The sequence below is a fragment of the Methylobacterium sp. ap11 genome (assembly GCF_900110515.1).
Lineage (GTDB): Bacteria > Pseudomonadota > Alphaproteobacteria > Rhizobiales > Beijerinckiaceae > Methylobacterium > Methylobacterium ajmalii.
In genome coordinates this window covers 1-55,122 of the sequence record NZ_FOEB01000023.1, presented here as the reverse complement: position 1 = coordinate 55,122, position 55,122 = coordinate 1, and the positions used below count along the sequence as shown (strand labels likewise).

54 protein-coding genes are annotated in these 55,122 nt (G+C 72.2%); 33 read left to right on the top strand and 21 right to left on the bottom strand.

What is annotated here, in order from left to right; all coding sequences use genetic code 11:
* Positions 1-2 precede the first annotated feature (2 nt).
* Positions 3-848 carry a transporter substrate-binding domain-containing protein gene (locus BMX97_RS25195; protein WP_091753948.1) on the bottom strand — a complete coding sequence of 282 codons (846 nt, stop codon included), beginning with the start codon at positions 846-848 and terminating at the stop codon, positions 3-5.
* A 125-nt stretch (positions 849-973) separates the two neighbouring features.
* On the opposite strand from BMX97_RS25195, the gene BMX97_RS25190 reads away from it, so the two are divergent.
* Positions 974-1,951, top strand: a complete 978-nt coding sequence (locus BMX97_RS25190; RefSeq protein ID WP_091753947.1) for a LysR family transcriptional regulator — start codon at positions 974-976, stop codon at positions 1,949-1,951.
* 16 nt (positions 1,952-1,967) lie between these two features.
* On the opposite strand, the gene BMX97_RS25185 is transcribed toward BMX97_RS25190, so the two are convergent.
* From BMX97_RS25185 to BMX97_RS25170, 4 genes are all read right to left on the bottom strand, one after another.
* Positions 1,968-2,963 (bottom strand): OmpA family protein, encoded by a 996-nt coding sequence (locus BMX97_RS25185; RefSeq protein WP_091753946.1) that lies wholly within the window; start codon positions 2,961-2,963, stop codon positions 1,968-1,970.
* Between the two features lie 59 nt (positions 2,964-3,022).
* The gene (locus BMX97_RS25180; RefSeq protein ID WP_091753945.1) at positions 3,023-4,759 is read right to left on the bottom strand and encodes a hybrid sensor histidine kinase/response regulator; all 1,737 of its coding nucleotides are present in this window, start codon (positions 4,757-4,759) and stop codon (positions 3,023-3,025) included.
* A gap of 64 nt (positions 4,760-4,823) precedes the next feature.
* Positions 4,824-5,675 (bottom strand): hypothetical protein, encoded by an 852-nt coding sequence (locus tag BMX97_RS25175; protein WP_244538642.1) that lies wholly within the window; start codon positions 5,673-5,675, stop codon positions 4,824-4,826.
* A gap of 113 nt (positions 5,676-5,788) precedes the next feature.
* A complete protein-coding gene (locus BMX97_RS25170; protein ID WP_091753944.1) occupies positions 5,789-6,430 on the bottom strand; it encodes a LuxR C-terminal-related transcriptional regulator in 642 nt (213 codons plus the stop codon).
* Between the two features lie 410 nt (positions 6,431-6,840).
* On the opposite strand from BMX97_RS25170, the gene BMX97_RS25165 reads away from it, so the two are divergent.
* The 12 genes from BMX97_RS25165 (at position 6,841) to BMX97_RS25110 (ending at position 19,053) form a co-directional block, all read left to right on the top strand.
* A complete protein-coding gene (locus BMX97_RS25165; RefSeq protein ID WP_244538641.1) occupies positions 6,841-7,323 on the top strand; it encodes a hypothetical protein in 483 nt (160 codons plus the stop codon).
* 3 nt (positions 7,324-7,326) lie between these two features.
* Positions 7,327-8,424, top strand: coding sequence for an AAA family ATPase (locus BMX97_RS25160; protein ID WP_091753942.1), 1,098 nt, complete (start codon positions 7,327-7,329; stop codon positions 8,422-8,424).
* Positions 8,425-8,524: 100 nt separating this feature from the next.
* Positions 8,525-10,450, top strand: a complete 1,926-nt coding sequence (locus BMX97_RS25155; protein WP_091753941.1) for an AAA family ATPase — start codon at positions 8,525-8,527, stop codon at positions 10,448-10,450.
* A 28-nt stretch (positions 10,451-10,478) separates the two neighbouring features.
* A complete protein-coding gene (locus BMX97_RS25150; RefSeq protein WP_091753940.1) occupies positions 10,479-11,849 on the top strand; it encodes a tetratricopeptide repeat protein in 1,371 nt (456 codons plus the stop codon).
* Complete coding sequence (locus tag BMX97_RS34260) at positions 11,846-13,273, top strand: peptidoglycan-binding domain-containing protein (protein ID WP_280142815.1); 1,428 nt, start codon at positions 11,846-11,848, stop codon at positions 13,271-13,273. Before BMX97_RS25150 ends, BMX97_RS34260 begins: the two co-directional genes overlap by 4 nt.
* Positions 13,274-13,282: 9 nt before the next feature.
* Entirely contained in the window at positions 13,283-14,599 is a 1,317-nt protein-coding gene (locus tag BMX97_RS25140) for a hypothetical protein (RefSeq protein WP_091753939.1), read from the top strand.
* Between the two features lie 46 nt (positions 14,600-14,645).
* Entirely contained in the window at positions 14,646-15,431 is a 786-nt protein-coding gene (locus BMX97_RS25135; RefSeq protein ID WP_091753938.1) for a hypothetical protein, read from the top strand.
* Positions 15,432-15,453: 22 nt separating this feature from the next.
* On the top strand, positions 15,454-15,660 hold the full coding sequence (locus BMX97_RS25130) for a hypothetical protein (protein ID WP_091753937.1): 207 nt from the start codon (positions 15,454-15,456) through the stop codon (positions 15,658-15,660).
* 71 nt (positions 15,661-15,731) lie between these two features.
* On the top strand, positions 15,732-16,451 hold the full coding sequence (locus BMX97_RS25125; RefSeq protein WP_091753936.1) for a lysozyme inhibitor LprI family protein: 720 nt from the start codon (positions 15,732-15,734) through the stop codon (positions 16,449-16,451).
* A gap of 93 nt (positions 16,452-16,544) precedes the next feature.
* Entirely contained in the window at positions 16,545-18,509 is a 1,965-nt protein-coding gene (locus BMX97_RS25120; RefSeq protein ID WP_244538639.1) for a DUF4139 domain-containing protein, read from the top strand.
* Positions 18,506-18,763, top strand: coding sequence for a hypothetical protein (locus tag BMX97_RS25115; RefSeq protein ID WP_091753935.1), 258 nt, complete (start codon positions 18,506-18,508; stop codon positions 18,761-18,763). Before BMX97_RS25120 ends, BMX97_RS25115 begins: the two co-directional genes overlap by 4 nt.
* A complete protein-coding gene (locus BMX97_RS25110; RefSeq protein WP_091753934.1) occupies positions 18,760-19,053 on the top strand; it encodes a hypothetical protein in 294 nt (97 codons plus the stop codon). The genes BMX97_RS25115 and BMX97_RS25110 overlap by 4 nt, the downstream gene beginning before the upstream one ends.
* A gap of 21 nt (positions 19,054-19,074) precedes the next feature.
* Here the strand turns inward: BMX97_RS25110 and BMX97_RS25105 are convergent, their stop codons facing one another.
* The 6 genes from BMX97_RS25105 to BMX97_RS25080 form a co-directional block, all read right to left on the bottom strand.
* On the bottom strand, positions 19,075-19,977 hold the full coding sequence (locus BMX97_RS25105; RefSeq protein WP_091753933.1) for a MurR/RpiR family transcriptional regulator: 903 nt from the start codon (positions 19,975-19,977) through the stop codon (positions 19,075-19,077).
* Positions 19,977-20,960: an ABC transporter ATP-binding protein gene (locus BMX97_RS25100; protein ID WP_244538638.1), complete on the bottom strand. Its 984-nt coding sequence runs from the start codon at positions 20,958-20,960 to the stop codon at positions 19,977-19,979. The genes BMX97_RS25105 and BMX97_RS25100 overlap by 1 nt, the downstream gene beginning before the upstream one ends.
* Positions 20,957-21,958, bottom strand: coding sequence for an ABC transporter ATP-binding protein (locus tag BMX97_RS25095; protein WP_091753931.1), 1,002 nt, complete (start codon positions 21,956-21,958; stop codon positions 20,957-20,959). The genes BMX97_RS25100 and BMX97_RS25095 overlap by 4 nt, the downstream gene beginning before the upstream one ends.
* Before the next feature lies 1 nt (position 21,959).
* Positions 21,960-22,841 carry an ABC transporter permease gene (locus tag BMX97_RS25090; protein WP_091753930.1) on the bottom strand — a complete coding sequence of 294 codons (882 nt, stop codon included), beginning with the start codon at positions 22,839-22,841 and terminating at the stop codon, positions 21,960-21,962.
* Entirely contained in the window at positions 22,838-23,779 is a 942-nt protein-coding gene (locus BMX97_RS25085; protein ID WP_091753929.1) for an ABC transporter permease, read from the bottom strand. Before BMX97_RS25085 ends, BMX97_RS25090 begins: the two co-directional genes overlap by 4 nt.
* Before the next feature lie 354 nt (positions 23,780-24,133).
* Positions 24,134-25,699, bottom strand: a complete 1,566-nt coding sequence (locus BMX97_RS25080) for an ABC transporter substrate-binding protein (RefSeq protein WP_091753928.1) — start codon at positions 25,697-25,699, stop codon at positions 24,134-24,136.
* A gap of 157 nt (positions 25,700-25,856) precedes the next feature.
* Between BMX97_RS25080 and BMX97_RS25075 the strand changes: the two genes are divergently transcribed.
* The 4 genes from BMX97_RS25075 to BMX97_RS25060 all read left to right on the top strand — a co-directional run bounded on the left by BMX97_RS25075 (position 25,857) and on the right by BMX97_RS25060 (position 30,197).
* The gene (locus tag BMX97_RS25075) at positions 25,857-26,993 is read left to right on the top strand and encodes an amidohydrolase/deacetylase family metallohydrolase (RefSeq protein ID WP_091753927.1); all 1,137 of its coding nucleotides are present in this window, start codon (positions 25,857-25,859) and stop codon (positions 26,991-26,993) included.
* Between the two features lie 12 nt (positions 26,994-27,005).
* Positions 27,006-27,467 (top strand): RidA family protein, encoded by a 462-nt coding sequence (locus tag BMX97_RS25070; protein WP_091753926.1) that lies wholly within the window; start codon positions 27,006-27,008, stop codon positions 27,465-27,467.
* A 481-nt stretch (positions 27,468-27,948) separates the two neighbouring features.
* Complete coding sequence (locus tag BMX97_RS25065; RefSeq protein WP_091753925.1) at positions 27,949-29,127, top strand: hypothetical protein; 1,179 nt, start codon at positions 27,949-27,951, stop codon at positions 29,125-29,127.
* Positions 29,128-29,309: 182 nt separating this feature from the next.
* On the top strand, positions 29,310-30,197 hold the full coding sequence (locus BMX97_RS25060) for a hypothetical protein (protein ID WP_091753924.1): 888 nt from the start codon (positions 29,310-29,312) through the stop codon (positions 30,195-30,197).
* 494 nt (positions 30,198-30,691) lie between these two features.
* Here BMX97_RS25060 and BMX97_RS25055 read toward each other — a convergent pair whose 3' ends face one another.
* A complete protein-coding gene (locus tag BMX97_RS25055) occupies positions 30,692-32,119 on the bottom strand; it encodes a sensor domain-containing diguanylate cyclase (protein WP_177202349.1) in 1,428 nt (475 codons plus the stop codon).
* Positions 32,120-32,444: 325 nt separating this feature from the next.
* Between BMX97_RS25055 and BMX97_RS25050 the strand changes: the two genes are divergently transcribed.
* Complete coding sequence (locus BMX97_RS25050; RefSeq protein WP_091753922.1) at positions 32,445-32,708, top strand: YARHG domain-containing protein; 264 nt, start codon at positions 32,445-32,447, stop codon at positions 32,706-32,708.
* Positions 32,709-32,733: 25 nt separating this feature from the next.
* Here the strand turns inward: BMX97_RS25050 and solA are convergent, their stop codons facing one another.
* Both solA and BMX97_RS25040 read right to left on the bottom strand, forming a co-directional pair.
* Positions 32,734-33,924 (bottom strand): N-methyl-L-tryptophan oxidase, encoded by a 1,191-nt coding sequence (gene solA / locus BMX97_RS25045; RefSeq protein WP_091753921.1) that lies wholly within the window; start codon positions 33,922-33,924, stop codon positions 32,734-32,736.
* A gap of 92 nt (positions 33,925-34,016) precedes the next feature.
* On the bottom strand, positions 34,017-35,018 hold the full coding sequence (locus BMX97_RS25040) for a TRAP transporter substrate-binding protein (RefSeq protein ID WP_244538637.1): 1,002 nt from the start codon (positions 35,016-35,018) through the stop codon (positions 34,017-34,019).
* 408 nt (positions 35,019-35,426) lie between these two features.
* On the opposite strand from BMX97_RS25040, the gene BMX97_RS25035 reads away from it, so the two are divergent.
* The 5 genes from BMX97_RS25035 (at position 35,427) to BMX97_RS25015 (ending at position 38,290) form a co-directional block, all read left to right on the top strand.
* On the top strand, positions 35,427-35,624 hold the full coding sequence (locus tag BMX97_RS25035) for a hypothetical protein (RefSeq protein ID WP_060848341.1): 198 nt from the start codon (positions 35,427-35,429) through the stop codon (positions 35,622-35,624).
* Between the two features lie 193 nt (positions 35,625-35,817).
* Positions 35,818-36,960 (top strand): plasmid replication protein RepC, encoded by a 1,143-nt coding sequence (gene repC / locus BMX97_RS25030; RefSeq protein WP_091754002.1) that lies wholly within the window; start codon positions 35,818-35,820, stop codon positions 36,958-36,960.
* 110 nt (positions 36,961-37,070) lie between these two features.
* Positions 37,071-37,373: a hypothetical protein gene (locus BMX97_RS25025; protein ID WP_244538636.1), complete on the top strand. Its 303-nt coding sequence runs from the start codon at positions 37,071-37,073 to the stop codon at positions 37,371-37,373.
* 30 nt (positions 37,374-37,403) lie between these two features.
* Positions 37,404-37,886, top strand: a complete 483-nt coding sequence (locus BMX97_RS25020; RefSeq protein WP_091753920.1) for a hypothetical protein — start codon at positions 37,404-37,406, stop codon at positions 37,884-37,886.
* Between the two features lie 2 nt (positions 37,887-37,888).
* Positions 37,889-38,290, top strand: a complete 402-nt coding sequence (locus BMX97_RS25015) for a hypothetical protein (RefSeq protein WP_244538635.1) — start codon at positions 37,889-37,891, stop codon at positions 38,288-38,290.
* Between the two features lie 118 nt (positions 38,291-38,408).
* Here the strand turns inward: BMX97_RS25015 and BMX97_RS25010 are convergent, their stop codons facing one another.
* The gene (locus BMX97_RS25010) at positions 38,409-38,834 is read right to left on the bottom strand and encodes a hypothetical protein (protein WP_244538634.1); all 426 of its coding nucleotides are present in this window, start codon (positions 38,832-38,834) and stop codon (positions 38,409-38,411) included.
* A 171-nt stretch (positions 38,835-39,005) separates the two neighbouring features.
* Between BMX97_RS25010 and BMX97_RS25005 the strand changes: the two genes are divergently transcribed.
* Positions 39,006-40,721, top strand: a complete 1,716-nt coding sequence (locus BMX97_RS25005; RefSeq protein WP_091753918.1) for an IlvD/Edd family dehydratase — start codon at positions 39,006-39,008, stop codon at positions 40,719-40,721.
* Positions 40,722-40,797: 76 nt separating this feature from the next.
* Positions 40,798-41,841, top strand: a complete 1,044-nt coding sequence (locus tag BMX97_RS25000) for a zinc-dependent alcohol dehydrogenase family protein (protein WP_091753917.1) — start codon at positions 40,798-40,800, stop codon at positions 41,839-41,841.
* A 70-nt stretch (positions 41,842-41,911) separates the two neighbouring features.
* On the opposite strand, the gene BMX97_RS24995 is transcribed toward BMX97_RS25000, so the two are convergent.
* Positions 41,912-44,047 carry a TonB-dependent receptor gene (locus tag BMX97_RS24995; protein ID WP_091753916.1) on the bottom strand — a complete coding sequence of 712 codons (2,136 nt, stop codon included), beginning with the start codon at positions 44,045-44,047 and terminating at the stop codon, positions 41,912-41,914.
* 211 nt (positions 44,048-44,258) lie between these two features.
* Here BMX97_RS24995 and BMX97_RS24990 point away from each other — a divergent pair, with 211 nt between their 5' ends.
* The 4 genes from BMX97_RS24990 to BMX97_RS24980 all read left to right on the top strand — a co-directional run bounded on the left by BMX97_RS24990 (position 44,259) and on the right by BMX97_RS24980 (position 45,773).
* Positions 44,259-44,660, top strand: coding sequence for a SpoIIAA family protein (locus BMX97_RS24990; protein WP_091753915.1), 402 nt, complete (start codon positions 44,259-44,261; stop codon positions 44,658-44,660).
* A 48-nt stretch (positions 44,661-44,708) separates the two neighbouring features.
* Positions 44,709-45,047, top strand: a complete 339-nt coding sequence (locus BMX97_RS24985; RefSeq protein WP_091753914.1) for a hypothetical protein — start codon at positions 44,709-44,711, stop codon at positions 45,045-45,047.
* 71 nt (positions 45,048-45,118) lie between these two features.
* Positions 45,119-45,289 carry a hypothetical protein gene (locus BMX97_RS33170; RefSeq protein WP_158004023.1) on the top strand — a complete coding sequence of 57 codons (171 nt, stop codon included), beginning with the start codon at positions 45,119-45,121 and terminating at the stop codon, positions 45,287-45,289.
* Between the two features lie 127 nt (positions 45,290-45,416).
* Positions 45,417-45,773, top strand: a complete 357-nt coding sequence (locus BMX97_RS24980) for a cell wall-binding protein (protein ID WP_244538633.1) — start codon at positions 45,417-45,419, stop codon at positions 45,771-45,773.
* Positions 45,774-45,832: 59 nt separating this feature from the next.
* Here the strand turns inward: BMX97_RS24980 and BMX97_RS33165 are convergent, their stop codons facing one another.
* Complete coding sequence (locus BMX97_RS33165; RefSeq protein ID WP_177202348.1) at positions 45,833-46,171, bottom strand: Imm51 family immunity protein; 339 nt, start codon at positions 46,169-46,171, stop codon at positions 45,833-45,835.
* Between the two features lie 273 nt (positions 46,172-46,444).
* Between BMX97_RS33165 and BMX97_RS24970 the strand changes: the two genes are divergently transcribed.
* Both BMX97_RS24970 and BMX97_RS24965 read left to right on the top strand, forming a co-directional pair.
* Positions 46,445-47,707: a ribulose-bisphosphate carboxylase large subunit family protein gene (locus BMX97_RS24970; protein ID WP_091753912.1), complete on the top strand. Its 1,263-nt coding sequence runs from the start codon at positions 46,445-46,447 to the stop codon at positions 47,705-47,707.
* The gene (locus BMX97_RS24965) at positions 47,704-49,077 is read left to right on the top strand and encodes a four-carbon acid sugar kinase family protein (protein ID WP_091753911.1); all 1,374 of its coding nucleotides are present in this window, start codon (positions 47,704-47,706) and stop codon (positions 49,075-49,077) included. Before BMX97_RS24970 ends, BMX97_RS24965 begins: the two co-directional genes overlap by 4 nt.
* 33 nt (positions 49,078-49,110) lie before the next feature.
* Here the strand turns inward: BMX97_RS24965 and BMX97_RS24960 are convergent, their stop codons facing one another.
* From BMX97_RS24960 to BMX97_RS24945, 4 genes are all read right to left on the bottom strand, one after another.
* The gene (locus BMX97_RS24960; protein WP_091753910.1) at positions 49,111-49,611 is read right to left on the bottom strand and encodes a Ros/MucR family transcriptional regulator; all 501 of its coding nucleotides are present in this window, start codon (positions 49,609-49,611) and stop codon (positions 49,111-49,113) included.
* 131 nt (positions 49,612-49,742) lie between these two features.
* Complete coding sequence (locus tag BMX97_RS24955) at positions 49,743-50,006, bottom strand: DUF2783 domain-containing protein (protein ID WP_091753909.1); 264 nt, start codon at positions 50,004-50,006, stop codon at positions 49,743-49,745.
* Complete coding sequence (locus BMX97_RS24950; protein ID WP_244538632.1) at positions 50,003-51,652, bottom strand: FAD-dependent oxidoreductase; 1,650 nt, start codon at positions 51,650-51,652, stop codon at positions 50,003-50,005. The genes BMX97_RS24955 and BMX97_RS24950 overlap by 4 nt, the downstream gene beginning before the upstream one ends.
* Before the next feature lie 89 nt (positions 51,653-51,741).
* Complete coding sequence (locus BMX97_RS24945) at positions 51,742-52,695, bottom strand: MBL fold metallo-hydrolase (protein WP_091753907.1); 954 nt, start codon at positions 52,693-52,695, stop codon at positions 51,742-51,744.
* 800 nt (positions 52,696-53,495) lie between these two features.
* On the opposite strand from BMX97_RS24945, the gene BMX97_RS24940 reads away from it, so the two are divergent.
* Together BMX97_RS24940 and BMX97_RS24935 are read left to right on the top strand one after the other, a co-directional pair.
* Complete coding sequence (locus BMX97_RS24940) at positions 53,496-53,699, top strand: hypothetical protein (protein WP_060849524.1); 204 nt, start codon at positions 53,496-53,498, stop codon at positions 53,697-53,699.
* A gap of 241 nt (positions 53,700-53,940) precedes the next feature.
* The gene (locus tag BMX97_RS24935; protein WP_177202347.1) at positions 53,941-54,756 is read left to right on the top strand and encodes a right-handed parallel beta-helix repeat-containing protein; all 816 of its coding nucleotides are present in this window, start codon (positions 53,941-53,943) and stop codon (positions 54,754-54,756) included.
* The last annotated feature ends 366 nt before the right edge of the window (positions 54,757-55,122 follow it).

The following is a 55,122-nucleotide window of genomic DNA, read 5'->3' as shown; positions in this document are numbered from 1 at the left end:
CCCTACTTCTCGGGCACGGGCAGCGCGTCGGCGGGGAGGTCCATGGCGGCGCCGAACCACTTGCGCTGGAGCTCGGCGAGCTTGCCGGAGCGGTTCAGCTTGGCGAGCTCGGCATCGACGAGGGCCTCGAACCGCTCGCTGTCCGCGTCCTTGCGGCCGGCCCAGGCGAAGTAGGTCTTCGGACCGAAGGTCGGCAGGACGACCTCGAAGACGTCCGGGCGCTGGCGCACGGCTTCGAGCAGGTTGGGCAGGGAATTGACGACCGCCTGGATCCGGCCGGCGGCGAGGTCGGCATAGGCGTCGCCGAAATCGACGTAGGACTTGAGGCCGCGCACGGGCTTCTTCTCGGCGGCGAGCGTGCCCGCCAGGCGCTCGAGCGCCGCGTACTGCGCCGAACCGGTCTGGGATCCCACGACCTTGCCGGCGATGTCCTCGGGCTTGGCCAGCGTGGCGTCGCCCTTGCGCTTCAGGACCGCCATCGTGGCGTCGGCGATCGGCAGGGAGAGGCGGTAGGCGTCGTACCGCTCCCTGGTCACCGTCACGGAGGTGACGACGTAGTCGAAGCGCTTGGCCGCCAGGCCCGGCAGGATGCCCTGGAACGGAAGATCGAGCCGGTCCAGGGCGACGCCGGGCAGCGCCTTCATGATCTCGGCCATGATGTCGGCCGAGTAGCCGACGATCTTGCCGTCCTGCACGAACTCGAAGGGCGGGAAGCGCGCCTCGGTGCCGACGGTCAGGACTTTCTTGGCCTCGATCCGGGACAGCAGGTCCTCGGCCCGCGTCCGGGCTCCCGACGACGCCAGGAGGAGCACCGCGAGAGCGCAGGCCGCGAAGGGGCGTGTCGGCATCGTGTCATCCTTCCGGTCTGCGGGCCGCCGAGCCGCGCGGTAGCGCAGAGGACCACACCGCTCACATCGAAAAAATAGGATCCTTTCGATATTCGAATTCATGAAACTGATGTAAGCCGGCCGGCATGCAGGTCGCCAGCACCGATCTCCGCTCGCTCGCCGTGTTCCGGGCCGTGGTCGAGCATCGTGGCTTCCTGGGCGCGCAGGTGGCGCTGGGGTTGAGCCAGTCCGCCGTCAGCTTCCACATCAAGGCCCTCGAGGAGCGGCTCGGGCTCGCGCTGTGCCGCCGGGGGCGTGGCGGCTTCGAGCTGACCGACCGCGGCGCGATCGTCTACGAGCAGTCCAACCTGCTCTTCCTCGCCCTCGACACCTTCGAGAGCCGGGTCGGGGGGCTGAAGCGGCGCATCACCGGCACCCTCCGTCTCGGGCTGGTCGACAACACGATCACCGACCCGGATCTTCCCATCCACCGGCTCATCGCGGTGTTCGGGCGCAAGGCGCCGGACGCCGTCCTGACTCTCTCCATCGATGCCCCGGAGGCGCTGCTGGCCGCTCTCGGCAATGGCGGCATCGACATCGCGATCCTGCCGGAAACGCAGAACTACCGCGGCCTGAAATTCTCGCCGCTGCGCGACGAACGCCACTCGCTGTACTGCGCAGCCAGCCATCCGCTCTTCCATCGACCGGAGGCGACGACCGAGGACATCGAGAAGCACGCCTTCGTCGTTCGACCCTATGCCAACAGCCGCGAGCTCCACCATTTCCCGAACGCCGTCGCCGGCGTCAAGGTGTCGAACATGGAAGCGCAGGCTCTGTTCATCATGAGCGGCCGATACATCGGCTATCTTCCCGATCATTACGCCAGGCTGTGGGTCGGCCGAGGCGAGATGCGCCCGATCATGGCCGACACGGCATCGATCGCGTCACCGTTCTTCATCGCGGCCCGCGCCGCCGATCGGCCGACCGCGCTGCGAGACCTCTTCATGACCGAGCTGATCGGCTTGGCCAGCGAACGCGCCCACCTGCGCAGCCTGGCCGACGAGGCGGACCACGCCGATCCGGATCGCGAGGGGCGCGTCTCGGCCGGCCCCGCGCGGCGATGACGGCCGCGCCCCGCGCCTACCGCTCGACCAGCTCGACCCGGCGGTTCCTGGCCCGGCCGGCCTCGGTGGCGTTGCCGGCGACCGGCGCGTAGGGGCCGAGGCCCCTGGCCTGGAGCCGGGCGGGGGCGATGCCGAACCGGGCCGTCAGGGCCTTGGCCACCGCGGCGGCGCGGGCCTGCGACAGCGCGAGGTTGTGCTCGATGACGCCGACGGTATCGGTATGGCCGACGATGGCGACCTGGCGCCTGGGGTCCTGCGTCAGGAAGGCGGCCATCTGGGCCAGCGTCGCGTCGGATTCCGGCTTCAGGACGGCGCTGTCGGTCTCGAACTGGATGCCGTCGAGGGCGACGTGGCCGGCGCTCGCCAGCCCCTCGCCCATCGCCTTGGCGTCGACCACGACCTGGCCGGCCTGCATCGGCCGCCCCTCGACGACCTGCAGCAGCACCCCGGCCGGCCGGCCGTCGTCCTGGCTCACCAGCAGGGAGACGTCGACGCCCCCCTCCGGCCGGTCGAGGCGGGCCGTCAGGGACTGCACGTTGCCGTTGGTCGCATCGAGGAGATCGATCCGCAGGTTGAACAGGTCGCCTCCCATCGCCCGGTTGACCGGATCGGCGAGGCCGGCGGCGAAGTCGTAGCCGCCGCAGGTGTCGACGCCGCAGGCATAGGCGACCCGGAAGCCCGCGGCGGCCAGGGCGCGCTCGTAGCTGCGGAAGACCTCGAGCGCCGATTTCCCCTGCGGAATCGCGTAGGCGATGCTCGTCACGCGGCCCTCCGCCGTCCGGCTGCGGGCGAACCGGCCCTTCCGGTCGCCCGCGGAGGGCCCGAGCGGCAGGGTCAGCGCCGCGTAGTCCTGCTGCCGGTAGCCGACGATCACCGCGCCGGAAAAGCGCGAGACGATCGGGCTGTCCTTGGCGCCCTCGACGTCCTTCGTCGGCGCCTCGGCGGCGCGGGCCGGTCCCGCGAGGGCGGCGGCGAGGAGGAGAATCGCGAATCCGGTTCGACGGCAGGGCATGGCCGCGCTCCTTGTGGCGAGGGGGAGGGGAGGGGCGAAGGCGCCGAGCCCGGCCGGGATCAGGCCGGCCGGGAGCCGGCCCGCGGCGCGGGGTCCCGGGCATGGCCGCCCGTGGCGACGGTGCCTCTCGCGACCAAGCTCTTTGCCACCAGGCTCTTGGCGACTAGGCTCTTGGCGACCAGGCTTTTGGCCACGACGACCGAGCGCAGCTCCGCCGGCCGGACCGGCTTGGCCAGGATCGGCATGTCGGCGGTGCCGAGTTCCTCGCGCACCCGCGCCTCGTCGTGGCCGCTGATCACCACGGTCGGCACGTCGCGCCCGGCGAGCCGCCGCACCGCCGCGATGCACTCGGCCCCGGTCACGCCGTTGCCGAGGTCGAAATCGGTGACGAGGAGGTCCGGGGCGTCGATCGCCTCCGGGATCCCGGATTCGGCCTGGACCTCGCAGCCCCATTTCCGCAGCAGGCTCGCGGTCGCGGTCAGCACCGCCTCGTCGTCCTCGATCAGCAGCACCTTGAGGCCGCGGATCGCGGTGGGCGGGTCGAGCCCGCGCCACTCGCCGTCGAGGGCGGGCGCGCGCACGATCGGGAGGTTGCCGAGGGTAACGCCGGTGCCGCGCCCCGGAACCGAGCGGAGCGCGACCTCGACGTCGAGGATCTCGCCGAGGCGGCGCACGATCGGCAGGCCGAGGCCGACGCCTTCGAGGTCGCGGTCGCCGCGCTGGCGGACCTGGTAGAACTCGTCGAAGATCCGGGCCTGGTGCTCGGGCGGGATGCCGGGGCCACGATCGAGGACCTGGACGTCGAGGCGGCCGCCGCGGCGGCGCCGGCAGGCGATCAGGATCGGCCGGCCCGGTGCATACTTGATGGCGTTGTTGACGATGTTCTGCAGCATCGTCGTGAACAGGGCCCGGTCGGTGTGCACGACGATCCGGCAGGGCCGGCTGCGCAACGCGGTGCCGGCGAGCTGGGCGGCCTCCGAGTTCTGCCGCCGCACGTCCTCGATGATCTCGCCGATCGCCACCGGCTCGAACCGGGGCCGGACCTTGCCGCTGTCGAGGGTCGAGATGTCGAGGAGCGACTTGAACAGCCGCGACACGCTCTGGAGCGAGCGGTCGATGTTGTCGACCATCCGCACCTCGTCGGGCCCGAGCCGTCCGTCGCGCAGGCAGGCGGTGAACAGGCTGATGGCGTGGATCGGCTGGCGCAGGTCGTGGCTCGCCTGGGCGAGGAAGCGCGACTTCGACAGGCTCGCCTCCTGCTCGCGGGCATAGGCCTCGCGCAGGCGCTCGAGCAGGCCGTAGATGTAGGTCGGTACGATGAGCGTGGTCAGGACGAGCGTCACGACCAGGAACGGGTTGTCGCGCCAGTAGGGGCTGGCGCAGGTCGTGACGGCGATCGACGCCAGGGCGGCGAGCGTCGAGACCTTGAGCGAGGTCGCGCCGTAGCGCAGGCCGTTGCCGACGATCATCCTGAGCACGATGGCGTAGAGCGGCAGGAACGGCGCCCCGCCGATCGCCATCGTGTAGGTGATCCCGGCGATGTCGAGGGCGAAGGCGAGGCCGCGCCGCGCGACGCTGTCGCTCGGATGCCGCGAGATCCAGACGTAGAGCGCGAGCGTCACGAGCCAGTGCGCCGAGACCAGGGCGGCGACCACCCGCAGGTCCGGCGGGCCGATTCCGCCGAGCGCCTGGGGCAGCACGTAGAGGCACATGCAGCCGATGATGACGAGGCGCGTGAGGGTCTGCGCCTTCTCGTTGCCGGCATTCTCGCTCGGCGCGCGGGCAAGCCGGCTCATCGCCCGCTCGCGCGGGGCCGGAGGCGCGCGCCGGCCGATCCGGCGGCGACGGCGGGATCCGCCCTCATCGATAGACGCCCGCCGCCTCGTCGAAGCGGTAGGTGCGCGCGTCCCGGGCGGTGGCGGGCCGCACCCTGCCGTCCGGGCCCGGCACCGTCCCGGTCAGGGTCACCCGCAGCGGCGGCCAGGCGGGGGGCGCGCCGGAATCCCGGTCCGCCGCCCCGGCCAGGATCTCGAGGCGGCCCGTGCTGGCGCCGAGGTTGCACGGGCCGTCCTCCGGCGCCCCGCAGCCGGCGGTGTCGTCGGAGCCCGCCGGCAGGCCGCCCGACTGGCGCCATTGCAGGGGCGCCGGGGTGAAGCGCAGGACGAGGAACGCGAAGCTCTGCGACCCCTGATTGCCGAAGGCGGTGGTGCGCAGGCCCATCACCAGCCGCCCGCCGGGCAGCGGCCTGAAGACCGGGCCGAGGGAGTCGTCGACCTGCGGGGCGTCGCCGTTGCGGTTGCCGGTCCCGATCCGCCCGGGCAGCGTCTGGACGTTCTTGAAGACCCAGCCGATCCGGCCCTCCGTCTGCGTCTGGGCGAAGGTCGCGGCGATCACGGTGCGGGCATCGGGCGCCTGCGGATCCTGGTCCGGGGCCGGCAGGGTCGCGAACCCGACCGCCCAGCCCTGGTCGGCCGCGAACATCGCCCCGTACCAGTACTCGGCGATGCGGCCGTCCTTCATCCGGCAGGTGCGGGCCTCCTCCTCGACCGCGTGCCCGCAGACCGCCCGCATCACCCTGGCGACCGAGGGCAGCACCACGTCGGGATCGGCCCTGGCCGGACCTCCCTGCATCGCGAGCAGGCCCGACACGGCCAGCAGGGTCGTCATCCGGGCAAGGAGGGAAGTCCGGTAGATCTCGCCCGATTCCGTCATGGTTCCACCGGATCGTCCCGTCGTCCGTCGGCGTCTCGTTCCGGGCGTGATCTCTGCCACAGGCCCTGCCGGTCCGACATTAGGACACCTGTACGATCCGCCCCGTCCCCGGATCACGCCCCGATCAATCCCCCGAGCCCGGCATGGGCCGCCTTGGCGGCGGCGGCGGCCCGGGAGGTGACGTCGAGGGCGCGCAGGAGCGCCGAGACGTGGATGCGGACGGTGAAGGGCGAGATGTCGAGCTCGCGGGCGATCTCCTTGTTGGTCCGCCCCTGGGCGACGAGGCGCAGGACGTCGCGCTGGCGCTGCGTCAGCGGCGGCAGGCCGGGCTGGCTCACCACGAGGTCGGTGCGCGGGTTGCGCCGGATGACGAACTCGCCGTCGCGCACCGCCGTGATCGCCCGGGCGATCTCCGCGGCGGGCAGCGACTTGGCGATGAAGCCGTCGGCCCCCTCCTCCATGACGGTGCGGATCAGGGCTTCGTCCTCGATCATCGACACGACGACGATCGAGGTCTTCGGGAATTCCCCGCGCAGCGCGCGGATCGACCGTTGCGGGTCGAGGCCGGGAAACAGCAGGTCGAGGAAGACCGCCTGCGGCGGGTCGGCCCGGGCGAGGTCCAGGACCTCGTCCATCGTGTCGGCCTCCCGCACCCGCGCCTGCGGGTAGAGCCGCTCGGCGATGTGGCGCATCCCCTGGCGGAACAGCGGGTGGTCGTCAGCGACGATGACGGTCTCGATCCTGCGGACGGTCATTCCGGCTCCGAAACCTTCATGCGAGCCGCCCTCCACGGTGCCGGGCCGGGCCTGCGAGCCTGCAGGCCGGGCGCCCGTCGCAAAGGCACGTACCCCAAGGGTCGTCCGATGCCTCATAGGACATATGCACTAGTAGACCGGTTTTCGGGGCCTGTCTAGAAACCTCTCACAGGGTCGCGATAGGACATCGGACCCGCCTTTCGAACAATTTCAATCTGATCGTCGTGGCTCCATCGGCCGGAAGCGCCGGGGCTACGTCGCAATTACGATGACGGTTTTCGGGGGTGCGGCGAATGTCGGATAACGAGCGCGCAATTCTTGAGCGCCAAACAGAGGCGCGCGCCGGAAATCCCGGCGCGGCGGTGCCGCCGCCAGCCGCCGCTCCGCCCAGATCGGCGGTCTCGCCCGGCGTGATCGCGGCGTTGGGCGGCGTGGTGGCGGCGGGCGTCGTCGCCGGGACGCTGCTCCTCGGCGGGGCCGAGAAGACCGGCACCGTCGAGCGGCCGGCCCTGACCCTGGTGAAGGCGAGCGACATCGACAAGGCGAGCGGGACGGTCGCGCCGGAGGAGAAGGACAAGGTCGTCGAGGAGGCGAAGGCCTGCCGGGCGCCGCTCGCCAGCATGCGCCTGTCGAGGACGACGCCGAAGGGCGGCGGCATGGTGCGGATCCGGGCCGGCAACTACCTGTCGCCGGCCTTCACGGTCGCGGACGGGCCGATCGTCGTCGCGGTGCCGTTCCCCGGCCCCTACGAGGCCGGCAAGGGCGAGATTGTGATCGAGGGCGCAGCCAAGGACGTGTTCGTCCAGCTCAGCCCGGGCCTCACCGTCGACACCACCGAGGCGGTCAAGCGCATCCCGGTGATCTGGGACACCAGCAAGCCCTGCGGAGCCTGACCGGTGTCGAAATCGGCCATCGTTCCGTTCGTCGTCTCGGGGCTCGTCGTCGCGGTCCTGACGCCGCTCCTGCTCAGCACCGAGTACGGCCCCGCCGCGTGGTGGAACGCGGCCTCGACCGAGCTGCGCTGGCGCGCCGCCATCGGCGTCGCGGTCGCCGTCATGGCGGCCCTCGGGCTCTTCGTCACCACGCTCGCGGCCCGGCGCGCGGAGGCGGCGCTCGGCCAGCCGCCGGCCGGCCTCCTCGGCCTGCCGCGCCTGATCCTCGCCCCGCGCCGGGTCGTCGAGGCCCGCTCCCCCGAGGCCGTGATCGCGACGCTCGAGGACATGGTCGGGCTCGCGCCGGTCAAGCGCGAGGTGAACGCGCTCATCGCCCGGCTCGAACTGGAGCAGCGGCGGCGCGCCGAGGGGCTGCCGGTCGCCGCGATCAGCCAGCACATGATCTTCACCGGCCCCCCCGGCGTCGGCAAGACCGAGGTCGCGAGGGCGATCGGCGAGATCTTTCGCTCCCTCGAGGTCCTGCGCCGCGGCCACCTCGTCGAGGTCGACCGGGCCGGGCTGGTGGCGGGCTATGTCGGCCAGACCGCCGCCAAGACCCTGGAGAAGTGCCGCGAGGCGCTCGACGGCATCCTGTTCATCGACGAGGCCTACACGCTCGCCGGCGGCAGCGGGGGCAACGACTTCGGCAAGGAGGCGATCGACACGCTCCTGAAGTTCATGGAGGACAACCGCGACCGGATCATCGTGATCGTCGCCGGCTACACCAACGACATGCGCCGGTTCGTCGACACCAATCCGGGGCTCGCCGGCCGCTTCACCAAGACGATCGAGTTCCCGCCCTACAGCCCGAAGGACCTCTGCGAGATCCTGCGCCGGATGGCGGCGCGCCAGCAATTCACCCTGCCGGACGGGTTCGAGGCGCGCCTCACGCCCTGGCTCGCCCAGCGCGCCCGGGCCGACGACTGGTCGAACGCCCGCGAGATGCGCACCCTGCTGGAGAAGGCCCGCGAGGCGCAGGCCGCCCGGGCCGCCCGCGAGGGCGGCGACCACCGCCGCATCGAGATCGTCGACCTGCTCCGGGCGGCCGGCGAGGACGCCTGATCACGCCACGCAGCCCCGCCCGCCCGAGATCCGCGCGCCGCCCGCGAGGGCATGGCCGCGCGGGCGATCGGCCCGCCCCCTCGAAGGTCCGCGACACCCCATGGAACGCCTCGACAAGCATCCCGCGGCCGTCTTCCTCGTCATCGTGCTGGGCGCGACGGGCGCGCTGCTTGCCCTGCGGCCCGACCTCCTCGGGGGGCTTGCCGCCTCGCCCGGGGCGACGCTCCGCAACGGCCTGATCCTTGGCGGCCTCGTCCTTTGCCTGCTGGCGGCGAGCTACATCCCGGCGCGGATCGAGGGGATGCGGCGCACGATGGCCGCGTCCCGCGCCGCCCGCCGGATCCGGCCGATCCGGTTCGAGGACGACGGTGCGGCCGCCGAGAAGCGCGATAGGCTGGCCACCGCACTGGCGACGCTGGAGGGCATGGTCGGCCTCGAACCGGTCAAGCTCGAGGTGAAGGGCGTCATCGCCCGGATGCAGGTCGAGCAGCAGCGCCGCGCCCAGAACCTGCCGGTCGCCGCGATGAGCCAGCACATGGTGTTCACCGGGCCCCCCGGCGTCGGCAAGACCGAGGTCGCCCGCATCCTCGGCCACGTGTTCAAGGCGCTCAGGGTGCTGCGCAAGGGCCACGTCGTCGAGGTCGACCGGGCAGGCCTGGTGGCGGGCTATGCCGGCCAGACCGCGATCAAGACCCTGGAGCGCTGCCGGGAAGCGCTCGACGGCATCCTGTTCATCGACGAGGCCTACACGCTCGCCGGCGGCAGCGGGGGCGGCGACTTCGGCAAGGAGGCGATCGACACGCTGCTGAAGTTCATGGAGGACAACCGCGACCGGATCATCGTGATCGTCGCCGGCTACACCAACGACATGCGGCGGTTCGTCGACACCAATCCGGGGCTCGCGAGCCGCTTCACCAAGACGATCGAGTTCCCGCCCTACGGCGCGCCCGACCTCGCCGAGATCCTCCGGCGCATGGCGAAGGCCCAGGGCTTCGTCCTGCCCGACGGGTTCGAGCGCGATCTGGCGTCTTACGTCGCCGCCCGCTCCCGCGCCGAGGACTGGGCCAATGCCCGCGAGATGCGCACCGTCCTGGAGAAGGCCCGCCAGGCGCAAGCCCTGCGGCTCGCCGCGCAGCCGGGCGGCGACATCGGCCGCATCGAGCCTTCCGACATCGCCGCGGCGCTCGGCCGGCCGACCGGCGGCGCCATCGACCTCGACGAGGCCCGCAAGGTCATCGCCCGCCTCGACGCGATGATCGGGCTTGCCCCGGTCAAGCAACAGGTGAAGACCGTGGTGGCGCGGGTGATGGTCGACGCCAAACGGCGCGCCGAGGGCGTCGAGGTCGGCGCGGTGAGCCAGCACATGGTGTTCACCGGCCCCCCGGGCGTCGGCAAGACCGAGGTCGCCCGGATCATGGGCGACATCTTCCGGACGCTCGGGGTGCTGCGCAAGGGCCACGTCGTCGAGGTCGACCGGGCGGGTCTCGTGGCGGGCTATGTCGGCCAGACCGCGGCGCGGACGCTCGAGCGCTGCAAGGAAGCCCTCGACGGCATCCTGTTCATCGACGAGGCCTACACGCTCGCCGGCGGCGGGGCCAACGACTTCGGCAAGGAGGCGATCGATACCCTCCTGAAATTCATGGAGGACAACCGCGACCGGATCGTCGTGATCGTCGCCGGCTATACCGACGACATGGCCCGGTTCATCGACACCAATCCGGGGCTCGCCGGCCGCTTCACCCGCACCGTCGAATTCCCGCCTTACGACCCCTACGACCTCGTCGAGATCCTGCGCCTGATGGCGGCGCGCCAGTCCTTCCGGCTGCCGCCGCGCTTCGAGAAGCTGCTGATCCCGTGGATCGAGGCCCGCGCCCGCCGCCACGACTGGGCCAATGCCCGCGAGATGCGGACCCTGCTCGAGCGGTTGCGCGAGGCCCAGGCCCTGCGGCTCGCCGCCGACCCGCTCGGCGATCACGGCCAGTTCGAGCTCGCCGACGTCGAGCGGGCCCTCGGTGCCGCGGCCTGAGCCCGTGAATCGAACCTCGGATCGCACCATGGATCGCACGGGATCGGGACGCGGGCGGTCGCTCGCCGCCGCGCATGGCCGGCTCTGGTACGGCGAGGCCGGCTACAGGCTGGCCTGGTTCGCCCTGCCGCAGGCGGCGACCGTGGCGGTGGCGGGCCTGTGCCTGGCCGTCGCCGCGGGCGGGGAATGGGGGCGGCCGGCCACCGCCTCGAAGGCGCGGGTCGCCGAGATCTCGTCCTTGCGCGACCGGGCCGGCAAGCAGGGCGACCGCAAGGCCCTCGACGAGCTGACCGCGCTCGCGACACGCGGCCAGATCGACGCCTCGACCCGGCTCGGGACGCTCTACGACCCGCTGGTCGCCGGGCTTCTCCCGAAGAAGACCACGCCCAACGACTTCTCCCGGGCCGCCGCGCTCTACGGGCCCGGGGCCGCCGCGGGCGACCTGCTGGCGATGACGCGGCTCGCCGACGTGCTGCTCGACCCGGGCAACCCGAACGGCGACCTCCGGCGCGGCTGCCGCCTCGCCCAGGCCTGGATCGACGCCCCCGAGACCCTGGATAAGACGATCACCGGCGAGGAGGCGCTCGCGGTCAAGCTCGCCCATTGCTACGTCCGGCCCGGGAGCGGACTGAAGCAGGATCCGATCCGGGCCGGCGAACTCGTCACCGGCGTGCTGTGGCGCAGGCACGCCCCGACGATGACCGCCTTCATCAGCAATCTCGGCCTGCAGGACCCGGCCCTGATCGCGGGCCTGCAGCGGCACTACGCCAAGACCGGGCGCTATGTCGGCCCGGTGGACGGCAAGGCGAACCCCGCCCTCGTCACCGCCCTCCAGGTCTCGGCGGGGATCGCCGACACCGTGGCGACCCCGCGGCCCGAGCCGCGCAAGGCCGAGGCGAAGGAGCCGGCCCCGGAGATGACCGCGCTGATCCGGGCGGCCTGGACCGACGCCCGGGCGCGGGAGCGCCTCACGATGCGGGCCGAGGCCGGCGACGTCGACGCGCTCGCGGCCTGCGGGCAGCTGTTCAACCCGGTCCTGAACAAGGGGCAGTCCTTCGCGCCGGACGCGCAGCGCGCCGTCTCCTACTACGAGCGGGCCGCCGCCGCCGGCCACGGCAAGTCGGCGGGCGAGGCCGCGGCGATCTACGATTCGGGCTGGGGCAACGTCGCCAAGGATCCGAAGAAGGCCGCCGCGCTCATCATGCGGGCGATCGACCTCAAGGACGACCAGGCCACGTTCTGGCTGCTCTATCCCGAGGCGGGCAATTTCAGCGGCCCGTTCTGGGGGGCGATCCAGGCCGAGCTGACGGCCCGCGGCTTCTACACCCTGCCGGTCGAGAACAAGCGCAATGCCAGCGTCGTCACGGCCCTGCTCGCCTACATGAAAGCCAAGTCATGACCGAGGCCTCAGCCAGAGCCATCGCCGTGAGCGGCGTCGACCGGCTCGGTGCCCATGCGGTGCTGTGGTACGGGCACGCGCGCTATCGCCTCGCCTGGCTCGTCCTGCCTCAGGCCGCGGTGGCGCTCGCCGCCGGCCTCGCGCTCGCCCTGGTGGGAACCGGCGCCGAATGGGGCAAGCCGGCCGACAGCAAGGAGAGCGAGAAGCTCTACGCCGATCTCCTCGAGAAGGCCGGGAAGGACGGCGACAAGGCGGCGTTCGACAAGCTGAAGGCGGCGGCCGAGGCGGGCGAGATCGCCGCCCGCTCCTTCATGGGCGTGCTCCACGATCCCGACATGGCGTCGGTCTACCCGAAGAGCCCGGTCAAGCCCGACGTCGACAAGGCGCTGGGCTACTACCAGCGGACGGCGGATCTCGGCTATCCGGGCGCCCAGCGCGGCATGACCGAATTGCTGCTCGACCCGGCCCACGGGCATTACGACGCGAAGCGCGGCTGCCGCTACGGGCTCGCGCTCCACGCCAACCCGGCCGTGGCCCGGGCCGGCTACGCCGGGTTCTGGCCGGCGCTCTACCGGCTCGCCGGCTGCTACGTCACGCCCGAGAGCGGCGTCCCGCGCGATCCCCAGAAGGCCGCCGACACCTACATGGAGACGGTGGCGGCCGGGGTGCGGGCGGCGGCGACCGACCTCACCGACGGGCTGGGCCGTCGGCCGCCCGACCTCGTCTCGGCGATCCAGCGCAACCTGACGCGCCGCGGCTTCTATGCCGGGCCGATCGACGGCACGGCCTCGCCGCAGACGATCGCGGCGGTCCGGGCCCTGTCCGGCAAGGCCGCGCCGGCGGGCGGCAGCGCCCCGGCAGGCGGCGCGGCTCCCCCGGGCGGAGCCGCCGGGGGCGAGGGCAAGAACCCGGCGCCGCCCGCCTCGGAGCCCGCCCCGAGCGTCGACGCGTTGACGGCCCTGTACAAGAGCGCGCCCACGAACGCCGCCGACGCCGCGACGCTGCGCGACTTCGCCGAGAAGGGGTTCGCGGTCGCCCAGTTCCTCTACGCGAGCCTGGTCTCGCCGATGAACAAGAATGCCGGGCAGGTCGCCCCGGACGGGCGCCTGGCCAGCCGGTACCTCGAACGCCTCGCCCGGGAGAAGGAGTTCGGCCCGGCCGCGGTCGCGGCGGCCTTCCTGTACGACATCGGCGGCGCCGACCTCCCGCGCGACCCGGCCAAGGCGGCGGACATGACCGTCCGCGCCCTCGAGCTCAAGGCCAAGGACATCCTGCCGAACCTCGAGAACGACAAGTGGGGCGCCGGCTACTGGGCCGCCCTGCAGCAGCGTCTGGCGGCCCGCAAGCTCTATCGCGGCCGCATCGTCGACCAGCGCAACGACCGCACCCTCCAGGCGGCCGGCGACCTCCTCGGCAACCCATAGGAGACCGGAGTGGCTCTCGACCCTCGATCCGGCCGGGTGCGGTCCCGGCGCCTCCCCGGCTTCCTCGCGGGCGTCGTGCTCGCGGGCTTCCTCGCAGGGCTCCCGGCGCCGCCGGCCGCGCAGGCGCAGACGCCGACGAAGACCCGCAAGGTCGACTGCTACGTCGAGGCCGACGGCAAGGTCCTGGCCGACGGCCTGTGCGAGTTCATCACCGACCCGGTGCGCTACGGGGTCGGGGGCTTTCGCCTCGGCAGCCCCGACGTCGCGTCCGCGCGTTACGGGGCCGTCGTCACGGTGTCGGGGCCCGGGGGCGGCATGGCGACCTGGAACCAGTCGCCGGGCGGCGACCCGGAGGACGGGCCCTCCGAGGTCGTCACCGCCCAGGGCGCCTGCTGGCGCGGCGAGCGCATCCGGGCCTGCGCCTGGAAGATCGGCGAGGGCCGCCCCGGCTTCGCCGGCCCGGGTGCGGCGCAACCCGCCGCGCCGCAGCCGGCCGGCCCCCAACCCGCCCGCCTGCGCCCGGCCGACTGCTACCTCGAGGTCGAGGGCAAGGTCCGCCTCGACGGGTTCTGCATGCTCGTCCCGGAGGGCGGCCAGGGCGGGTTCGCGGTGCGGGCGCGGGTGAGCGGCAAGCCCGACATCCTCGCGCGGCTCGACCGCAAGGGCCAGGAGCCCGGCCGGGCCTGGGTGTTCTGGAACGAGCAATACCAGGACATGGATCCGACCTTCGCCCTCGGCCCGGCCACGCAGAACGGCCCGTGCTGGGAGAATGCCCAGACGCGCTTCTGCGTCTGGCAGGCGGGGCAATCCCGCGGCGACTGGAAGCGGAGCGCCGGGGGCGCCGCGCCGCCCGCCTCGCCGCCTCCCTCGCCCTCTCCCTCTCCCGCCCGCGACGCCGCCGGGACGGAGGCGCCCGCGCCCGGCACGGTGCTGACGCTGACCTTCCGGGGCCGCTGCGAGGCGCTGGTGATCGACGGCGAGGACATGGGCGCGGCCTGCGCGCCGACGGCGAGCAACGAATCCACCGCCGGCTCGGCCCAGGCGATGTTCACCTTCGGCACGGGGGATGCCCGCACCGTCATGTTCCTGGCCTCGGCCAAGGGCTGGGTCGAGAACGGCACCCTGCGCCAGCCGATCGACCAGCTGCGCTACTCGGAGGCCGGCCGGAGCCACCTCGTGAAGGCCAAGGGCGTCTGCGAGATGCCGAACCCGATGGGCGGCCCCGTCGTCGTCACCTGCACGGCGCAGAGCGCCAACACGCCCTACTCGGCCCGCTTTCGCACCGACGGCAGCCGGCCGGTCCTGACGCGCTCGAGCCCCGGCTGAGCGGCCCGCGCGCAATCCCGTCCCGTTCCGATCGGCGGAGGTCACCATGCAACATCGCACCCGGACGCATCGCACCCGCACGCTCGCGGCGCTCGCCGGCCTCGGCCTCTTGGGGGCCGGGCTCCCGGCGCTCGCCGAGACACAGGACAAGACCGCGCGCCCGGGCGAGCGGACCTTCCTCGACGCCTTCAGCCACTACTTCGCGACGCAGGGTTGCCGCTCGCAGGCCGCCCTGGTCGAGCTCGTCGCTCCCCCGCGCGGCGGCCGCCTGGAGCAGCGGCGGGAAAACCGGATCCTCGGCTCGATCGTCGGCGACGACGGCCGCTCGGCACGCAGCGCCGACGGCTGCGAGGCGGCGAGGAAGGACGCGATGGCGCTGTACTACACGCCGCGCCCGGATTTCTCCGGCCTCGACACGCTGTCGGTCGACGTGACCTTCGGCGACGGGACGACGGTTTCCTACCTGTTCCGGATCACGGTGCCGGCGCCCGCGCGCCGCGAGGTCCCGCGAGAAGCCCCCGCGGTGTCGCAAGCCCCGGCGCGGCGCGACACCGGGCAGGACGCCGCGACGGCGCGGGCGGCCCCCGCCCCGGGCGTCGCCCCCGCGCAGGGCACGGTCCGCGTCCCGGAGGGTCGGGCGGCGACCGCCGAGGATTTCCTGCGCGAGGCGGCCCGCGATGCGACGCCCGGAAGCCGGCCGGCGCCCGCCGTCCCGCTCCCGAAGGCCAGCGCGTCCTCCACGCCCGATTCCGCGCCGCCGGCCCGCCAGGAGGTCCCGCAGGAGGTCGCCCCCGCCCGTCCCCCGCGCCCGCCGGCCCAGCGCCAGCTCTGACGCATCCCGGAGCCTCGTTGCGATGATCCCGACGGATACCAAGACGATCGTGCTCACCGCGATCTGCGTCGTCCTGGTCACCACCTGGATCGGCCTCATGGCGCGCCTCGTCATCACGGACAAATCGCACATGCCCGCCGGGCCTCTCCTAATCGCGATCGCGCTGGAGACGGCGAAGTACGGCCTGATCCTGGCCGTGTGCGTCTGGGCCGCCGCCCGCTGGCTCTGACGCGAGCCGGGCCCCGGGCGACGCGGCGGGGGCGATCCATCCCACTTCACCCTCACGGAGACCGGACGACCATGCAGGCGCTGGACAGGACGATCGCCCCGCGGATCCTTCTCGCCGGGGCGATCCTCGCGGCATTCCCGGCCCTGGCCGCGCCGCCGTCCTTCGAGTGCGCGAAGGCCGCCTCGCGGGTCGAGCGGACGATCTGCGCCAGCCCGTCGCTGGCCAGGGCCGACGCCGCCCTGTCGGCCGCCTACCAGGAGGCCCGCCGGACCCTGGCGCCCGAGGCGGCGGCGCTGCTCCTCGTGGACGAGAAGCGCTTCCTCGCCGCGCGCGAGCGCGTCTTCTCCACCGGCGACAAGGACCCGGCCGCCCTGCTGCTCGGCGAGATCGAGGACCGTATCGCCTTCCTGCGCAACCTGCGCGTCCCGCCGCCGGGACGCCTCGCCGGGACCTGGAGCAACCTCTTCGGCACCGCGACGGTCACGCCGGGGCCCGGGGGCGAGTTCGCCGTCAAGGTCGACGCCAACGAGCCGATCACCGCCCGCTGGACCTGCGGGGCGCAGGGCAAGGGGAAAGGCAAGGGCACGGCGACGGCCACGGGCGCTCTTCTCACCGTCTCCCTGGGGGAGGACGGATCCGCCCTCACGCTTGCCCGCGACGGCGAGACGCTCAAGCTCGGGAGCGTTCCGGGGAAGGGCGAGGCGGAGGGAACGGCGGATTACTGCGGGCTCAACGGCTCGGTCGACGGCACCTACTTCTTCGTCGAGCCCGCGGCGGCGCCGGCCCGCTGAGGATCGCCCTTCCGCCCGACAGATGCCCCGATGCGCCGCCATTCTCGTTGGCAAGCGGCGGCCCGCCCCGACCGACCAGAAGGAGGATTTTCCGTGACACATCAGCTGCTGCTGGCCGGCACGCTCCTGCTCATGATCGCCGCGGCGCCGCCCCTGATGGCGGCCTCGGGCCTCGTCCGCGAGGTCACGCTCTCGAGCGGCGGGCTCGCCGAGGTCACCCTCGCCGGTAGCGTGGACGGCGACGCCACGATCGCCCTCGACGTCAGGGCCGACCAGATCGACGACATCCTCAAGAGCCTCGTGGTGCGGGATCCGGGCGGCAGGGTGGGCGCGATGCGGCTCGACGGCGAGGACCAGGTCGAGGAGGTCCTGCGCGGCGTGCCCTTCACGGCGGACGACCTCTCGTCCTCCGCCCAGCTCGCCGGCAAGCTCCAGGGCGTCGAGGTCCGGGTCGAGAGCGGCGGGCGGGTGCTCGAGGGCCGGGTGCTCGGTCTGTCCGAGCGCGAAGCCGGCGCCGAGACCGGGACGGTGAGGGTCCTGTCGCTCCTGACCGGGTCCGGCGCCCTCGAATCGGTGCGGGTCGACGACGGCCTGACGGTGACGATCCGCGACCCCGCGATGGCCGCGCGGATCGCCGAGGTCGTCGACGTGGCCGGCCGGGCCAAGGCGAGCGGGGCGCGGCGGGTGGAGATCGCCCTGTCGGGCACCGGCGCGCGCGAGGTGCGCCTGACCTACGTGGTCGCCGCCCCGGTCTGGAAGACCAGCTACCGCATCGTCGATCACGGCGACGGCCGGGCGAACCTGCAGGCCTGGGCGATCATCGAGAACGCGCTCGGCGAGGACTGGAAGGGGGTGGACGTCACCCTGTCGTCCGGTGCGCCGGTGACGCTGCAGCCGCGCCTGCACCGGCGCACCTGGCGCCGGCGCGCGGACGCGCCGGTGCCGGTCGAGGATCTCGGCCTGCCCGACCTCGATGCCGGCACGCTCGCCGCACGTCCGGCAGCCCCGCCGATGCCGGCGCCGATGGAGCGCATGAGGCGGTCTGCCGACGCCCGCTACGAGGCCGCCCCGGCGGCGGTGGCGGCGCAGCCCACGGAGGGCGACGTGGTGGCGACGTTCCGGCTGCCCCACCCGGTCGATCTCGGGGTCGGCCGCACGCTGTCGGTGCCGATCCTCGACACCGAGATCGAGGCGGCGCGGATCGCGCTGTGGAAACCCGGGCAGGGCCTCCACCCGGTCGCCGCCCTGATGCTGCGCAACGGCACCGGCACGACGCTGCCGCCGGGCATCCTCACCGTCTACGATCGCGCGCTCGGCTATGTCGGCGATGCGCGGCTGCCCGTGACGCCGGCCGGCGAGCAACGCTTCGCCGCCTTCGCGGCCGACCGCAAGGTCGCCGTCCGGGCCGAAGCGAAGCCCGCCGACGTGCTGACCCGGATCGCGGTCGTCGACGGCGCGCTGCGGGCGACCGCGCGCACCCGCGAGGAGACGGTCTACACCGTGAAGGGCGCGCCCGACGCGGCGCGCACCGTCGTCATCGAGCATCCGCGCCGCGACGGCTGGACCTTCTCGTCCCCGGCGCGCGACGGCGAGACCGCGGCCGCCTACCGGCTGACGCTCGATGTGGCCGCCGCGGGCACGGCCGAGGCCCGGGCGGTGCTGGAGCGCGTCCAGACCGACACCTACGCCCTCGCCGAGGCCGAGGCCGGGATGCTGGTGAGCTGGAGCGCGCTGGCCGACGACCCGGCCCTGGCGAACGGCCTCAAGGCCCTGTCCCGGGCCCGCGCCGACAGCCAGGCGGCGACGCGCGAGATCGCCGAGATCGGCGAGCGCATCGCGACGATCGCGACCGAGCAGGAGCGCATCCGCGGCAACCTCGGCGTCGTCCCGAAGGACAGCGAGCTCGCCCGGCGCTACCTCGCCCAGATGGGAACCCAGGAGGACGCGCTCGCCAGGCTCGGCACGACGCAGGACGAGGCGCGGGCGCGTCTCGGGACCCAGGAGGCGCGGGTCCGCGCGCTGATCGCGGAGCTGTCGGGACGCGAGCCCCGGCCATGACGGCGCTTCTCGCGATGGGCTCGATCGGCCTCAAGCTCGGGATCCTGGTCGCCGTCGCCCTCGGCAGCGGCGCCGTCGGTTATCGCCTGGGCCGGGACCTCGACGTCTTCCTGTCGGCGGACCGGTCCCCGGCCCGGCGGGCCCGGCGCCTCGTCGACCGGATCGCGGTCGAGCGCGGCCTCGCCCGGGGGGACCTGCTGCGGGCGATGCTGGAGGAAGACGCGCGTTCGACCGCCGGAGCGCCCGGTCGATGACGCCGATCACCGAACGGGACAGGGCCTTCCTGGAGCGCGAGTGGAGGGACCTCGGCGGGTTCGTCGTCCAGGACGATCCCGATCCCGCCGACCATGACGCGATCCACGCCTGGGTGCTCGATTTCATCGACAGCGGCGTCGACGATCCGGACGACCCGTACGTCCACGGCCTGATCGGTCACAGCCTCGACTTCGACATCCCCTTCGCCGCGACGGAGCGGGTGCGCGGCGAGCTGATGACGATCGCGCGCAGGAAGCGCGCGGATCCGGGCTGGCGCCGCCATCCGTGAGGGCGCCGGGGCGCCGGCGCCTCATTCCCGGGCGGGGTCCGGCGCGTCGTCGCCGTCGAGCTGCTCGCTCTGGAGGAGGTCGTGGATGGCCGCGAGGCGGGGCGCCGCCCCGTCGCCGAGGGCGAGGCCGAGCCGCACGCTCAGGATCTCGATCACGATGATCTGCGCGATGGTGGCGTCGGTCCCGACCCGCATCGTCGCGTCCCCCGGCACGTCGACGGCCAGAAGGATGTCGGCGGCGCGGGCGAGCGGCGTGCCGGTGCGGGTGATGGCCACCACCGTGGCCCCGGCCCGGCAGGCGACCGCGACGGTGCGCAGGAGCGCCGGCATCCGCCCGACGAAGGAGATCGCCACCAGCACGTCGCCTTCGCCCAGGCAGGACGCCGCGGTGAGCTGGAGATGCGCGTCGGAGAACGAGTTCGACGGGATGCCGAGACGGAACAGGCGGGCGTGGAGGTCGTGGGCGAGGAAGTGCGAGGTCGCGCCGGTGCCGGCGGTGTCGACGCGCCCGGCCGCGCGGATCGCCGCCACCGCCGCCTCGATCCGGTCGGGATCGATGCTCGACTGCCACTCGGCCAGCATTGAGGTCACGCTGCCGACGACGTTGCGCACCACCTCGCCGGGGGCGTCGGTCGGCCGGACGCTGCGGTGGACGTAGGGGGTGCCGAGCGCCAGCGAGCCGGCGAGCTTCAGCTTCATGTCGCGCACGCCCTCGCAGCCGACCGCGCGGGCGAAGCGCACGATGGTCGGCGCGCTCACCCCGGCCCGCTCGGCCAGGAGCTCGACCCCGGTCTGGACCACCCAGGCGGGGTCGGCGACGATCATCCGGGCGATCCGGGCCTGCGTCTCGGGCAGGCTCGCGAGCGTGTCGCGCAGGTTGCGCAGCAGGTCGGAGGACGACCCGGCGTCCGCACCCTCCGCCATCAGGCCGCCTCCCGCATCTCGGAGGCGTCGCGCAGGCAGGCGAACCGGTGCCCGTCCCCGGCCTCGCGCATCGGCGGCACGGCTTGCGCGCAGGCCTCGACGGCGAGCGGGCAGCGGGTGCGGAAGACGCAGCCCGACGGCGGCGCGAGCGGGCTCGGGATGTCGCCCGTGAGGAGGCGCGCGATGCGCGGCGCATCGGGATCGGCCTTCGGCGAGGCGGCGAGCAGCGCCCGCGTGTAGGGGTGGCGCGGACGCGCGACCACCTCGGCGGTCGGCCCGATCTCCATGACCCGGCCGAGATAGAGCACCACCACCCGGTCGCAGAGGAGTTCGACCACGTCGAGGTCGTGCGAGATGAACAGCATCGCCAGCCCGAGCCGGGCCCTGAGGTCCTGGAGCAGGTTGAGCACCTGCGCCTGCACCGAGACGTCGAGGGCCGAGACCGGCTCGTCGGCGACGATCAGCCTCGGCTCGACGGCGAGCGCCCGGGCGATGCCGATGCGCTGGCGCTGGCCACCGGAGAACTCGTGCGGGAAGCGGTCGAGATGCTCGGGGGGCAGGCCGACGAGGTCGAGGAGCTCAGCCATGCGCTCCCGGCGCCGGCCCCGGGCGAGGCCGTGGGCATCGAGCGCCTCGCCCAGGATGCCGGAGACCCGCAGCCGCGGGTTGAGGCTGGCATAGGGGTCCTGGAAGATCATCTGCGCCCGGCGCCGCAGGGGCTTCAGGCGCCGCTCGGGCAGGGCCGAGACGTCCTCGCCCTCGAAGCGGATCGTGCCGCCGGTCGGATCGACCAGGCGGAGCGCCAGCCGCCCGATCGTCGACTTGCCCGAGCCCGATTCGCCGACCAGCCCGACGACCTCGCCGGGGGCGACCGTGAAGCTCACGTCCTCCACCGCCCGGACCTGGGCCGGCGGGCGGCCGAAGCGCTTGGTGAGACCCTGCACCGCGAGAATCGGGTCGATCGGAGCGGTCGAACGGCTCACATCTCCCTCCAGAACAAGCAGCGGGCGGCGCGCCCGGGGGCAATCGCCTCGAGCGGCGGCGGCGTGGTGCGGCATTCCTCCCGCACCCTGTCGCAGCGGGGCGAGAAGGCGCAAGCGTCGCGGATCGCGGCGGCCTGCCCGAGGGAGCCGGGAATCGAGCGGACGTGCCGGCGCCCGTCCGGGCCGCGGGTCGCCCGCGCCGGCAGCGAATCGAGCAGCCCCGCCGTGTAGGGGTGGCGCGGATGGCGGAACAGGTCGCCGACCGGCCCGGTCTCGACGATGCGGCCGGCATACATCACCGCCACCCGGTCGGCGACCTCCGCCACCACGCCGAGATTGTGGGTGATGAACAGGACGCCCATCCCGGTCTCGCGCCGCAGCCGGTCGATCAGCGACAGGATCTGGGCCTGGATCGTCACGTCGAGGGCGGTCGTCGGCTCATCGGCGATGAGGAGGCGCGGGTTGCACGCCATGGCGAGCGCGATCATCACCCGCTGGCGCATGCCGCCCGACATCTGGTGCGGATAGTCGTGCAGGCGCTTGGCCGCGGCCGGAATCTCGACCAATTCCAGCATCTCCTGGGCGCGGCGCAGGGCGGCCCGCCGGTCGAGCCCGAGGTGGAGCCGCGCCGATTCGGCGATCTGCTCGCCGGCGGTCAGCACCGGGTTGAGGCTCGTCATCGGCTCCTGGAAGATCATGGCGATCTCGGCGCCGCGCAGGCGCCGCACCCGGTCGGGCGAGGCCGCAGCGAGGTCGACCGTCTCGCCGGCCTTGGTCCGGTACAGGATGCGCCCGCGCGCGACGCGGCCGGCCGGGCGCGGCAGGAGCCCCATCACGGCGAGGCTCGACACCGACTTGCCGGAGCCGGATTCGCCGACGAGCGCGACGGTCTCGCCGGGGGCGACGCGGAGGTCGACGCCGGTGACGGGGGCGACCTCGCCGTCCTCCGTCCGGAAGCGGACCTCCAGGTCCTCGATCGAGAGGAGAGCCTGCGTCATCTCACAGCGCCTTGCGCAGCTTCGGGTCGAGCATGTCGCGCAGGCCGTCGCCGAGGATCTGGAGCGACAGGGCCGAGAGCACGATGGCCAGTCCCGGATAGAGCACGGTCCAGAAGGCCCGGTCGGCGTATTGCTGGCCCGACGCGATCATCGTGCCCCAGGTCGGGATCTCCGGCGGGACGCCCGCGCCGAGGAACGACAGGCCGGCCTCCGCCAGGACCGCGTAGGCGAAGATGAAGGTCGCCTGGATCAGGATCGGCGAGGCGACGTTCAGGAGGATGTGCACGGTCAGGATGCGGGGCGTGCCGACCCCGAGCGCGCGGGCCGCCTCGACGAAGGGCAGTTCGCGCACCACCAGCGTCGAGGCCCGCACCACCCGCACCACCCGCGGCGTGTAGACGATGGCGAGCGCCAGCACGACGTTGCCGGCGGAGGCCCCCAGCACCGCGACGAGGAAGATGGCGAGCAGGATGTCGGGCAGCGCCATCAGGGCATCGACCACCCGCATGATCGGCCCGTCGAGCCGACGGTCGTAGCCGGCGAGGATCCCGAACAGGGTGCCGGTGAGGCAGGAGGCGAGCACTACCGAAAAGCCGATCCCCAGAGAGGCCCGGGCGCCGTAGACGACCCGCGAGAACACGTCGCGGCCGAGTTCGTCGGTGCCGAGCCAGTGTTCGGGCGAGGGCGGGCGCAGGCGGCGCACCACCCGCATCGCGCCGGGATCGAACGGCGAGATCCAGGGGGCGGCGAGCGCCACCACGACGATCGCGAGCAGCACCAGGGCGGCGGCGAGGACGAGCTTGCGCCGAAACAGGCGGCGCAGGAACAGCATCGCGGGGGCGGATCGGAACGCCGCCCCCTGCACGGTCGCGGGGCTGGTCATGCGGTCACCCGGGGATCGACGAGGCGGTAGATCAGGTCGACCGCGAGGTTGATGAGGACGTAGAGGCCGGCCACCATCACGAGCGCGCCCTGGATGACGGGATAGTCGCGCCGCAGCACCGCCGAGACCACGAGGTTGCCGATCCCGGGCAGGCCGAACACCGTCTCGGTGACGATGGCCCCGCCGATGAGCAGCGCCACCGTGAGGCCGAGCACGGTGACGATCGGCACCAGCGCCGTCCCGAAGGCGTGGCGCAGCACGACCCGGCTCTCCGGCAGGCCCTTGGAGCGGGCGGTGCGGACGTAGTCGTTCGACAGCACGTCGAGCATCGAGGCGCGGGTGAAGCGGGTGATCAGCGCCGAGTTGACGATGCCGAGGACGATCGAGGGCAGCACTAGGTGCTCCAGCCGCTCGCCCAGGCTCGCGCCGGGCGCGCCGTAGCCGGCCACCGGGAACCAGCCGAGGCGCACGGCGAAGAGCTGGATCAGGATCAGGCCGAGCCAGAAGCTCGGCACGTTGGCGGCGAGCAGGGCCAGCCCGCTCACCGTCTGGTCGACGATCCGCCCCCGCCACACCGCCGAGACGATGCCGGCCGGCACGCCGACGAGGGCGGCGATGGAGACCGAGAACAGGGCGAGGAAGAAGGTCGGCTCGGCCCGGTCCCACAGGACCGTGGTCACCGGCTGCTGCAGGAAGATCGAGCGGCCGAAATTGCCGGTGGCGATCTCCTTCAGCCAGAGCACGAACTGGACGAGGAGCGGCCGGTCGAGCCCGAACGTGGCGCGCAGCCGCGCGACGTCCTCGGGCGAGGCTTGGTCGCCCAGCATGATCGCCGCCGGGTCGCCGGGGGCGAGGCGGGTGAGGAAGAACACCATGGTGGCGACCAGGAACAGCACCACCAGGAGGCCGCCGAGCCGGCGGGCGAGAGAGATCCACATCGGGCTGGCGCCTCTTTTGATCCGACCGATACGGGACACGACACCGACGGGAGACCCGCCGTGATCCGGCTCTTTCCAGCCGCGACCTCATCCCGAGGTGCCCACATCGTGGGCCTCGAAGGAGGGATCCAGCGATCTCGGGGGCATCTGGAGCCCTCCTTCGAGGTCAGTCCCTCTGCGATGGACTGACACCTCAGGATGAGGTCGCGGGTGGGAGGGGACGACGACGAAGCCGGACAGCTCCGTCGCAGAGTCGTCGTCCTTCCGTGCCCGATCGACGGAGTTGATCATGTCCATCGCGATTCCCGGCGCCGCTTCCGCGATCTCGGCTTGACGGAGCGGGCTCTTGCCGCCTCACGCCGCCTCGACGTTCCAGAAGGCCGGCCACGGCATCGGCGCGAAACCCTTCAGCTTGCCCGAGAGGCCGGACAGGGCCGCGAAGTTGCCGACGCGGATGTAGGGTACTTCCCGATAGATCGCCTCCTGCACCGGGCCCCACAGGGCGCCGCGCTTCCCCGGATCGGTCTCGGCGTTGAAAGCCGACAAGGCCGCCTTCTTCGCCGGCGTGTCCCACCAGCCCGGCGCGCCGTCGCCGAGCTGGGGCGGCGTCAGCATGGGTTCGGGCAGGAAGGCCGAGTGGGTGACGTAGACGTCCCACAAGGCCGGATCGCCGCGCCGGGAGACGAGCGTCGCCCAGTCGACCACGTCGAGGGTCACCTTGAAGCCGGCGGCGCGCAGCGCCTCGGCCATGACGAGCGCGATGCGGTTGTGGAAGTCGTACTGCTTCGAGTTGAGGATGCGGATCGGCGTGCCGTCGTAGTTCGCTTTCGCCAGCAGGGCCTTGGCGCCCTTGTCGTCGCCCTTGTCGTAGGCCTGCGTGCCGGCGGTGGAGTGGAAGGGCGATCCCTTCGGGAAATGGCTGCCCGTCGCCTCGAAGAACTTGTCTTCGCCGAAGGCCGCCATCAGGAGCTCGGTGTCGCTGAGCGCCATCTGGAGCGCCTGGCGCACCGTCTGGTCGGCGCAAGGACCCTGCCGGGTGTTGAGCACGAGGTAGGGGAAGCCGAACGGCATCGTCAGCACCGGCTTCACGCCGGACGCCTTGGCGATGCGCCCGTTGCTCTCGACGGGAAGCTGGTCGGCGAAGTGGTACTGGCCGGCGACGACGCCCTCGACCCGGGTGTTGGCGTTCGGCACCGGGATGAAGCGCAACTCGGGAATCGCCGCGGTGCGCCGCCCGGCATAGCCGCTCGGGGCCTCGCTGCGGGCGGCGTAAGCCTCGTGGCGGGTCAGCACCACGAACTGGTCGGGCCGGCGCTCCTTGAACCGGTAGGGGCCGGTGCCGACGAACTCGGCGAGCGGGTTGGCGATCGCCTCCCGGGCCATGATGGCGGCAAAGCCCGACGGCAGGGCGAGGTGAGCAAGCAGCGCCGGGTTGACCGCCTTGAGGACGATCTCAACCGCGTGCGGGCCTTTCGCCGTCAGGCTCGTCAGCCCGGCCGCGATGCCCTTGCCGCGGGGCGTCATCTCCATCCAGCGCTTGAGCGAGGCGACGACGTCCTCGGAATCGAGCGCCCGGCCGTTATGGAGCGGCACGCCCTCGCGGAGCGGGATCGCGTAGGTCTTCCCGTCCGGGCTGATCGTCGGCAGCGCCGCGGCCAGCATCGGCTGGACGGTCCAGCTCGCGTCGAACGTGTAGAGCGGCTCGAACACGTGCTGCATGATCGTGCCGACGAGGTCGGCGGTCGAGGCCATCGGGTCGAGCGATTGCGGCTCGCCCACCATCGCCAGGTTGACGCTGGCCATGCCGCCCGCGCCGCCGCCCTGCGCCAGGGCGGAGGCCGGCACCAGGGGGGCGAGCGCGAGGCCGGTCGCGAGGGTGCGGCGGGTCAGGCCGGCGCGCGGGCTGTCGGTGGGGGCCATGGACGTCTCCTGGACGGCGCTTTTGTAAAATTATTTCACGTTTTTACTGGGCGTCAAGCGCCGCTCCGCACGACGATGGTGTTCCCTCGGTTTACGGTTGCGGCCACTACGGTCGTTGTGTAAATTTTTTTCGCAACCTCGCCAGCCAGCGGACTCCATGACCTTCGATCTCGTGCTCGCGGGCGGCCGCGTCGTCGACCCGTCCCAGTCCATCGACCGCGTCGCCGACGTCGCCTTTGCGGACGGCAAGGTGGCGGCCGTCGGCGAGGGGCTTTCCGCCTCGGCCCGGGCGGTCCACGATTGCGCCGGTCGCCTCGTCACCCCGGGCCTCATCGACCTGCACACCCACGTCTACTGGGGCGGCACCTCGCTCGGGGTCGACGCGCCGGCGCTCGCGCGCTCGGGTGCGGTCACGACCTTCGTCGATACCGGCAGCGCCGGTCCCGGCAACTTCGCGGGCTTTCGCCGCCACGTGGTCGAGCCCTCGCCGGTGCGCATCATCCCGCTGATGAGCGTGTCGTTCGCCGGCATCTACGCCTTCTCGAAGCGGGTGAATGTCGGCGAGAGCGGCGACCAGCGGCTGTTGTCGGCGCCCGCCGCCCTCGAGGTGGCGCTCGCCAACCGCGACGTGCTCGGCGGCCTCAAGGTCCGGGTCGGCCGCAATGCCGGCGGCACGTCGGGCATCGTGCCCCTCGACATCGCCCGGCAGGTCGCGGACGCGGCCGGCATGATGCTGATGGTCCATATCGACGAGCCGCCGCCGACGCTCGCCGAGGTGCTGGAGCGGCTGCGCCCGGGCGACATCCTGACCCACGCGTTCCGGCCGTTCCCGAACACCCCGGTCACCGCCGACGGGCGCGTGCGCCCCGAGGTGCTGGAGGCCCGCGCCCGCGGCGTCGTGTTCGACATCGGCCACGGCATGGGCTCCTTCGCCTTCTCGGTCGGGCGCACGATGCTGGAGAACGGCTTCCCGCCCGACTGCATCTCGTCGGACGTGCACACGCTGTGCATCGAGGGGCCGGCCTTCGACCTCCTCACCACGATGTCGAAGTTCCTCTGCATCGGCATGCCGCTCGTCGAGGTGATCCGCGCCGCCACCGACAACCCGGCTCGCGCCTTGACCCGCCCCGACCTCGGCACGTTCCGGACGGGTGCGGCCGGCGACGCCTCGGTCCTGTCCCTCGACGAGGGCCGCTTCGACTACGTCGATTCGACCGGAGCACACCTTGCCGGCGAGCGGCGCCTGTCGGCCAAGGCCACCATCATCGGCGGCGCCGTCTTCCACACCAACTGAGAGGATTCCCGCATGACCCCCGAACAGAAGCTCGCCGAGCTCGGCCTGACCCTGCCCCAGGTGCCGGTGCCGGTGGCCAACTACGTGCCCTACCGCATCGTCGGCGACCTCCTCTACCTCTCGGGCCAGGGCCCCAAGCGCCCGGACGGCACCTACCGCCGCGGGCGGCTCGGCCGCGACGCCACGATCGAGGAAGCCTACGCCGACGCGCAACTCGCCGGCCTCCAGCTCCTCGCCGTCGCCAAGGCGGCGCTCGGCGACTTGTCGCGGATCACCGCGGTGGTGAAGCTCCTGGGCATGGTCAACGCCGAGCCCGACTTCGCCGACCACCCGAAGGTGATCAACGGCTGCTCGGACCTCCTGGTCGACGTGCTCGGCGAGGCCGGCCGCCACGCCCGCTCGGCGGTCGGCATGGGCTCGCTGCCCAACGCCATGACGGTCGAGGTCGAGGCGATCCTCCAGATCGCGCCCTGATCCGGCGGAGGTCCGCCCCCCGGTGATCCGGGCTTCCCCTCGGGCCATGCGGCAGGGGAAGCCCGCGGTGCCGGGCGGGCCGGCACCGCCATGGTCGGGGGTGCCGGCGGAGGGGATGCCGGGCCCGGGTCCCTTCCGGGCCTCCGACCGTTTCACCGCCCGATGACGCAGCTTACATCGCCAGTGTATAGCCTCGTATCCGCACCAAATTCAATCAATCAAGATTTCATACCTCTTCAAATCCCGAGTGATACCGCATTGTCTCGCCGCTTTGCGATCCACGATTTCTTTCTGCTGTCGGGATCTTGGCGTAATCGTTTTGCTATCGCAGTGCACAATGCCGGCAAAATAATCTCCGCGGCCGGGCACGCAATGTCGTCGCGAAGTTTTTCTCACTTTAGGTTGTAGAATCACACTTCAGGGTGTAATCCCTCTTGGCGCACCGAAGCCGCGCATCCTCTCGATGCCTTCGAGGTAAGCCATGTCGCAACCGCAGAATTTCGTCGATCTGCAGGCTGGTTTCTACAATGCTCTCGTGCAAGGCCTCGGCTTTTCACCAGACGATGCGATTCAGGTAATCCAGCCGTCTCCGCCGCTGGTCGGCGGCGATTCCGCGGACCAGGATCTGTGGGCCTACCTCAACAGCATCCCGCCGTTCTCGCTCACCATGAACACCTCCCTGTCGGGCGGGAACCAGTTCCTGTCGAACTACCAGGCAGTGATGTCCGCGCTGAAGGCGGCGCCGAACAGCTTCGAGAGCACGATCGGCCCGGGATGCTTCGCGGCCTACCAGGCGGCCCTGAAGGACAAGGACGTGAAGCCGGGCGCGGTCGCCTTCCGCAACTGGGCGCTCTACAACGGCACCTGCAGCTCGGTCGCGGTCTCGGGCGCTTCGGCGCTGGCCGCCGCCATGCTCGACCCGGTCTTCGCGGCCCAGATGAACGTCACGCCCTACAAGCCGGTGGGCACCGGGTCGGTCGACTTCTCGCAGGGCTTCAGCAAGCTGAAGCAGCTCCTGCAGAAGGCGCCGAGCCGGTCCTTCTCGATCGCCGCGTCCAACTGGAACAGCGACGTCTCGAAGAGCTGGACGCAGAGCAGCAACTCGGGCTTCTTCGGGCTGTGGAGCGGCAGCTCCTCGCAGTCGAGCATCAGCGAGAAGTTCGCCTCGGGCGGCGTCGCCCTCGATGCCTCCTTCGATCACGTGCTGCCCTTCACGCCGACGCCCGGCGACTGGTACACCTCCTCGGCCCTGGGGCTGGCGTTCCACAACCAGAGCGGCGCGCCCTGGGATCCGGTCAAGCCGATCAACTGGGCCAACACCTTCGGCCCCCAGGGCAACATGCAGCGCTTCATGGCGAGCCTGATCGTGGTGAGCGGCATGACGATCGTCGTCACCTCGTCGGCGTCGTACTCGTCGGACGAGCAGACCCAGATCACCAGCAATTCCAGCAGCGGGATGTGGCCGTTCTACACCGGCGGCGGCTCCGGCACCTCGTCCACCCACGCCAGCTTCAACACCGCGGGCAACATGGTGGTGAAGATCGCCAGCAAGGCCGGCGTGCCGGTGGTGATCGGCGGCAAGGTCCTGTCGGCGGGCCAGTATCTCGGCGTCGAGGCCGAGGCCGCGAAGACGCTGAACCGGATGTTCTTCGCCGCCTGACCTGAAGCAGCGCCCGATCGCGCTGCGATCGGGCGCTGCCCCGTGTCTTCGATTTTGCCGCATTTTCTCCATGCGCGCGTCCCCGGGACGAAGGACGCGTCCTCCCCCGGTGGATCTCCACCATCCGGCCGCCCCTCGCCCGGGCGGCCGCCCCCGTCCCGCGATCGCGCGGAGGCCTTGGCATGTCCAGCTTCGACACCCTGCAGAGCCGCTTCGTCGACCGGGAGCTTCAGGCCTCCGGGCTCGCGGGCGCGGCGATCCTGCAGCCCGCCGCACTCCTCGCCGCCGGCGACGACGCCGCGCTCTGGACCTGGTTCGACGCGATTCCGCAACCGGGCCCGGTCTACGCGCCCGCGGGGCCGGACTTCTTCTCGGCCTATGCGGCGGTCATCGGGGCGCTCGTCCCGAGCGGCGGCCCGCTCGATCCGATCGCGGCGGCGCAGGCGCGCCTCGCGGCCTGGGGCACGGCCCCGCCGACCTGGAGCGTGGGCGCGGCCGGGCTGAGCCGCGCGCTCGCCGCCGCCCCCGGCCTCACCTTCGACTTCGCGGAGGCCGCGGCGCCGGGACCCGGCTACTGGGGCCTCGTCGGCGGCGCGCCGCGCGGCCCCGATGCGATCTTCGCCGGAGGCACCGTCCGGGCCAAAGTGGCCTGGGATCACGGCCTGGCCTTCGCGCCGCAGCCGGGCGACTGGTACGTCTCGTCGGCCCTGTCCCTGGCCTACCGGATGCCCGGCAAGGCCCCGTGGAACCCGGACGCCGCGGTCACCTGGGACACGGCCTTCGGCCCGGGCGGGACGCTCGAGCGGATGACGGCGGGGCTCCTCGTCGTCTCCGGCCTCGCGGTCTCGGCGAGCTCGGACGCGCCCTTCGATGCAGCGAGCCAAGCCCTCGTCCGGGCCGGCGCCGCGGTCGCCGGGATCTGGCCCTACCACCTCCCGGCGAGCGCGGCGACGACGACGGTGGCCTTCGATGCCGCCGGGTGCCTCCGCCTGACGGTCGCCGGCAAGCCGAAGGCGGCGATCGCCGTGGCCGCCATCGTCCAAGACGCCGCGGGCTATCTCGGACTCTGATAGGGGTCCGGACGATTGGAGCTTTTTCCGACGAAGCGGATGCCGGGTCGTCGAAGAGAACGTGGCAAAATCAAAACCTAAGCAGATTTCGCCGAAGTAGTTACCGGTTCGGCGCCGAAAATCTGCGACAAAACAAGGATCTAAGCGGGCGAAGCGTTGGCCTGCCAACGCAAGTCTGCTTAGTGCACCTCACAAAACTCCCGCCGCTCTGACGCCGCCACATCGAGCGACGACGGCGGTCGGGAGTTTTGTGAGAGACACTTAGAGCGCGTCGCGAGTGCAACGCGATCGTGGAGCGCTCCAGCTTCCGGATCCCGTATCACCAGCCGGCGCGGCGCTCGAGCGAAGCCGAAATCCGCATCGCGGAGCAATCGATCGGGTTTCGCACGACAAGCCGCGCCTCAGGACCGCCGTCGTCGCCCCGGCGGGGGTGTCGCGACGGTGCACGTCAATCCGCCCGGGTTTGCGCCCGCCGACCGGGTTCCGGGCCGTCCTCAATGCGGGCGCGGCGGCTCGGGCGGGCAGGCCGCGGCGGCGTAGCGCCGGCGCTTGGCCGCGTACATCTGCGCATCCGCCCGGGCGACGACCGCGCGGAGCGGGCCGTCGCCGGTCCAGGTCGCGAAACCCAGGGACGCGCTGGGGGCGAGGGCGCTCGCCGCCGCCGCGGCGTCGAGCGCGGCCAGGATCCGGCGCATCAGGTCCTGCGCCGCCTCGGGGCCGGTCGCCGGGAGCAACAGCACGAACTCGTCGCCGCCGATCCGTGCGGCACCGGCTGGGGCGTGGCCGGCCAGCAGGTCGCCGAACCGCCGGATCAGGGCGTCGCCGGCCTCGTGGCCCCGGCGGTCGTTGATAGTCTTCAGCCCGTTGAGGTCGGCCACGATCACCGAGACCGGCACGGCCCGGTCGTTCTCGAGCCGGTCGAGCTCGGCCTCGTAGCCGGCGCGGTTGAGGAGCCCGGTGAGCGGGTCGGTGAAGCCCAGGGTCTCGAGGCGGACCTCCTCCCGCTTGTTGTCGCCGATATCGGTGAGCGCGACCTGGACGAGGCGGCGGGTCCCGTCGGGATCGGGCAGGCGGGAGGCTTGCACCTTGAGGTGCAGGTCGCGTCCGTCGGGATGGCGGAGCGTCACGTCGCGGCTCCGGTGGTCGCGCCCGGCCCAGAGGTCGAGGAGCTCCTCGGCGAAGGCCTCCCGCGCGCCCTCGCCCTGATCGGCGGCGAGATGCGCCGCCAGGGCGTCGCGGTCGGCGACCCCGAACAGCGCCAGCGCCGGGCCGTTCGCGGCCACGATCGTCCGGGCCGTCCGCGCCGCGGCGAGCCAGGCCGGATGCGCCGCCAGGTGGCCGGGAAGGTCGGCGACGCCGCCCGCGCGCAGGGAAGCCAGCATGCCGGCGAGCGCGGCGTCGTCCCGCACCAGGGTCGGCACCGGCGAATGCGCGAACAGGTCCGCGGCAAGGAGGCGGCGGCTCGCCGCCTCCTCGCGCCGCCGCTCCTCGCGGACCGTGATGTCCTCGATCGAGATCAGGTAGCGGCCCCAATCGGCCTCGTGGCCGGGCAGCATCTGGCCGGCATAGCTCACGTCGATCACCCGTCCGGTGACCGTGAGGTTGCGGGTGACGAGGCGGACATGCGTCTCGCCGTCCCAGAGCCGGCACAGCACCTCGACGAGCGCGGCGGCGTGCGGATCGTGGAAGATCGCCGGGATGTGGGCGAACAGCTCGGCCTCGTCCCGGGCCTCGTAGGTCGCGAGCGTCCGGCGGTTGACCCGCAGGATGCGGATCCGGCTCTGGCACGCCAGCAGGTGGTCGGGGTCCGAGAGCCAGGCCCGCAGGTCGGTCATGCCGCCGGCCTTCCAGCCGTCGAGGCAGGCCTTCAGCGCGGCGAGATCCTGCAGCCACAGCGAGGTGGGTGCGAGGTCGAACAGCATCGTTTCGGGTTCGCCACCCCGTGGCGCGGTCGGCATCATCGAATGAACGGGCGAAGGGGATCGGTCGTCTGTTAGGGGATCCCCTGTACCGCAGCGGGCGGGAGGAGGACCACGCCTTTGTGACGACAGGGCATGGTTATGCGCGCAATCACCCGGCCGCCTCCCTGTCGTCGGCACCGGGAGGGTGAGCGACGCCCCCGGCAGGCCGGGCCGGGCCGGCGCGTCGGTTTGCCATCGCGCGGGCGGGGTGCGAGATCTGCGCCGCGTGCCCGATGCGCCAATGCCGGCTCGGGTCGCATCGTCTCCCGCAACGATGGGTATCGTGATGAAGAGAATGGCTGCCGCCGCGTCGATCGTCCTGGCCGGAACGCTTCCGGCCCTGGCACAATCCTGCGACGAATTGTGGTATCAGCGGAACCTGATCTACAAGGAAGCCGGTTACTGCTTCAAGACGGCGAACGCCATTCGCAGCTTCGGCAATGCCGGCTGCCGGTTCGACAACCAGGCCGACGTGCCGCTCTCCGCCCGCGACCGGGCCGAGATCGACAGCATCCGGTCGATGGAGCGCACCATGCGGTGCGCGCCGTAAGCGGCGCGAGACCGGCCGCCACGGCTCAGCCGCGCGCGGCCGAGGCCGGGGCGAACCGGCCGAGGCCGAAGGGCGCGACGTCGATCCGGCTGCGCCCCTCGGTCAGGATCTCGGCCGCGACGAGGCCGATCCCGGCCGAGTGCTTGAAGCCGTGCCCCGAGCAGGCCGAGACCACGAGGACGCGATTCTTCTCCGGATGCCGGTCGATGATGAAGCCGCGGTCGGGCGTGACGGTGTAGAGGCAGGCCGCGGCCGCGACGACCCGCGGGGTCGCCCCCGCGAGACGCCCGGCGATGTGGCGCCGGTACATCGCGTCCGATTCCTCCGGGTCGACCGTGCGGTCGGCGGTCTCGGCGGTGGTGGCGTCGGCGTATTGCTCGGTTGCGACCTTGACGCTGCCCTCGCCCGGCTGCGGCGGGAAGCCGTAGAAGTACTCGGCGTCCGCCGTGCCGTACATCCAGATGTAGACCGGCGCGCCGGCCCGGTAGGCGCGGGCGTCGTCGAGGGCGTACCAGTGCAGGAGCTGGCGCTTGACGCTCAGGAGGTCGGTGAGGGGCGCGCCGAGGAGCGGCGCCGTCCAGGCCCCGGCCGACACCACCACCTGGCCCGCCGCGAAGGTCCCGGCCGAGGTCTCGACGCGTACGCCGTCGCCCTCCTGCACGATCGCCTGGACCTCGACGCCGGTGCGGATCGCGGCCCCGAGGGCCGCGGCGCGGGAGAGCTGCGCGGCGATGCAGGCCTCCGGGCGGACATAGCCGCCGCCGGGCTCGTAATAGGCGATCTCATCGCCCGACAGCCCGAGGAATTGCGGGAAGCGGCGGGCGACCTCGCGTCCATCGAGAACCTCGTGGGCGATGCCGAACTCTTGCGCGGCGCGGATCGAGGTGCGGACGAAATCCGGCATGCCGTGATGCGAGGCGGTGCCGGACCCCGGCGCCATCACCAGCGCGCCGCAGGCCTCGAGCAGGTGGGCGCCGGTCTCGGCCTCGATCTCGCGCCAGATCCGGTGCGAGGCGAGCACCAGCGGCACGTAATCGCGCCCCTCGCCGATGCCCTGGCGGGTGATCCGGGTCTCGCCGTGGCTCGATCCCATCGTGTGGGGCGGCGCGAACCGGTCGAGCCCGATGACCGAGGCGCCGCGCTTCGCGAGCTGGTAGAGCGCCGCGCTCCCCATCGCCCCGAGGCCGATCACCAGGAAGTCCGCCCGCTCCGCCATTCGCCGCGCCCCGCCTCTCTTTCCGTAACGGCCGCACGCTGCCCGAAAGGCGGCGTCCCCGGCAACCCGCACGGGCGAGGGGAGGGGGTGCGTCAGGCGCCGAGCGGGCCGGTATGGTGCTCGAGCGCGCTCCAGGCCTCCCGCCCGAACCGGGCCTTCCAGTCGGCGTAGTAGCCCGCCGCCTCGAGCGCCGCCCGGAACGGCGCGCGGTCCGGGGTCGAGACGACGAGGCCCTTGGCGCGCAGCCGCGCCTCGCTCTGCGTGTTCATCGCCACGAAGGCCTGGCGCTGGCGCGCGACCGCCGCGTCGAGGTGGCGGCCGATCAGCGCCTGCGCGTCGCGCGGCAGGTCGTTCCAGGTCCGGCCGTGGGCGAGGATCCACAACCCGTCCCAGGAATGGCCGGTGCGCGAGAGGTAGCGCTGCACCTCGTAGACCCGCGTCGCCTCGATCTGCGGCAGCGAGTTCTCCATCCCGTCGGCGAGGCCGGTCTGCAAGGCCGCGTAGGTCTCGGCGAGGCCGATCGTCGTCGGCGCGGCGCCGAGCGCCCGGAACAGCGAGGTCAGGAGCGGGCTCGGCGGCACACGGATCTTGAGGCCGCGCAGGTCGGACACCGCCGCGACCGGCCGCGCCGCCGTGATCACGTCGCGAAAGCCGTTGTCGACGACCCGGAACGCCGTCAGGCCCACTTTGGCGAGGCCGTCCCGGATGCGCTCGCTCAACGGCCCCGCGTCGAGGGCGGACCACAGCGGCACGTAGCCGGTGAAGGCGTAGGCCACGCCCGGTATCCCGGCGATCGGCACCAGGGTCTGCAGCGAGCTCGCCGACGAGAGGGTGAACGCGATGGCGCCCGCGCGCAGCTGCGACTGCATGCTGAGCTCGCCGCCGAGCTGGCTGTCGGGATAGAGGGTGATGTCGATCCGGCCGTCGCTCTCGGCCCGGATGGCGTCGAGCGCCTCGACGAGGCAGGTCGTGGCCGGGTGGCCCTGCGGCATCGGCGAGCCCATGCTCATCCGCAGGCCGTCGGCCCGCCCGCGCGCGGGGGCGACGAGCAGCCCCGCCCCCAGGCCGCCCACGATGGCGCGTCGCGTCGGCATCCCTCGCTCCCCCGTCGATCGCGCGGGCGGCGCGCGATCGTTGGATCCAAGCTAGCCCCCGGCGGCCGGTCCGCACAGGGGCGACGGGTAAAGTCGGGACGCCGACCGGGAACCCCGCGCGCGGCCGGGCCGGTTCTCCGCCCGGCCGCGGCAGGACCGGAAGAGCAATCCACGATCGCCGAGCTATTTCCTGGGTATTCCGGAGTCGCTCCGGAACTCTCCGGCGAATCGTCCTGCGGAACGACTCGGGCTGGACAGATCAGGGCGGTGCGACCTCCATCGGGGGCGCGGCGCCGATTCGGCTGTGAATCGAATTTAACATCCACCGCCGAATCTCGACTCCGCATTGCCCGGCGGCGGCGACTCGTGACACGACTCGTAACGTTACGAGTCGTGGAGCCGAGAGCGATGGCCGATACCCCGTCTCAGCGCGTCAAGAAGCTCCGCGAGGCCCGCAAGGCCTCCGGGGAGACGGAGACGAATGTCTGGGTGCCGGCGCAGGTGCAGCAGGCGATCGACGCGGCGGTGCGCGAGGGCAAGTTCCCGAACCGCCGCCTCGCGATCATCCACGCGCTCAAGCAAGTATTCGTGGGACAGACGATGTAGACGCGGCAAAGCAAAAAAGCGCCGAGGTGGGGACCTCGGCGCTTTTTGGGATCTCATAACGGGGGCTGGGGAAGCCGCCGCTTGAAGACCGGATTGGCATCCTCCTTCTAGCGGTTCCCGACCTCCTCGTCAATGACGCCCTCTCGGGCGAACGGTCCCGCTTTGCCTCCGTTCAAGGAGGTGTGGAGTGGAGATGGTTCAGACCGGGGGCCGGCCGCTGACGCGCGCCGCCCTCGCCGGACAGAGACGCGCCCTCGAGGACGGGCGTACGATCACGCGCAAGGAATTGTCGGCCTCCGCCCGCGAGGCGGCGAAGGCGCTCGGCCTGCGCCCGGCCCTGCGCCTGGTGCTGTCCGAGCTCGTCGCCGCATGGGGCGAGCAGGACTGGTCGCGCCTGATCGTGTGGCCGTCGAACGCCTACCTGGTTTCGCGGACCGGGCTGTCGGAGCGCGCCGTCCGCTACGCCTTGCGCGACCTCGTCGCGCTGGAAGTCGTCACGCCGAAGGATTCGGCGAACGGCAAGCGCTACGCCGTGCGGGGCCGCGACGGCGCGATCGTCGACGCCTTCGGGTTCGACCTGACGCCGCTCCAGGCCCGCCGGGGCGACTGGGCGCAGGCGATCCAGGCCCGTGCCGAGGCACGCGAGCGCCGCCGCCGCGCCTTCGACCTCCTCACCATCCACCGTCGCGCCGTCGGCGAGGCGCTGACCGCCCTCGCATCCCGCTACCCCGGCACGCCGCTCGCCGACCTCGCCGAGGTCCAGGCGAGCCTCGAGGCGAGCACCCCGGAGCGTCGCGGCTCGGGCGATCCGGACCTCGTCCTCGATGCCTGGAGCGAGCTGCGCCAGATGGTGGAAACGCGCTTCTACGCAGCCGGCTGTGACGGCACGGCTTGCCCGCACATAGAAGCAGAAAAAGAATCTCCTACCGAGACTTGGAGCAAGGGCTCAGCGGGGAACGCGGATCCCGTCGGCGAGATCGACCGGGCGGAAGAGCCGTTGTCACCGGCGCTGGTCGTCGAGGCCTGCCCGGTGGTGCGCGACCTCGTCGGCGAGATCCGAAGCGAACACGAGATCATGGATGCGGGCCTGCGGCTGCGGGCCACGATCGGCGCGCATCAGAGCGCCTGGGCCGAGGCCCGCGACGGGCTCGGCGCCTACGAGGCGGCGATCCTGGTGCTGATCGTCGCCCAGCTCCACGACGACGACGTCGCGTCGGGCCAGAACCGGATCCGCAACCCCGGCGGCTACTTCCGGCGCCTCGTGCGCCTCGCCGTCGAAGGTCGCTACCGGCCGGGAACGGAACTCCTCGCCATGCGCCGGCGGCGGATGACGTGACGGGCGGGAAGGAACGCTCACTTCGCGACGACGGACCACCCCCCACCGCCGCGTCCTCGATGATCGCTCGACAGTGAACCGGGCCTTCGCTAGCTCTGTGAGGCGGGAGGATGACCACGATGCTGCGTTTTATGATTGTATTATTATCGTGTTCGGTCGCGATGGTCGGGCCAGCCTGCGCGCGGCTGGGCGTGGACGACCTTGCGTCGACTTGGCCGAGGGCGTCGGCGACCGACAAGATCGATTTCGCGACACGGATGGGCAAGGCCATGAGTTCGCTCGCGCCCGGCCTCGATCGCGACTACTTCATGCGTTGCCTGGAGGAAACCGCCAATATCGGCGATACCAAGGCGTTGACGCTGAGCGACACGGTACGCACCTGCGTCGCGCTGCATGCCGCCCATGACGAGTAGGTTTCTTCCGGCCGCGGTCGGGAAACGCCGATGAGGCGCGGTTCGCTCGCCTCGGCCCTTCTGGTTGTGGGCCTCGCCGGTGCGCTGTTCGCGCAGTTGCGGTCGTCCGGCGACGCACCGGCAGCCGGGCCCCATCCGGCCCCCGGCGGTTCCGGCACGGCGTGGGAGCGGACGGCGAGCCTGTTCTGCGAGTTCACCAACATGGCCGACCAGGCGCCGCGGGTCGGATTCTACTTCCGCGTCGTGTCCGAACGGGCGTCACCCGCCTTCGCTCTGGTCTTCCGACGGGAGCAGGACGGCTCCCAGGTCGATTTCGGAGGCCTGGAGGCGCCCTCGCCGCTCTGGACGTTCGACGGGTCCGACAGCCCGGCCGTGCTCCGCTCGCCGGAGGACGACACGCGGATCAACCTCTACGGTTACGAGCCCGGTCGCACCGGCACCGTCTGGTTCGAGGCCGGGCTACGCAGCATTCCCTACAAGAATCTCGGCGGCCACTGCCGCCAGAGCGCTTGACCGTGGCGTGGGCCCCGGCGCTCCGGCGCGCACTCGCCCGCTTCCTCCTGGGCGCGATGGTCGCCGGACCGGCTGCGGCCCAGGGCGTGGTCGACGGATCGGATGCGAGGATCGGGGTCGAGAGGACGGAGCGTCTTCTGGCGCTCGTGCGCCAGACCCTGCCCGGCCCCGACGCCAAGGTGACGGACTTGCGCGAGGGGCGCGCCGGTGCGGTGTGCGGGATGATCGAGATGCGAAACCGCATGGGCCGCTACACGGGCCCGCGTCCGTTCGTGTCCGATCCCGCATCGCGCGTCTTCGGGCGCCTCCCCGAAGGTCCGGAACTGCGCAACCCGGCGAGTGCCGCATATTTCACCGCGATGGAGCGGACGAGGCGGCTGTTTGCGCAGAACTGCGCCGAGTGAGAGCGCGCCGCCTTCGAACGGATCCGTTCGGAGGGGCCAGGCCGAGACCGGACGGGTGTCGGCGCCGATGCGTCAGCATCCGGGGCCATCGCTCCGATGACCGGGCCGGGGCGGGCGCTCAGTCGTCGAGGCAGAGCCGGAAGTAGCTCTGGCGAATCGCCTCCTTCCCGGCGAAGCCCGCAGCGCGCGGGCTGAGGAGTTCCGGACCGTCCGGGACGCGGCCGAACGTGCCGGAGGGAAGATCGACGACGAAGCCGCGCTCGCCGGTATACAGGCCGTCGCGATTCTTGACGTTCACCGACCCGCAGACGTGCGAGGCGCCACTGCGCCGCAATTGCGTGACCTTGGCGTCCGGGCTGTTCAGATCCTGCCGGATCAACGCGAGGACGCGCGCCGTGTCGGCGAGACCGATCGCCTTGTCCGATCCGTCCTCGACCGTCTGGGCCCAGGCGGGTCGCGTCAGCACGAGCGCCAGAACTACCAGGCAGGCGCTGGCGCGCCGACACCGCGCGCCCGGTCGGGATTGCATCTCGTGATCGTGCACCGGGGCCGCCCTCCCGTCGAGGCTCGCCGGCAGGTTAGGCCGGGCGCGGTCCGGGAACCACTCGCCGAAGGTCCAGGCAGGCCCATCCGCGGCCGGTCGGCGGGGGCTTCGTTGACAGGCCTCCCCGCGCCCTTGAGAACCGGTCGCAACGAACCGACGGGAGGACGACCCATGGCCGAGGAGCCGCGCGACAAGGGCCTGCGCAAGGGGCTGACGAGCTACGGGGATGCGGGCTTCTCGCTCTTCCTGCGCAAGGCCTTCATCAAGGCGGCGGGCTATTCCGACGACGCCCTCGACCGGCCGATCGTCGGGATCACCAACACGGCCTCCGACTACAACCCCTGCCACGGCAACGCCGCGCAGCTGATCGAGGCGGCCAAGCGCGGGGTGATGCTGGCCGGTGCGATGCCGATGGTGTTTCCGACGATCTCGATCCACGAGAGCTTCGCCCACCCGACCTCGATGTACCTGCGCAACCTGATGGCGATGGACACCGAGGAGATGATCCGGGCCCAGCCGATGGACGCGGTGATCGTCATCGGCGGCTGCGACAAGACCCTGCCGGCGCAGGTGATGGCGGCGGCCTCCGTCGACCTGCCGACCGTGGTGATCCCGGTCGGCCCGATGGTGGTCGGCCATCACCGCGGCGAGGTGTTGGGCGCCTGCACCGATTGCCGGCGGCTCTGGGGGGCCCACCGGGCCGGCGAGATCGACGAGCGGGAGATCGAGACCGTCAACGGGCGCCTCGCGCCGTCCGTCGGCACCTGCATGGTGATGGGGACCGCCTCCACCATGGCCTGCATGATCGAGGCGATGGGCCTCGCCCTGCCGATGTCGGCCACGATTCCCGCCCCCCACGCCGAGCGCATCCGCCTCGCCGAGGCGAGCGGCGCCGTCGCCGCCGCGATGGCGAAGACCGGCGGCCCGCGCCCGAGCGAGATCATGACGGAGGCCTCGATCCGCAACGCGCAGGTGGTGATGCAGGCGATCGGCGGCTCGACCAACGGGGTGATCCACCTCACCGCCATGGCGAACCGCGCCGGGATCGACCTCGACCTCGCGAGCCTCGATCGGATCGGCCGCGAGGTGCCGGTGCTCGTCGACCTCAAGCCGTCCGGCGACCACTACATGGAGCACTTCCACCATGCCGGCGGCGTGCCGGCCCTGCTGCGGGCGCTCGGCGACCGGATCGACCTCGATGCGCCGACCATCACCGGGGCGAGCCTTCGCGAGGTCGCGGCCGCGGCCGAGGAGGTGCCGGGCCAGACCGTGATCCGGCAGCCGGAGGCGCCGATCAAGCCGGTCGGCGCCATGGCGGTGCTCACCGGCAACCTCGCGCCTCGCGGGGCGCTGATCAAGCACTCGGCGGCGACGCCGAAACTCCTCCAGCACGAGGGCCGGGCCCTGGTGTTCGACTCGATTCCCGACATGGCGGCGCGGATCGACGACCCCGACCTCGACGTCTCGGCCGACGACGTGCTGGTCCTGCGCAACGCCGGACCGAAGGGCGCACCGGGCATGCCGGAGGCCGGCTACCTGCCGATCCCCAAGAAGCTCGCCCGCCAGGGCGTGAAGGACATGGTGCGGATCTCGGACGCCCGGATGAGCGGCACGGCGTTCGGCACCATCGTGCTGCACGTCACGCCGGAATCGGCGGTGGGGGGACCGCTCGCCCTGGTGCGCACCGGCGACCGGATCCGGCTCGACGTGGGGGGCCGGCGCATCGACCTCCTGGTGGAGGAGGCCGAGCTTGCCGCGCGGGCGGAAGCCTTGCCGACCCCGGCGCGGCCCGATTGGGCGGCGCGCGGCTATGCCCGCCTGTTCCACGACACCGTCACCCAGGCCGACGAGGGCTGCGACTTCGACTTCATGCGTCGCGAGGGCTGACCGGGGCGGCCGGCGGTCTGGTCAGGCGGGGAACTTTAGGTCAAACGCTCCCGCGACAGCAGGAGAACGATTCGACATGAAGGCGATGCTCTTCGAGCTCTTCGACCAGGCGCCGGAGATCCGCGACGTGCCGGACCCGTCGCCGGCGGCCGACGGCGTGGTGATCGACGTCAAGGCGACCGGGCTGTGCCGCAGCGACTGGCACGGCTGGAAGGGGCACGACACCGACATCCGCCTGCCCCACGTCCCGGGCCACGAATTCGCCGGCGTGGTCGCGGCCGTCGGCGCGCGGGTCGGGCGCTTCCGGGTCGGCGACCGGGTCACGGTGCCGTTCATCGCCGCCTGCGGCCAGTGCGGCGAATGCCATGCCGGCCACCAGCAGGTCTGCGAGGCGCAGTTCCAGCCCGGCTTCACCCATTGGGGCTCGTTCGCCGAATACGTCGCGATCGACCGGGCCGACCACAACCTGGTGCGGCTGCCCGACGACATGACTTTCGCCACTGCGGCGAGCCTCGGCTGCCGCTTCGCGACCTCGTTCCGGGCGGTGGTCGACCAGGGCCGGGTGCGCGGCGGCGAGTGGGTCGCCGTCCACGGGGCCGGCGGCGTCGGCCTCTCGGCGATCATGATCGCGGCGTCGCTCGGCGCCAACGTCGTGGCGGTGGACATCGCCGAGGGCAAGCTCGCGCTCGCCCGCGCCATGGGCGCCTGCGCGACGATCAACAGCCGGGAGGTCCACGACGTCGTCGAGGCGGTGCGGGAGGTGACGCGGGGCGGCGCCCACGTGTCGATCGACGCGCTCGGCCACCCCGAGACGTGCTTCAACTCGATCGCCAACCTGCGCCGGCGCGGGCGCCACGTCCAAGTCGGCCTGATGCTCGCCGACCACGCCCGGGCGGAGGTGCCGATGGCCCGGGTCATCGCCCACGAGCTCGAGATCTACGGCAGCCACGGCATGCAGGCCTGGCGCTACGACGCGATGCTGGAGATGATCCGGGCCGGCCGGCTGCAGCCGGAGCGGCTCCTCGGCGAGACCCTGTCGCTCGCCGAGGCGATTCCGGCCCTGATGGCGATGGACCGCGCGGCGCCCGACGGCATCGCGATCATCGACCCGCGGGCCTGAAGCCTCGACTGCCCGCCGCCGGAGCGCGGCGGGCGTCTCGCGACCGGATCTCGCCGCCCAGACCGTGCTCTCAGAACTTGGCGGTCAGGAAAAGCCGCACGTTGCGGCCCGGCAGCAGCACCTCGTCCTTCTTGAACGAGGCGGCGTTGCGGATGTCGGCGTCGAGCAGGTTGCGGCCCTGCAGGCCGAGAGTCACCTCGCTGGCGCCGTAGACCGCCGGGTCGACCGCCTTGGTGTAGCTCAGCTCGGCGCGCAGGTCGTCGTAGCCGGCGGTGTCGGTCTCGAACGGGGCGATCTTCGTCTGCGCGAAGGCGTGCAGCAGGTTCACCCGGGCGAACCAGCCGTCGGCCCGCAGGTAGACGCCGCCGCCGAGCCGGTAGGGCGGGATGCGCGGCACGTTGGTGCCGTCGTCGAACTTCGCGCGCACGAAATCGAACTGCCCCTCGACGCCGATGAAGCCGTTGCCGACCGGCAGGGCGTCGTACTGGCCGATCAGCTCGGCGCCGTAGAAGGTGGCGTTCTGCTGCGAGTAGACGATCTGGCGCAGCTCGTCGCCGGTGCCGCAGCTGGCGAAATCGTCGTCGCACAGATTGCCGGTCAGGCGCTTGTAGATGAAGCCGGTGTAGCGGGTGTAGTAGCCGGTCGCCTCGAAGCGCAGCGGCCCGTCGCCGTGCCGGATGCTGGCCTCGACCGTGCGGGCCCGCTCGAGCCGCAGGCGCGGATCGCCGATCTCGAAGGTCGCGGTGGCGTCGTGCGGCCCTTGCGAGAACAGCTCGTAGCCGGTCGGCGCCCGCTCGACGTAGGAGCCGGTGAGGCTCGCCACGAAGCCGTAGGGCAGGTCCTGCAGCACCCCGGCGCTGGCGCTCTTGGGCGCGAAGCGGCGGGTCAGCCGGTAGGTGAACGGGTCCTCGCCCTCGACCGGCAGGTAGTCGCCGGGAAACAGCGCCGCAGTGCTGCGCACCCGGTCGCCCTCGATCCGGCCGGCGGCCTGGAGCCGGGTGCCGGGCAGGACCTCGAGCTGCTCGAACACGTAGACGGCGCCGGAGCGCGAATCGGTCCTCGGCAGGAAGGCTTCGAGCTGGGTGTTGATCGCGCGCCGGTCGGCCTGGACGCCGATGGCGCCGGTGAGCGTGCCGAGCGCGGTGAAGACCGGGACGTGCTGCGCCTCGATCCGGATCTCGCCCTCGCGATTCTTGAAGATCGCCTGCTGGCCCTCGATCCCGTCGCCGCCGATGCCGATCTCGTCGTGGCGGTAGACCGAGTAGCCGGCCCAGTAGCGGATCGCCTCGAAGGGCCCGCCGAGCGGCCGGATCTCGCCGCGCGAGATCACCCGGTCCTGGTTCGGCGTCAGGCGGGTGCGGGCCTGCTCGGCCTCGCCGCCGGGAATCGCGTAGATCGCGTCGTAATGGCTGAAGGCGACGCCGACGAAGCCGCGGTCGCCGATCGCCGAGACGCCGATCGAGCCCCCTTGCGACTCGTTGTAGGAGTTGCGCTGGATCCCGCCGGGGATCACGTAGCTGTCGGAGGCCGTCTTGAAGCCGTCGGCGTGGACGGCGAAGCCGTCCTTGCCCGCATCGACCGTCGCGGCGCCCAGCCGGCCGTTGTCGACGGTGGAGTAGCCGGTGGTGACCTGCCCGGCATAGCCGTTCGCCGGGATGTAGGTCGGCACCCGGTTGTTCTCGGCCGAGACCACGCCGCCGATGGCGCCCGAGCCGTAGCGCAGGGTGGCGGGGCCGCGGATCACCTCGAGCCGGTCGGCCACCAGCGGGTTGACCGGGACGGTGTGGTCCTCGCCGAGATCCGACACGCCGCCGTTGACGATGCCGTTCTCCTGGATGCGCACCCGGGCGTTGTCGAGGCCGCGGATGATCGGCCGGGAGGCCGCGCCCGGGGCGTAGGTGGTCGAGGAGATGCCCGGCCGGTCGAACAGCGCGTCGCCCAGCGTGCGCGGCTGGTCGCGGGCGATCTGCTCCTGGGTCACCACCGTGACCGGCGAGAAGGTATTGGTGACGACCGGCAGCACGCCGATGGGAAAGCCCGTGCCGGAGGCCGGCGCCGCGGCCGGCCGCGAGACGATCGGGCTCGGCGACGAGACGGTGATCTCGTCGAGCTTGATGTCCTCGGCCCGCGCCGCGGTACCGGCGGCGAGAACGAGGGGGAGCGCGGTGCTCAGAGCCAGCAGGTCCGGGCGGCGGCGATACGACATCGTGATTCCAGGTAGATGTTATATCGTTTCATCTGCCCGTGTGGACGCAGCGCTGGCAAGCCGTTCGCCGCCGGCGAGCCATCGAATCCTTGGAACGTTACACTGTTACAACACTCGGGCCTGCCGCCCCGCGGATCCAAACCGCCGATCCGCCGTTTGACCGGGACGACCGGCAGGGACGACCCGCCGGGAGACGGCGGGGGAGGCACGCATGACCACGGCACCGGACGGCTCGATCATCCAGCGCGAGGCCCCGCGCCGGGACCTCGTCGCCTTCGAGATCAGGGACCGCATCACCAGGCCCGACATCGAATGGATGTCGGGCATCGTGGATGCCGCGATGACGGCGCACGGCACGATCGACATGCTGCTCGTCATGTCGCACTACGAGGGCTCGGATCTCGGGGCCCGGTTCGACGGCTACGCCACCGGGGTGATGGCCCGCTCGGTCGCCCATATCCGCCACTACGTGGTGGTCGGCGCGCCGGCCTTCGCCCGGGCGATGATCAGCCTGTCGGGCGCCGTGCTGCCGGTCGAGACCAAGACCTTCGACCTCGCCGACGAGGCCGCGGCCTGGGCCTACCTCGCCGAGGCCGGGCCGGCCAAGGCCTGATCGGACAAGGGCTGATCGGGCAAGAGCTGTCGGAGGAGCGGGGGAATCATGGATTGGGGAGCCGCGGCCTACCGGGCGCGCCGTCTCATCGCGGCGCGCAAGCGCGTCGTCCCGGAGCCGCGTTCCCTGGCGCTGATCGATTTCCTGGCCGAGCGCGGCGCCGTCACGGCGGCCGAGTTGCGGGAGCACGGCCCGCCGGACGCCGCCGCCATCCTCGGCCACGTCACCACCGCCATCCACGGCAGGGCGCACCTGCCGGCGGCGAATGCCTGGTACCGGCGCGACGAGGCGGGCACCGGCTACGTGGTCGATCCCGGCTTCGCCGTCGCCTGGAGGGGCGCGCGGGCCTGCGAGGGGCCGACCCCCGCGGGCCACGATCCCGGATGAGCGCGGCGATCCGCCCTTCGCGGCAGCGCCGCCCGGGCCCTATCTGTTCTTGCCCAACGATGGAGGTGACGATGCCCGACCCGAAGCCCAAGCCCGCGGACGGCCCGGACGACCGGCCCGGACACGACCGGGACGCCGCCGAGCGCGAGAGCCTCGTGGACGGCCGCCTCGATCCCGACGCGCAATCGCCCGCCGACGAGGATTCGAAGCCCTTCGACCCCAAGGAGAACGATCCGGCCTGACGGGCCGGGGAGGGGAGCCGATACGCAACGCGGCTCCCGGTCACCATGCCGGCCGGTGGTGAACGAACCGTCAAGGCCGCGCCGCCGGGGGGCGCGGCCGGCGCGAGATCCGGAGGTTCCTCCCGCGATGACGCTGCGCGACCAGTACGAGAACGCCGTGCGCGACCTCGCGGAGCGCGCGGCCGCGATGAGGCGCGACGGCGTCCCGGCCGAGGCCATCGCGCGCGCCATGCATGCCGAGCGCCGGCGCCTGGCGGTGCATTTCAAGGCACTGACACCGGAGCCCCACCGGACCGTCATCGCCGAGCGGACGACCCGGGTCTACGGCAACCCGCAAGGGCCGACGATCGCCTTCCTGCGCGAGCGGGGCAGGTCCTGGGAGGCGATCATCGAGAGCGCGACGCGCCCGGGCCCGTCCGTCATCCCGGCGGCTGCGTCGGCGGACCCGACGGCACGACCGGAGAGCGATCCCGACGGGGCATGAGTTCGACGGGGCATGAGTTCGACGCCCGTCCCGCAAGTTCTTCAATCGAGACAAGTTCTTCAATCGAGAACCGCGCGGCTCAGCACGTCGGTCAGCAATCCGTCGTCGTGATAGGCCGTACGCATCGCACCGGCCAGGATGATCAAGTCCGCCGGGTCGCCCCGCGCGACGAACATGTCCGCCGAGGAATCGAACGCGATCCGCCCCGACATGTCCGGATGCCGCATCGTCAGCACGGTCGTCGCGACGGACTGCCAATCGTAGCCGTTGCCGATCCAGCCGGTCCGTCGCCGGAAGATTCCGGCCTTCGCCGTCAGGCCGGGATCGACCAGCAGGAGGCTGCGGCCCAGGATGAAGGGCGCATAGGTCTCGCGGTCGGTGGATGGTCCTGCCGCCATGTGGTTCCTTCCGTGATTCCGGTCGTGACCCGTTCCGTCGTCGGCCGCCGGCAGGCACGGGGGAGCCCTTCCGCAAACCGGTCCTCGCGGGACCGGAGCCGCTGCCCGGGGCGTCCTTCCTGCCCTTCGATTCTGCCGCATGCCGCCTCGCCGAACCGGCATCCCCATCACGAGGAAATGCCGTAGGCTGCGACCGGATCCTCTATCCTCTCGGAGTGCGCGCATGCCCGATCGATCGGCCGTCCCGGTTCCCGCCGCCGAGGCCGCGTGACGATGGTCGCGCCCCCGATCCGCATCGAGGCGGACTACCTCCTCGAGACCGCGAGCGATCCCCGCCGGGTGGCGGAGACGATGGCGGGCGAGCAGTCGAGCGGCACCTTCGTGCCGGTGCCGGGCGAGACGCCCGAGCTCAAGGCGCGCTCGGCCGCCCGGGTCGAGCGCCTTGAGCTCCTCGACGATACCGTCGCGGCCCCCTCGCTGCCGACCACCGCCGCGGTCGATCCCGCGCGCCTGCGGCGGGCCCGCGTCACCCTGTCCTGGCCGATCGAGAATCTCGGGCCCTCGCTCCCGAACCTGCTGGCCACCGTGGCCGGCAACCTGTTCGAGCTGCGCCCGCTCACGGGCCTGCGCCTCCTCGACATCCGCCTGCCCCAGGCCTTCGCCGACGCCTATCCGGGCCCCCGCTTCGGAATCGAGGGCACCCGCCGGCTCGCCGGGGTCGAGGGGCGCCCGATCATCGGCACCATCATCAAGCCGAGCGTCGGCTTCGGGCCGGAGGAGACCGCCGCCCTGGTGCGCACGTTGTGCGAGGGCGGCATCGACTTCATCAAGGACGACGAGCTGCAGGCCGACGGGCCGCATTGCCCGTTCGAGGACCGGGCCCGCGCCGTGATGCGGGTGGTCGACGACCATGCCGGGCGCACGGGCAGGAAGGTCATGGTCGCCTTCAACCTCACCGGCGAGATCGACCAGATGCGCCGGCGCCACGACCTCGTGCGCGATCTCGGCGGCACCTGCGTGATGGCGAGCCTCAACTCGGTCGGCCTCGTCGGCATGATCGAGCTCGCCCGGATGAGCGAGTTGCCGATCCACGCCCACCGCAACGGCTGGGGGGCGCTCACCCGCCACCCGCTGCTCGGCTGGTCCTACGTCGCCTGGCAGAAGATCTGGCGGCTCGCCGGGGCCGACCACATGCACGTCAACGGTCTCGACAACAAGTTCTTCGAGGACGACGACAGCGTCGTCGCCTCGGCGCGCACCTGCCTGACCCCGCTGTTTCCCGACAAGCCGTGCCTCGCCATGCCGGTCTTCTCCTCCGGCCAGACCGTGCGGCAGGCCCCCGGCACCTTCGCGGCCCTCGGCTCGACCGACCTCATCGTCACGGCGGGCGGCGGCATCGTCGCCCATCCGGGCGGGCCGGGGGAGGGCGTGGCGGCCCTGCGCCAGGCCTGGGAGGCGGCGGTCGCCGGCATCCCGCTCGACCGGCACGCCCGCTCCCATCCGGCGCTCGCCCGGGCACTCGAGGGGGCGGCGTGAGCCGCCCGCTCCCCGACGGGCCCCTGGTCGCCTTCTACGGCGACGACTTCACCGGCTCCTCGGCGGCGATGGAGGTGCTGGCCTTCGCCGGTCTCGAGACGGTGCTGTTCCTTACGCAGCCCGGCCCGGAGCGCCTCGCGGCCTTTCCGGGCGCCCGGGCGGTCGGCATCGCCGGCGTCGCGCGCTCGCAGCCGCCGGACTGGATGGACCGGGAGCTGCCTCCCGCCTTCCGGCTCCTCGCCTCGCTCGGGGCGCCGGTCGTCCACTACAAGGTCTGCTCGACCTTCGATTCGGCGCCGCATCTCGGCTCGATCGGCCGGGCCGCCGAGATCGGCAGGACGGTGATCCCCGGCGGCTGGATCCCGATGGTCGTCGCCGATCCGGGGATGGGGCGCTACCAGAGCTTCGGCCACCTGTTCGCGATGGCGGACGGGCGGGGCCACCGGCTCGACCGCCACCCGACCATGGCCCGCCACCCGGCGACGCCGATGGACGAGGCCGACCTCGCCCTTCACCTCGCCCGGCAGACCGCGCTGCCGACAGGCCTCGTCGACTTCGTGGCGATGAAGCGGGGGGAGGGCGACGCGGCGCTCGCCCGGGCGCGGGCCGAGGGGGCGGTCATCGTCTCCCTCGACGTGCTCGATCCCGAGACCCTGGCCGAGGCCGGCCGGCTGATATGGGAGCGTGGCGGGGAGCCCGTCTTCGCGCTCGGTTCGCAGGGGGTCGAGGCCGCCCTCGTCGCGTATTGGCGCGCGGCGGGCCTCCTGCCCGCCGAGGCGCCGCCCGCCCGGTGCGGGCCGGTCGCGCGGATCGCCGTCGTGTCCGGCTCGGTCTCGCCGGCGACCGCGGGCCAGATCGCCCATGCCCTCGACCGCGGCTTTGCCGGCATCCGGCTCGATGCCGCGCGGATCGTCGACGAGGAGGCCTGGACGCGGGAGATCGGCCGCGCCGTCGCCGCGGCCCGCGCGGCCCTCGGCGACGGCCGCGATCCGCTGGTCTACAGCGCCGCCGGCCCCGACGATCCGGCCGTCGCGGCGCAGCGAGAGGCGGTGCGGACGGCCGGCCTCGATCCGGTCGCGGCGAGCGCGCGGCTCGGGGCCGGGCTCGGGCGGGTCTTGCGCGGGATCGTGGACGGGACCGGCCTGACCCGGGCGGCGATCGCCGGCGGCGACACCTCGGGCCACGCCGCCCTGCAGCTCGGGGTCGACGCGCTGACCGCGCTCGGCCCCCTCGATCCGGGCTCGCCGCTATGCCGCGCCCACGGCGCCGACACGCCCCTCGACGGGTTCGAGCTCGCGCTCAAGGGCGGCCAGGTCGGTCGCCCGGATTTCTTCACGGCCGTGCGCCGCGGCGGCCGCCCGCCCTCCTGAGAGCGGAAGGGGGGTCGACCGCGGCGCGGAGCCTCAGGCTTCGGTCTTCCTCGGACGGCCGCGGCGCGCGGGGGCCGGGGCGGGCTCGGGCGCCGCCTCGGCTTCCGCCCGCTGCGCCGCCGCGCGCTCGCGCCGGATCTGGCCCAGGCCGAGGCTCTTTGCCAGCTCGGAGCGCTGGGCGGCGTAGCTCGCCGCCACCATCGGGTAGTCGAAGGGCAGGCCGAACTTCTGGCGGTACTCGTCCGGCGTGTAGCCGCGGGTGGTGAGGTGCCGCTTCAGGCTCTTGTACGGCTTGCCGTCGAGGAAGCTCGTGATGTGGTCCGGCGTCACGGACTTGCGGACCTGCGCCGCGGTCACCTTGTGGTCCTCCTCCGGGACGGCGGCCGCCTGGCCGAGGCCGGTCAGCGACGCGTGCACGGCGGCGATCAGGTCGGGCAGGTCGGCCGCCCGCACGTTGTTGTTCGACACGTAGGCGCCGACGATGTCGCTCGTCAGCGCGACGAACGGCGAGGAGGCGGGGGTCGCATTGTCCATGATTTTATTCCGTTTTACGGGCCTCCCCCGTGATGGACATCAGTCGTTGCAAGGTCAATTGGGTGAGTTGAAATGATTGCGCATAAACCCACCGGTTTCGTGGCCGGTGGGGTGCGCATTCGGACGCAGCGTCAGACCTCGTCGGGGGCGGAACCGGCCCGGTGCAGCGAGCCCCGCGCCAGGGCGATCGCCGCGGCCACCACCTCCGGGTCGCCGACCTCGTGGGCGAGGATCAGCACCAGCCGGGCGTTGAGCGCCGCGCTGTCGTCGTCGCCGAGGCCCCGATGGGCGCGGATCAGGCTCTCGTAGACGCCGTCCGCGCCGCCGGAGAATCCGTCGTCCCGCCTCAGCCCCCCCGTCGCCCCGGGTTTCCGCGCCATCGTCTCCCCCGTCATGCGGCCCTCCCGACGGACGCGTCCGGCCGGCCGCCGGCGCGGGCGAGCGCGTCGGCGATGCGCGCGGGGTCGAGGCCCGCGAAGCGGGCCGCCACATGGGCGTCGGGCCGGATCAGGAAGGCGGTGCCGGGCGCCGCCCCGTAGCGGCGCGCGGCCAGCCCTTCGGCGTCGTGCAGCACCGCGACCCCCGGCGGACCGTGCGTCCCGGCGCCCGCGGTGATGACGACGACCGCGAGCCCCGGCGCGAGACCGGCCAGCCGGCCGGGATCGGGCGCCCCGTCGGCGAAGACCAGCAGGGTGAACGGCCCCCCGAGCCGGTCGAGCAGCCAGCCCGCCCGGCCGGCCGCGTCGACGACGGGAGCGTCGGCGCAAGGGTCGCCGGGCCGCAGCCCGTCCGGGGGCGGGGAGGGGTCCGGCGTCTGGAGCGACAGGCCGGCGAGGCTGCAGGGCCGCGACAGGCGCCCGGCATTGAGTAGCAGGCGCGCGAAGGGCGCCTCGGCGGCGAGGTCCAGCACCCCATCGCGAAAATGCCGCTCGGCCCTCGTCTTCGGCGTCATGAAGGTGGTGGTGCGGCTCGAGTTCAGGATGTTCTCGTCGGCGGCGCGCCCGCGCTCCTCGTCGTAGGTCGCGATCAGGCTCTCGGGCGCCGCGCCCTGCAGGACCAGGGCCAGCTTCCAGCACAGGTTGTCGGCGTCCTGGATGCCGCCGTTGCCGCCCCGCGCCCCGAACGGGCTGACCACGTGGGCGCTGTCGCCGACGAACACCACGCGCCCGTGCACGAAGCGCGCGAGCCGGGCGCAGCGGAAGGCGTAGACCGAGCACCATTCGAGGCTGACGGGCGTCTCCTCGCCGACGATCGCACGGATGCGCGGCATCACCCGCTCGGGGGTCCGCTCCAGCTCCGGGTCGGCGTCGGGGCCGAGCTGGAAGTCGATCCGGAAGACGTCGTCGGGCTGGCGGTGCAGGAGGGCGCTCTGCCCGGCATGGAAGGTCGGCGCGAACCAGAACAGGCGCTCGGCCGGAAAATCCGCGCTCATCCGGACGTCGGCGATGAGGAAGCGCTCCTCGAAGCGCTGGCCGGGAAACGGCAGGCCCATCCGGGTCCGGGTCGGGGAGCGCGCGCCGTCGGCGGCCAGCACCCACTCGGCCTCGACGATCCGCTCGCCGTCCGGCGTCGCCACGGTCAGGCGTACGCCCTGCCCGTCCTGATCGAGGCCGGTCACCGCATGGTTCCAGCGCAGGTCGATCAGCTCCGGGAAGTCCCGGGCGCGGTCGATCAGGTACTCCTCGACATAGTATTGCTGCAGGTTGACGAAGGCCGGCCGGCGGTGGCCGCTCTCGGGCAGCAGGTCGAAGCGGTAGAGCTCGCGGTCGCCCCGGAAGACGCGGCCTGCGCTCCAGGTCACGCCTTTGTCGACCATCCGCTGGCCGATTCCGAGCCGGTCCCAGATCTCGAGGGTGCGCTTGGCCCAGCAGATCGCCCGGCTGCCGGTCGCGACCGTGTCGTCCTCGTCGAGCACCGTCACCGGGACGCCCCGGCTCGCGAGGTCGATGGCGCAGGTGAGGCCGACCGGGCCGGCGCCGATCACCACGACCGGCCGGCGGCCGGCCGCACCGGGAGGCACGGGGCGGGGAGGGGGCGTCATCGGCATCGTCCCTGTCGGCGTTTCCTGGTGGGAAGGGCGCGCCCGGCCGGGTCCGGGCGGCGTCCCGGGTCGTCCCGGGTCGTCGCGGGTCAGCCCTCGAGGGCCCGCCACATCTCGATGTCGCGTTCGGCGGTCCAGATCCGCGGCGTGTCGAGGCCCTGCGCCTCGTCGTGGGCGCGGCTGACGCAGAACGGCATGCAATGCTCGAAGATGACCCAGTGCCCGTAGCGCGGCCGCATCTCGGTCATCGCCCGGGCATAGACCGTCTTGAGGTCGTGCCCGGCGGCGACGCCGTCCCTGGCGATACCGAACAGGTCGCGCAGGAAGGCGCGGGTGCCCTCGATTCCCTCGCGGATCTGCTCGGGCGTCGTCAGCGCCTCGCCGCGGCCGGGCACCACCGCCTTCGGGTTCAGGGCCTCCAGCCGGTCGAGGGTGGCGGTCCAGTCCTGGAAATGGGCGTCGCCGCAATACGGGGTGGCACCGGACTCGACGAGGTCGCCGGAGAACAGCACCTCCTCCTTCGGCAGCCACGCGATGGTGTCGCCGGCGGTGTGGCCGCGCCCGGCATGGATGATCCGCACCTCGCGCGCGCCGAGCCACAGGGTCATCTCGCCCCGGAAGGTCACGGTCGGCCAGGTCAGGCCCGGGATCTCCTCGCGCCCCCGGAACAGCCGCGGGAAGCGCTGGATCTCCGACTCCATGTCCTGCCGCCCGCGCTCGACGATCATCGCCCGGGCGGCGTCGCTGGCGACGACGTTGACCCGGTCGGGGTAGCCGGCGACGCCGAGCACCCGCACGGCGTGATAATGGGTCAGCAGGATGTGGCGGATCGGCTTGTCGGTGACCTCGCGGACCTTCGCCACCAGGTCCCCGGCCATGCGGGGCGTGGCGCGGGCGTCGATCACCAGCACCGAATCGTCGCCGACGACCACGCCCGAATTGGGATCGCCCTCGGCGGTGAGGGCGTAGACGCCCGGGGCCAGCTCCGAGAAGGTCTCCCGCTTCTCGACGAGGTCGGCCTGGCTGGCGAAACCCTTGCTCATCTCTGGTCGTCCTCCCCGCGCGGTCCGGCGCGGGGAGGACACGGCCGGGAGCCTTCGCGTCGGGCGCCGCCGGCCGAGCCCCGCCGCGGCGGCCGTGCTCGTCATGCTTGAGCCCAGGCTATTCAGTTGCGTGTGCAACCGTCAAGGCCGGCCGGGGGGGCGAGGCCGATGGCAAAGGCCGTGGTCATCCGGCACAACCCGACGTCGCCGATGGTCTGTCCTGCGCTTGCGCCGCGCTCCGATCCTGCTCGAGGGCGCGATGTCGCTCAGAGCCTGTTTTACCGATCGACATGCTCAATCCTACGAGCAACCTCATCCTGAGGTGATGGCGATCGGAGATCGCACGCGATCTTGATCGACTAACCTCGAAGGAGGGCTCCAGAAGGCTCCGAGATCGCTGGATCCTTCCTTCGAGGCTCAGCGATCTTCGATCGCCCGTACCTCAGGATGAGGTGGAGGGTAGGATAGAAAATTCTCTCGCGATTGTGCCGTCGCAAGTCAAACAGGATCTCATGCGGATCTGGTCGGGACGCCGTCACACCCCGACCAGCACTCGTCTCGACGACGTCGACGGCGCAGGACAAGCTGTAGGCAACCACCCCGGATTCCCAAAAGCCAAGCTCCTGGAATCCGATGAGGCAGCGACCATGAGCCCCGTCACCGCAACGGCCGGATGCGGTGCCGTTCGCCCGACGGCGATGTCTTTCACGGAGTTCGGTGCGGAGGCATCAGGCCACGTCATGGCCGCATCGTGCCCGGCACGGGTAGCGGTGGGCCGCGCCTGCCCCTATATAGGCTCCATGACTGATAACACGTCCACTCCCTACACCATCGAAATCTCCCCCATCTCCAAGCCGGCCGGCCAGTTCCAATGGGCCATCCGCCGCAACGGCAAGCTGGTCGAGCGGTCCGACCGCCCGCACCCGACCGAGGCGAAGGCCGAGGCGAGCGCGCTCGCCGCCGTCGAGCGCAGCATGCATTCCTCCGCCAGTGGGCGGTGGTGAGCCGTCGGCTCCCTGATTCCAGTGGCGGGGCGGCATCGCCCCGCCACCCTGCGGCGATCACCGGCTCCTCGCACGAGCGCCCGACGCGATGCCGCCGCTTCTCCTTGATCCACCAGCCCTGATTCAGCCCTCTGCGGCGCCCTGTGCCGCCGCCACACGGGCCCGCCTCCTGTCGCCGCCGACGGCCGACGAGGCAGAATTCTTTCTCACCTGCAGCCTGCGCCTCTCCCCCGGTGACCGGGTGCTCAAGCGCATCGTCATCGAAGGTTCGGCCGCCTCCGGCCTCACTCTCGATTGCGCGGGCGCGCGCCTCGGCCGGCCGGACGAGCCGGCGCATCTCGGCTCGTACACGATCGCGATTCGCTCGAAGCCTCCGGCCCGTCCGGGTGAGGCGTGGGACCGCCCCTCCGGTATCCGGATCCGCGACTGCACGGTGTTCGGTCATGTCCGCATCTGGGGGATGGGCGAGAACGGGCAGGGGCCGCTCGTGCGCGAATCGTCCCACAGCCTCGGCCACACCGATCGGGCGCAGGCCGCCGCCCCGACGGACGTGACGATCACCGGCACCTCGATCACCGCCGCGGGACCGATCCCGCTCTATCTCGGGCCGGGCGTCACCCGCGTCACGTTGCGCGGCTCGAAGCTCGACGGCCGGTCGGTCTCGACGGCCCTCTACCTCGATGCCGAGAGCGCCGAGAACCGCATCGAGGACAACGACATCGAGACCGAGACGGCGCGCGAGGCGATCGCCGTCGACGGGTCGGCCCGCAACCGCATCACCGGCAACCGCTTCACCCTGCGCGGGCAGGGCGGCGTGCGCCTCTACCGCAATTGCGGGGAGGGCGGCACGGTGCGCCACCAGACGTCTTCCGACAACGTCATCACCGACAACGTGTTTCGCACCGGCGGCTGGTTCGCGGCGGCCGCGATCGTGGTGAACTCGCGCAACGGCTGGCGCCTGACCTGCGGCGAGGATGCCGGCTACCCATTCGGCAGCAGCATCGACAATCGCGACAACGGCACCGGCAACGTGGTGACGCCCAACACCGTCGAGTGACCGCGGAGAGGGGAGGGGGCTCCGAACCGCGGGTCGGCCCCGTGTTGACAGGGGAGCCGGCTACCCTTAGACAGCCGCTCACCGACGGGGCGCCGACGAACTGGCCGCCGCGCCGCACCTCCCCAGAGACGAGCGAGCAAGGGCCAGGGCAACCCGGCGCTGCTTTCCGTTTCCGGCAAGGTCGAGATCCGGCTTCGACTGGATCGGCTCTTTGACAAGTTCATACGAGAAAGAGAAGCGTGGACGGCGTCGTCCCTGCGGATCGGATCTTCGGGTCTGGTCGTGAGTAGGATGATGCTGGTCCGACGTTTCGGTGCTCACACGATCAGGTGGAAACGCCGGTCGGTCGTGAGCCTCCGTTACTAT

Bases quoted from the DNA above. Each gene is read 5' to 3' on its own strand.
- BMX97_RS25115 (WP_091753935.1), top strand. From the start codon at position 18,506: ATGACGGCGCTTCTCGCGATGGGCTCGATCGGCCTCAAGCTCGGGATC.
- BMX97_RS25080 (WP_091753928.1), bottom strand. From the start codon at position 25,699: ATGGCCCCCACCGACAGCCCGCGCGCCGGCCTGACCCGCCGCACCCTC.
- BMX97_RS24940 (WP_060849524.1), top strand. From the start codon at position 53,496: ATGACTGATAACACGTCCACTCCCTACACCATCGAAATCTCCCCCATC.
- BMX97_RS25135 (WP_091753938.1), top strand. From the start codon at position 14,646: ATGCAACATCGCACCCGGACGCATCGCACCCGCACGCTCGCGGCGCTC.
- BMX97_RS25070 (WP_091753926.1), top strand. From the start codon at position 27,006: ATGACCCCCGAACAGAAGCTCGCCGAGCTCGGCCTGACCCTGCCCCAG.
- BMX97_RS24950 (WP_244538632.1), bottom strand. From the start codon at position 51,652: ATGACGCCCCCTCCCCGCCCCGTGCCTCCCGGTGCGGCCGGCCGCCGG.
- solA (WP_091753921.1), bottom strand. From the start codon at position 33,924: ATGGCGGAGCGGGCGGACTTCCTGGTGATCGGCCTCGGGGCGATGGGG.
- BMX97_RS25105 (WP_091753933.1), bottom strand. From the start codon at position 19,977: ATGGCGGAGGGTGCGGACGCCGGGTCGTCCTCCGACCTGCTGCGCAAC.
- BMX97_RS33170 (WP_158004023.1), top strand. From the start codon at position 45,119: ATGCCCGACCCGAAGCCCAAGCCCGCGGACGGCCCGGACGACCGGCCC.
- BMX97_RS25095 (WP_091753931.1), bottom strand. From the start codon at position 21,958: ATGACGCAGGCTCTCCTCTCGATCGAGGACCTGGAGGTCCGCTTCCGG.
- BMX97_RS25000 (WP_091753917.1), top strand. From the start codon at position 40,798: ATGAAGGCGATGCTCTTCGAGCTCTTCGACCAGGCGCCGGAGATCCGC.
- BMX97_RS25005 (WP_091753918.1), top strand. From the start codon at position 39,006: ATGGCCGAGGAGCCGCGCGACAAGGGCCTGCGCAAGGGGCTGACGAGC.
- repC (WP_091754002.1), top strand. From the start codon at position 35,818: ATGGTTCAGACCGGGGGCCGGCCGCTGACGCGCGCCGCCCTCGCCGGA.
- BMX97_RS25090 (WP_091753930.1), bottom strand. From the start codon at position 22,841: ATGACCAGCCCCGCGACCGTGCAGGGGGCGGCGTTCCGATCCGCCCCC.
- BMX97_RS25040 (WP_244538637.1), bottom strand. From the start codon at position 35,018: ATGCCGACGCGACGCGCCATCGTGGGCGGCCTGGGGGCGGGGCTGCTC.
- BMX97_RS24985 (WP_091753914.1), top strand. From the start codon at position 44,709: ATGGATTGGGGAGCCGCGGCCTACCGGGCGCGCCGTCTCATCGCGGCG.
- BMX97_RS33165 (WP_177202348.1), bottom strand. From the start codon at position 46,171: ATGGCGGCAGGACCATCCACCGACCGCGAGACCTATGCGCCCTTCATC.
- BMX97_RS25150 (WP_091753940.1), top strand. From the start codon at position 10,479: ATGGATCGCACGGGATCGGGACGCGGGCGGTCGCTCGCCGCCGCGCAT.
- BMX97_RS24990 (WP_091753915.1), top strand. From the start codon at position 44,259: ATGACCACGGCACCGGACGGCTCGATCATCCAGCGCGAGGCCCCGCGC.
- BMX97_RS24970 (WP_091753912.1), top strand. From the start codon at position 46,445: ATGGTCGCGCCCCCGATCCGCATCGAGGCGGACTACCTCCTCGAGACC.
- BMX97_RS25020 (WP_091753920.1), top strand. From the start codon at position 37,404: ATGAGGCGCGGTTCGCTCGCCTCGGCCCTTCTGGTTGTGGGCCTCGCC.
- BMX97_RS25050 (WP_091753922.1), top strand. From the start codon at position 32,445: ATGAAGAGAATGGCTGCCGCCGCGTCGATCGTCCTGGCCGGAACGCTT.
- BMX97_RS24955 (WP_091753909.1), bottom strand. From the start codon at position 50,006: ATGACGGGGGAGACGATGGCGCGGAAACCCGGGGCGACGGGGGGGCTG.
- BMX97_RS25055 (WP_177202349.1), bottom strand. From the start codon at position 32,119: ATGCTGTTCGACCTCGCACCCACCTCGCTGTGGCTGCAGGATCTCGCC.
- BMX97_RS24995 (WP_091753916.1), bottom strand. From the start codon at position 44,047: ATGTCGTATCGCCGCCGCCCGGACCTGCTGGCTCTGAGCACCGCGCTC.
- BMX97_RS25155 (WP_091753941.1), top strand. From the start codon at position 8,525: ATGGAACGCCTCGACAAGCATCCCGCGGCCGTCTTCCTCGTCATCGTG.
- BMX97_RS25125 (WP_091753936.1), top strand. From the start codon at position 15,732: ATGCAGGCGCTGGACAGGACGATCGCCCCGCGGATCCTTCTCGCCGGG.
- BMX97_RS34260 (WP_280142815.1), top strand. From the start codon at position 11,846: ATGACCGAGGCCTCAGCCAGAGCCATCGCCGTGAGCGGCGTCGACCGG.
- BMX97_RS25195 (WP_091753948.1), bottom strand. From the start codon at position 848: ATGCCGACACGCCCCTTCGCGGCCTGCGCTCTCGCGGTGCTCCTCCTG.
- BMX97_RS25130 (WP_091753937.1), top strand. From the start codon at position 15,454: ATGATCCCGACGGATACCAAGACGATCGTGCTCACCGCGATCTGCGTC.
- BMX97_RS25110 (WP_091753934.1), top strand. From the start codon at position 18,760: ATGACGCCGATCACCGAACGGGACAGGGCCTTCCTGGAGCGCGAGTGG.
- BMX97_RS25085 (WP_091753929.1), bottom strand. From the start codon at position 23,779: ATGTGGATCTCTCTCGCCCGCCGGCTCGGCGGCCTCCTGGTGGTGCTG.
- BMX97_RS25190 (WP_091753947.1), top strand. From the start codon at position 974: ATGCAGGTCGCCAGCACCGATCTCCGCTCGCTCGCCGTGTTCCGGGCC.
- BMX97_RS25180 (WP_091753945.1), bottom strand. From the start codon at position 4,759: ATGAGCCGGCTTGCCCGCGCGCCGAGCGAGAATGCCGGCAACGAGAAG.
- BMX97_RS25065 (WP_091753925.1), top strand. From the start codon at position 27,949: ATGTCGCAACCGCAGAATTTCGTCGATCTGCAGGCTGGTTTCTACAAT.
- BMX97_RS25025 (WP_244538636.1), top strand. From the start codon at position 37,071: ATGACCACGATGCTGCGTTTTATGATTGTATTATTATCGTGTTCGGTC.
- BMX97_RS24960 (WP_091753910.1), bottom strand. From the start codon at position 49,611: ATGGACAATGCGACCCCCGCCTCCTCGCCGTTCGTCGCGCTGACGAGC.
- BMX97_RS25075 (WP_091753927.1), top strand. From the start codon at position 25,857: ATGACCTTCGATCTCGTGCTCGCGGGCGGCCGCGTCGTCGACCCGTCC.
- BMX97_RS25035 (WP_060848341.1), top strand. From the start codon at position 35,427: ATGGCCGATACCCCGTCTCAGCGCGTCAAGAAGCTCCGCGAGGCCCGC.
- BMX97_RS24980 (WP_244538633.1), top strand. From the start codon at position 45,417: ATGACGCTGCGCGACCAGTACGAGAACGCCGTGCGCGACCTCGCGGAG.
- BMX97_RS25170 (WP_091753944.1), bottom strand. From the start codon at position 6,430: ATGACCGTCCGCAGGATCGAGACCGTCATCGTCGCTGACGACCACCCG.
- BMX97_RS24945 (WP_091753907.1), bottom strand. From the start codon at position 52,695: ATGAGCAAGGGTTTCGCCAGCCAGGCCGACCTCGTCGAGAAGCGGGAG.
- BMX97_RS25060 (WP_091753924.1), top strand. From the start codon at position 29,310: ATGTCCAGCTTCGACACCCTGCAGAGCCGCTTCGTCGACCGGGAGCTT.
- BMX97_RS25175 (WP_244538642.1), bottom strand. From the start codon at position 5,675: ATGACGGAATCGGGCGAGATCTACCGGACTTCCCTCCTTGCCCGGATG.
- BMX97_RS25185 (WP_091753946.1), bottom strand. From the start codon at position 2,963: ATGCCCTGCCGTCGAACCGGATTCGCGATTCTCCTCCTCGCCGCCGCC.